Annotated in this window: 51 protein-coding genes, 2 tRNA genes and 1 pseudogene (1 of these 54 only partly in view); 35 read left to right on the top strand and 19 right to left on the bottom strand. The window is 40.5% G+C overall.

What is annotated here, in order from left to right; all coding sequences use genetic code 11:
• Positions 1 to 112: 112 nt before the first annotated feature.
• Positions 113 to 808: an NUDIX hydrolase gene (locus ACP14V_RS00440; protein WP_136565107.1), complete on the bottom strand. Its 696-nt coding sequence runs from the start codon at positions 806 to 808 to the stop codon at positions 113 to 115.
• Positions 809 to 906: 98 nt separating this feature from the next.
• On the opposite strand from ACP14V_RS00440, the gene ACP14V_RS00435 reads away from it, so the two are divergent.
• The 12 genes from ACP14V_RS00435 (at position 907) to ACP14V_RS00380 (ending at position 14,878) form a co-directional block, all read left to right on the top strand.
• Positions 907 to 1,758, top strand: a complete 852-nt coding sequence (locus tag ACP14V_RS00435; protein WP_272609131.1) for an SDR family oxidoreductase — start codon at positions 907 to 909, stop codon at positions 1,756 to 1,758.
• A gap of 9 nt (positions 1,759 to 1,767) precedes the next feature.
• Positions 1,768 to 2,946 carry a mannonate dehydratase gene (gene uxuA, locus ACP14V_RS00430; RefSeq protein ID WP_272609324.1) on the top strand — a complete coding sequence of 393 codons (1,179 nt, stop codon included), beginning with the start codon at positions 1,768 to 1,770 and terminating at the stop codon, positions 2,944 to 2,946.
• On the top strand, positions 2,943 to 4,349 hold the full coding sequence (gene uxaC / locus ACP14V_RS00425; RefSeq protein ID WP_272609130.1) for a glucuronate isomerase: 1,407 nt from the start codon (positions 2,943 to 2,945) through the stop codon (positions 4,347 to 4,349). Before uxuA ends, uxaC begins: the two co-directional genes overlap by 4 nt.
• Before the next feature lie 16 nt (positions 4,350 to 4,365).
• Positions 4,366 to 5,346, top strand: a complete 981-nt coding sequence (locus tag ACP14V_RS00420; RefSeq protein ID WP_272609129.1) for a TRAP transporter substrate-binding protein — start codon at positions 4,366 to 4,368, stop codon at positions 5,344 to 5,346.
• Between the two features lie 2 nt (positions 5,347 to 5,348).
• Positions 5,349 to 5,813: a TRAP transporter small permease gene (locus ACP14V_RS00415; RefSeq protein ID WP_272609128.1), complete on the top strand. Its 465-nt coding sequence runs from the start codon at positions 5,349 to 5,351 to the stop codon at positions 5,811 to 5,813.
• Complete coding sequence (locus ACP14V_RS00410) at positions 5,813 to 7,117, top strand: TRAP transporter large permease (protein WP_272609127.1); 1,305 nt, start codon at positions 5,813 to 5,815, stop codon at positions 7,115 to 7,117. Before ACP14V_RS00415 ends, ACP14V_RS00410 begins: the two co-directional genes overlap by 1 nt.
• Positions 7,118 to 7,127: 10 nt before the next feature.
• Positions 7,128 to 8,528 carry a 3-keto-disaccharide hydrolase gene (locus ACP14V_RS00405; RefSeq protein WP_272609126.1) on the top strand — a complete coding sequence of 467 codons (1,401 nt, stop codon included), beginning with the start codon at positions 7,128 to 7,130 and terminating at the stop codon, positions 8,526 to 8,528.
• Positions 8,529 to 8,538: 10 nt separating this feature from the next.
• Entirely contained in the window at positions 8,539 to 9,870 is a 1,332-nt protein-coding gene (locus ACP14V_RS00400; RefSeq protein WP_272609125.1) for a Gfo/Idh/MocA family protein, read from the top strand.
• Positions 9,871 to 9,873: 3 nt separating this feature from the next.
• A complete protein-coding gene (locus ACP14V_RS00395; protein ID WP_424987641.1) occupies positions 9,874 to 11,055 on the top strand; it encodes a Gfo/Idh/MocA family protein in 1,182 nt (393 codons plus the stop codon).
• Between the two features lie 152 nt (positions 11,056 to 11,207).
• On the top strand, positions 11,208 to 12,173 hold the full coding sequence (locus ACP14V_RS00390) for a PIG-L deacetylase family protein (RefSeq protein WP_272609123.1): 966 nt from the start codon (positions 11,208 to 11,210) through the stop codon (positions 12,171 to 12,173).
• A gap of 495 nt (positions 12,174 to 12,668) precedes the next feature.
• Entirely contained in the window at positions 12,669 to 13,850 is a 1,182-nt protein-coding gene (locus ACP14V_RS00385) for a 2'-deoxycytidine 5'-triphosphate deaminase domain-containing protein (RefSeq protein ID WP_272609122.1), read from the top strand.
• Positions 13,847 to 14,878, top strand: a complete 1,032-nt coding sequence (locus ACP14V_RS00380; RefSeq protein ID WP_272609121.1) for an ASCH domain-containing protein — start codon at positions 13,847 to 13,849, stop codon at positions 14,876 to 14,878. Before ACP14V_RS00385 ends, ACP14V_RS00380 begins: the two co-directional genes overlap by 4 nt.
• An 81-nt stretch (positions 14,879 to 14,959) precedes the next feature.
• On the opposite strand, the gene ACP14V_RS00375 is transcribed toward ACP14V_RS00380, so the two are convergent.
• Genes ACP14V_RS00375 through ACP14V_RS00365 form a run of 3 tightly spaced genes read right to left on the bottom strand, consistent with a single transcriptional unit; the run spans position 14,960 to position 17,620 of the window.
• A complete protein-coding gene (locus tag ACP14V_RS00375; RefSeq protein WP_409557922.1) occupies positions 14,960 to 15,295 on the bottom strand; it encodes a DUF6527 family protein in 336 nt (111 codons plus the stop codon).
• Complete coding sequence (locus tag ACP14V_RS00370) at positions 15,273 to 16,658, bottom strand: HesA/MoeB/ThiF family protein (protein WP_272609120.1); 1,386 nt, start codon at positions 16,656 to 16,658, stop codon at positions 15,273 to 15,275. Before ACP14V_RS00370 ends, ACP14V_RS00375 begins: the two co-directional genes overlap by 23 nt.
• A gap of 5 nt (positions 16,659 to 16,663) precedes the next feature.
• On the bottom strand, positions 16,664 to 17,620 hold the full coding sequence (locus ACP14V_RS00365) for a multiubiquitin domain-containing protein (RefSeq protein ID WP_272609119.1): 957 nt from the start codon (positions 17,618 to 17,620) through the stop codon (positions 16,664 to 16,666).
• Positions 17,621 to 18,207: 587 nt separating this feature from the next.
• Here ACP14V_RS00365 and ACP14V_RS00360 point away from each other — a divergent pair.
• The 5 genes from ACP14V_RS00360 (at position 18,208) to ACP14V_RS00340 (ending at position 24,960) form a co-directional block, all read left to right on the top strand.
• On the top strand, positions 18,208 to 18,840 hold the full coding sequence (locus ACP14V_RS00360; RefSeq protein WP_424987637.1) for a helix-turn-helix transcriptional regulator: 633 nt from the start codon (positions 18,208 to 18,210) through the stop codon (positions 18,838 to 18,840).
• 5 nt (positions 18,841 to 18,845) lie between these two features.
• The gene (locus tag ACP14V_RS00355; protein ID WP_424987635.1) at positions 18,846 to 19,337 is read left to right on the top strand and encodes an ImmA/IrrE family metallo-endopeptidase; all 492 of its coding nucleotides are present in this window, start codon (positions 18,846 to 18,848) and stop codon (positions 19,335 to 19,337) included.
• 929 nt (positions 19,338 to 20,266) lie between these two features.
• A complete protein-coding gene (locus tag ACP14V_RS00350) occupies positions 20,267 to 21,100 on the top strand; it encodes a CHC2 zinc finger domain-containing protein (protein WP_272609117.1) in 834 nt (277 codons plus the stop codon).
• 247 nt (positions 21,101 to 21,347) lie between these two features.
• Positions 21,348 to 24,110, top strand: a complete 2,763-nt coding sequence (locus ACP14V_RS00345) for an RNA-directed DNA polymerase (protein ID WP_272609116.1) — start codon at positions 21,348 to 21,350, stop codon at positions 24,108 to 24,110.
• 1 nt (position 24,111) lies between these two features.
• Entirely contained in the window at positions 24,112 to 24,960 is an 849-nt protein-coding gene (locus ACP14V_RS00340; RefSeq protein ID WP_272609115.1) for a hypothetical protein, read from the top strand.
• A 41-nt stretch (positions 24,961 to 25,001) separates the two neighbouring features.
• On the opposite strand, the gene ACP14V_RS00335 is transcribed toward ACP14V_RS00340, so the two are convergent.
• The 3 genes from ACP14V_RS00335 to mce form a co-directional block, all read right to left on the bottom strand.
• Positions 25,002 to 26,234, bottom strand: a complete 1,233-nt coding sequence (locus ACP14V_RS00335; protein ID WP_272609114.1) for a site-specific integrase — start codon at positions 26,232 to 26,234, stop codon at positions 25,002 to 25,004.
• Positions 26,235 to 26,458: 224 nt separating this feature from the next.
• A tRNA-Ile gene (locus ACP14V_RS00330) sits at positions 26,459 to 26,532 on the bottom strand.
• 59 nt (positions 26,533 to 26,591) lie between these two features.
• Positions 26,592 to 26,999 carry a methylmalonyl-CoA epimerase gene (gene mce / locus ACP14V_RS00325; protein ID WP_272609113.1) on the bottom strand — a complete coding sequence of 136 codons (408 nt, stop codon included), beginning with the start codon at positions 26,997 to 26,999 and terminating at the stop codon, positions 26,592 to 26,594.
• A gap of 103 nt (positions 27,000 to 27,102) precedes the next feature.
• On the opposite strand from mce, the gene rbfA reads away from it, so the two are divergent.
• A complete protein-coding gene (gene rbfA / locus ACP14V_RS00320; protein ID WP_136565075.1) occupies positions 27,103 to 27,498 on the top strand; it encodes a 30S ribosome-binding factor RbfA in 396 nt (131 codons plus the stop codon).
• A 2-nt stretch (positions 27,499 to 27,500) separates the two neighbouring features.
• On the top strand, positions 27,501 to 28,709 hold the full coding sequence (locus tag ACP14V_RS00315) for an ABC transporter permease (protein ID WP_272609112.1): 1,209 nt from the start codon (positions 27,501 to 27,503) through the stop codon (positions 28,707 to 28,709).
• On the opposite strand, the gene dusB is transcribed toward ACP14V_RS00315, so the two are convergent.
• Both dusB and ACP14V_RS00305 read right to left on the bottom strand, forming a co-directional pair.
• The gene (gene dusB / locus ACP14V_RS00310) at positions 28,706 to 29,698 is read right to left on the bottom strand and encodes a tRNA dihydrouridine synthase DusB (RefSeq protein WP_272609111.1); all 993 of its coding nucleotides are present in this window, start codon (positions 29,696 to 29,698) and stop codon (positions 28,706 to 28,708) included. The genes ACP14V_RS00315 and dusB overlap by 4 nt on opposite strands.
• Positions 29,699 to 29,749: 51 nt before the next feature.
• Positions 29,750 to 32,169 (bottom strand): annotated as a pseudogene (locus tag ACP14V_RS00305) (outer membrane beta-barrel protein).
• A gap of 152 nt (positions 32,170 to 32,321) precedes the next feature.
• On the opposite strand from ACP14V_RS00305, the gene lepA reads away from it, so the two are divergent.
• Positions 32,322 to 34,118: a translation elongation factor 4 gene (gene lepA / locus ACP14V_RS00300; RefSeq protein WP_272609109.1), complete on the top strand. Its 1,797-nt coding sequence runs from the start codon at positions 32,322 to 32,324 to the stop codon at positions 34,116 to 34,118.
• 220 nt (positions 34,119 to 34,338) lie between these two features.
• Here the strand turns inward: lepA and ACP14V_RS00295 are convergent, their stop codons facing one another.
• The 4 genes from ACP14V_RS00295 to ACP14V_RS00280 all read right to left on the bottom strand — a co-directional run bounded on the left by ACP14V_RS00295 (position 34,339) and on the right by ACP14V_RS00280 (position 37,588).
• On the bottom strand, positions 34,339 to 34,782 hold the full coding sequence (locus tag ACP14V_RS00295) for a hypothetical protein (protein WP_272609108.1): 444 nt from the start codon (positions 34,780 to 34,782) through the stop codon (positions 34,339 to 34,341).
• Between the two features lie 64 nt (positions 34,783 to 34,846).
• Complete coding sequence (locus tag ACP14V_RS00290; protein ID WP_272609107.1) at positions 34,847 to 35,149, bottom strand: hypothetical protein; 303 nt, start codon at positions 35,147 to 35,149, stop codon at positions 34,847 to 34,849.
• A gap of 200 nt (positions 35,150 to 35,349) precedes the next feature.
• The gene (locus ACP14V_RS00285) at positions 35,350 to 35,604 is read right to left on the bottom strand and encodes a hypothetical protein (RefSeq protein ID WP_136565069.1); all 255 of its coding nucleotides are present in this window, start codon (positions 35,602 to 35,604) and stop codon (positions 35,350 to 35,352) included.
• Between the two features lie 145 nt (positions 35,605 to 35,749).
• Positions 35,750 to 37,588: a cation:proton antiporter gene (locus tag ACP14V_RS00280; protein ID WP_272609106.1), complete on the bottom strand. Its 1,839-nt coding sequence runs from the start codon at positions 37,586 to 37,588 to the stop codon at positions 35,750 to 35,752.
• Between the two features lie 199 nt (positions 37,589 to 37,787).
• Here ACP14V_RS00280 and ACP14V_RS00275 point away from each other — a divergent pair, with 199 nt between their 5' ends.
• The 12 genes from ACP14V_RS00275 (at position 37,788) to ACP14V_RS00220 (ending at position 50,928) form a co-directional block, all read left to right on the top strand.
• Positions 37,788 to 38,651, top strand: coding sequence for an MBL fold metallo-hydrolase (locus ACP14V_RS00275; protein ID WP_272609105.1), 864 nt, complete (start codon positions 37,788 to 37,790; stop codon positions 38,649 to 38,651).
• Between the two features lie 12 nt (positions 38,652 to 38,663).
• Positions 38,664 to 40,316 (top strand): S8 family peptidase, encoded by a 1,653-nt coding sequence (locus tag ACP14V_RS00270; RefSeq protein WP_272609104.1) that lies wholly within the window; start codon positions 38,664 to 38,666, stop codon positions 40,314 to 40,316.
• 1 nt (position 40,317) lies between these two features.
• On the top strand, positions 40,318 to 42,168 hold the full coding sequence (locus ACP14V_RS00265; protein WP_272609103.1) for a M1 family metallopeptidase: 1,851 nt from the start codon (positions 40,318 to 40,320) through the stop codon (positions 42,166 to 42,168).
• Between the two features lie 100 nt (positions 42,169 to 42,268).
• Positions 42,269 to 42,652 (top strand): ribonuclease P protein component, encoded by a 384-nt coding sequence (gene rnpA, locus ACP14V_RS00260; RefSeq protein ID WP_272609102.1) that lies wholly within the window; start codon positions 42,269 to 42,271, stop codon positions 42,650 to 42,652.
• On the top strand, positions 42,636 to 44,267 hold the full coding sequence (locus ACP14V_RS00255) for a S41 family peptidase (RefSeq protein WP_272609101.1): 1,632 nt from the start codon (positions 42,636 to 42,638) through the stop codon (positions 44,265 to 44,267). The genes rnpA and ACP14V_RS00255 overlap by 17 nt, the downstream gene beginning before the upstream one ends.
• A gap of 3 nt (positions 44,268 to 44,270) precedes the next feature.
• The gene (locus ACP14V_RS00250) at positions 44,271 to 45,467 is read left to right on the top strand and encodes a hypothetical protein (protein ID WP_272609100.1); all 1,197 of its coding nucleotides are present in this window, start codon (positions 44,271 to 44,273) and stop codon (positions 45,465 to 45,467) included.
• A gap of 91 nt (positions 45,468 to 45,558) precedes the next feature.
• A complete protein-coding gene (locus tag ACP14V_RS00245) occupies positions 45,559 to 46,563 on the top strand; it encodes a hypothetical protein (RefSeq protein ID WP_272609099.1) in 1,005 nt (334 codons plus the stop codon).
• A gap of 26 nt (positions 46,564 to 46,589) precedes the next feature.
• Complete coding sequence (locus ACP14V_RS00240) at positions 46,590 to 47,540, top strand: DUF2157 domain-containing protein (protein WP_272609098.1); 951 nt, start codon at positions 46,590 to 46,592, stop codon at positions 47,538 to 47,540.
• Positions 47,528 to 48,604, top strand: a complete 1,077-nt coding sequence (locus tag ACP14V_RS00235; RefSeq protein WP_272609097.1) for a DUF4401 domain-containing protein — start codon at positions 47,528 to 47,530, stop codon at positions 48,602 to 48,604. Before ACP14V_RS00240 ends, ACP14V_RS00235 begins: the two co-directional genes overlap by 13 nt.
• On the top strand, positions 48,591 to 49,079 hold the full coding sequence (locus tag ACP14V_RS00230) for a GDYXXLXY domain-containing protein (RefSeq protein WP_272609096.1): 489 nt from the start codon (positions 48,591 to 48,593) through the stop codon (positions 49,077 to 49,079). The genes ACP14V_RS00235 and ACP14V_RS00230 overlap by 14 nt, the downstream gene beginning before the upstream one ends.
• Before the next feature lie 15 nt (positions 49,080 to 49,094).
• Positions 49,095 to 50,330, top strand: coding sequence for a DNA (cytosine-5-)-methyltransferase (dcm, locus tag ACP14V_RS00225; RefSeq protein ID WP_272609095.1), 1,236 nt, complete (start codon positions 49,095 to 49,097; stop codon positions 50,328 to 50,330).
• A complete protein-coding gene (locus ACP14V_RS00220; protein WP_272609094.1) occupies positions 50,320 to 50,928 on the top strand; it encodes a hypothetical protein in 609 nt (202 codons plus the stop codon). Before dcm ends, ACP14V_RS00220 begins: the two co-directional genes overlap by 11 nt.
• A gap of 1 nt (position 50,929) precedes the next feature.
• On the opposite strand, the gene ACP14V_RS00215 is transcribed toward ACP14V_RS00220, so the two are convergent.
• From ACP14V_RS00215 to ACP14V_RS00205, 3 genes are read right to left on the bottom strand one after another with little or no spacing between them, the layout of a single operon-like run.
• Positions 50,930 to 51,370 (bottom strand): GNAT family N-acetyltransferase, encoded by a 441-nt coding sequence (locus ACP14V_RS00215; protein WP_136565054.1) that lies wholly within the window; start codon positions 51,368 to 51,370, stop codon positions 50,930 to 50,932.
• Entirely contained in the window at positions 51,370 to 52,287 is a 918-nt protein-coding gene (locus tag ACP14V_RS00210) for a cation diffusion facilitator family transporter (RefSeq protein WP_272609093.1), read from the bottom strand. Before ACP14V_RS00210 ends, ACP14V_RS00215 begins: the two co-directional genes overlap by 1 nt.
• A 10-nt stretch (positions 52,288 to 52,297) precedes the next feature.
• Positions 52,298 to 52,729, bottom strand: coding sequence for an RpiB/LacA/LacB family sugar-phosphate isomerase (locus ACP14V_RS00205; RefSeq protein ID WP_136565052.1), 432 nt, complete (start codon positions 52,727 to 52,729; stop codon positions 52,298 to 52,300).
• Positions 52,730 to 53,322: 593 nt separating this feature from the next.
• On the opposite strand from ACP14V_RS00205, the gene rnr reads away from it, so the two are divergent.
• From rnr to ACP14V_RS00190, 3 genes are read left to right on the top strand one after another with little or no spacing between them, the layout of a single operon-like run.
• Positions 53,323 to 55,506: a ribonuclease R gene (gene rnr, locus ACP14V_RS00200; RefSeq protein ID WP_272609092.1), complete on the top strand. Its 2,184-nt coding sequence runs from the start codon at positions 53,323 to 53,325 to the stop codon at positions 55,504 to 55,506.
• Positions 55,507 to 55,558: 52 nt separating this feature from the next.
• Positions 55,559 to 56,239: a head GIN domain-containing protein gene (locus ACP14V_RS00195; RefSeq protein WP_272609091.1), complete on the top strand. Its 681-nt coding sequence runs from the start codon at positions 55,559 to 55,561 to the stop codon at positions 56,237 to 56,239.
• A gap of 6 nt (positions 56,240 to 56,245) precedes the next feature.
• Entirely contained in the window at positions 56,246 to 56,905 is a 660-nt protein-coding gene (locus ACP14V_RS00190; protein ID WP_136565048.1) for a LysE family translocator, read from the top strand.
• 31 nt (positions 56,906 to 56,936) lie between these two features.
• On the opposite strand, the gene ACP14V_RS00185 is transcribed toward ACP14V_RS00190, so the two are convergent.
• From ACP14V_RS00185 to ACP14V_RS00175, 3 genes are all read right to left on the bottom strand, one after another.
• A tRNA-Cys gene (locus ACP14V_RS00185) sits at positions 56,937 to 57,007 on the bottom strand.
• Between the two features lie 45 nt (positions 57,008 to 57,052).
• Positions 57,053 to 57,415 (bottom strand): dihydroneopterin aldolase, encoded by a 363-nt coding sequence (folB, locus tag ACP14V_RS00180; RefSeq protein WP_136565047.1) that lies wholly within the window; start codon positions 57,413 to 57,415, stop codon positions 57,053 to 57,055.
• Between the two features lie 45 nt (positions 57,416 to 57,460).
• Positions 57,461 to 57,671 carry the end of a PorP/SprF family type IX secretion system membrane protein gene (locus ACP14V_RS00175; protein ID WP_272609090.1) on the bottom strand. The gene runs 740 nt beyond the window's last position, so only the last 211 of its 951 coding nucleotides appear in the window; its start codon lies off the right edge, out of view — the gene reads right to left on this strand; the stop codon is at positions 57,461 to 57,463.

The raw sequence follows: 57,671 nt of genomic DNA, 5'->3' as shown, positions 1-57,671 counted from the left end.
ATCCATAACCGTACTTTTTCCTCCCCATCTTCGAATTTTTGTCATTTTTTTCAATTCGATGGAAAATCACATATAATGTTGATTTTGTTATTGAATTGGGCAAGAAATGGTCTTACGCTTCATCTTTATACGAATACAACATGGGTCCCCCCTTTACTCCAGGTTTTTTTTCGCCTGTATTCTTTAGAATATCCATTTGGAAGATTCGCTTTCTAAAATTGCGTTTGTCCAATTCCAGGCCCAAAATGTTCTCATAAAGATTCTGTAGTTCGGGCAGCGTAAATTTCTGTGGAAGCAATTCACCAACTACAAGGGTATCCTTTAGATTCTTTTTAAAAAATTGATGTGCATCCCGGATAATTCGGTTGTGATCAAACCCAAGATTGGTGGGAATATTGTCCAGATCAAACCAATCAATTTGTTCCACACCGCTCTTTAAGGTCAAGGGATGGTTCTCGGGTTTTACCAAGGCGTAAAACGATATGGTGATCACCCGTTTTGTAGGATGCCGGTCCACTTCGGAATAGGCTTTTACCTGTTCAAAATGAATGCTTTCAAATCCTGTAAGGGCAAACAATATCTTTTGGGCGCAATCTTTTAGCGTTTCTTCCGCCTGAAGAGCACCGCCGGGTAACATCCAATGATCCGTGAAATTACCTACCGTCCTTTTAGTCAACAAAATTTTCAATTGGTTGTCCACATAACCAAAAACTGCAATGTCTGTGGTAATGGAACACTCATAGGAATCTTCTTTAACTTGATAATCGTTTAGACTATTGGGTTGGTTTTTAGGTAAATCCCTTTTCATTTTTTTATTCCAGAAAAAAATTTAACTTCGTAACTGTGTATCAGGGACACAGAAAAATCGTATCTTTCAATCAAGCCCTAAAAATACAGAAAAGGCCTATGAATCAACCTCATTATAACGAATTAAAAGACAAAGTGGTGGTCATCACTGGAGGAGGAGGTGTCCTCGGTAGTGCTTTGGCCCTATCCATTGCAAATCAGGGAACCAAGGTGGCCATCCTTGACCTAAAGGAAGAGGCTGCTCAGGAAATCGCAAAAAAAATAAACGCCAATGGCGGTTCGGCAATCGGTGTTGGTGCCAATGTGCTCGAAAAGGAATCCCTTATCAAAGCAAGGAACATCATAAAAGAGCAATGGGGAAGTTGTGATATCCTCATTAATGGTGCCGGAGGTAACCACCCCAAGGGTACTACCACGAAGACCCACTTTTTTGAGGAGGATATAAATACACCTGAAGATTTGACGACTTTCTTTACCTTGGACCCCAAAGGCATCCAGTTTGTATTTGACCTTAACTTTATTGGGACCCTTTTGCCTACTCAGGTGTTCGCAGAGGATATGGTTGGAAAAGAAGACACGGTGGTTTTGAACATCTCTTCCATGAATGCCTTTAGGCCCTTGACCAAGATACCGGCCTACAGTGCGGCCAAAGCCGCCGTCAGCAATTTCACCCAGTGGTTGGCCGTGCATTTGGCTCCCGTTGGAGTTCGGGTAAATGCCATAGCCCCCGGTTTCTTTTTAACCGATCAAAACAGAATTTTATTGACCCAAAAAGATGGGTCGCTTACCCCTCGTGGAAATACCATCTTGGAACATACTCCCATGAACCGGTTTGGGGAACCCGACGATCTTGTGGGAACCGTACTTTGGTTGATGGGCAATGGATCAAAATTTGTAACCGGAATTGTAGTGCCCATCGATGGGGGCTTCAGTGCATATAGCGGCGTATAGAGTATGGGATTGGAACAAACATGGAGGTGGTACGGACCCAATGACCCCGTTTCCTTGGCAGATATAAAAATGGCAGGTGCCACAGGCATTGTCACGGCGTTGCATCATATTCCCAATGGGGAAGTATGGCCCGTTTCAGAAATAAAGAAACGTGTGAAGCAGCTCCAAGCGCATGGGTTTACGTGGTCCGTGGTGGAAAGCATCCCTGTACACGAGGATATTAAAAAGCACACCGGAAACTTTGAACACTACATTGAAAACTATAAAGAGAGCATCCGAAATCTAGGGCAATGTGGAGTGGACACCGTTTGCTACAATTTTATGCCCGTACTGGACTGGACCCGTACCGATTTGGCCCATCAATTGCCTGATGGTTCATTGGCTCTCCGGTTTGATAAAGCTGCTTTTGCCGCATTTGAACTATTTCTCCTTAAAAGACCGGGGGCCGAAGAAGACTATACCCAAGAGGAAATTGGTCTGGCGCAACAAGCCTACGAAAAAATGGATGGAGCCTCCAACGAGAAACTCATCCGTAATATCATTGCCGGGCTACCCGGTGCGGAAGAGGGATATACTTTGGAGCAATTCCAAAATGTGTTGGACGCCTACAAGGACATCGGACCAAAACAATTACGGGAAAACCTGCACGCTTTTGTCAAAGCCATAGCCCCAACTGCTGAAGAGGCCGGGGTATTCCTGACCATTCACCCTGATGATCCTCCTTTCCCAATTTTGGGATTGCCCAGGGTCATGAGTACTTTACAAGATGCCAAGGACCTCATCAATGCCCATAACAGTCCGCACAATGGAGTTTGTTTCTGCACGGGTTCGTTCGGGGTTCGTGAGGACAATGATTTGGTAAACATGGCCCATCAATTGGCTGACCGAATCAACTTTATCCACCTAAGAAGCACCAAACGGGATGACCAAGGAAATTTTTACGAAGCAGACCATTTGGATGGCGATGTGGACATGTACGGTGTGCTTAAGGAACTCTTGTCGGAACAGGGCAAAAGAACACAGACCAACCGTCCCGACCGGCGTATGCCCATGCGGCCCGATCATGGGCACCAGATGTTGGATGATCTTGGCAAAAAAACCAACCCTGGGTATTCTGCCATAGGTCGTTTACGGGGATTGGCCGAATTACGGGGGTTGATGTTGGGCATTGAAAAATCGGGAATATGAGTTTTATCCACGAAGATTTTCTGTTACAGACCCCATATGCCCAAGAGCTGTACCACAGCTATGCCAAGAATATGCCCATTATTGATTATCACAACCATCTGACCCCGGAGTTGTTGGCCAATGATGGACACTATAATAATATGGCCCGGGCGTGGTTGGACGGAGATCATTACAAATGGCGAGCCATGCGTGCCTTGGGAATCGATGAGAAATACATCACCGGCAATGCATCCGATCAAGACAAGTTTTTAAAATGGGCCGAGGCCGTACCCTATTTGGTTCGGAACCCTCTCTACCATTGGACTCATTTGGAGCTGCAACGCTTTTTTGGAATCACAGATCTACTGTCCAAGGACAACGCCCTTGAAATCTATCAAGCCACTTCTGCCAAGCTACAGGAGAAGACGTGTTCAGCATTGGGAATGCTACAACAAATGAATGTTGAGGTGGTCTGTACCACCGATGACCCCATAGATGATTTGCAATTTCACCAAAAATCCAGAAAAGCAGGTCATCACCCAAAAATGTTGCCAGCCTTTCGTCCGGATAAGGCCTACGCCATTGAGGGCGATGTCGCTTATAAAAGCTATTTGGAGCAACTGTCCGATGCTTCCGGCATTACCATATCTTCTTATTCCGATGTGCTGGAGGCTCTAAAAAATCGGATGGCGCATTTCCATGAAAACGGGTGCCGATTGGCAGACCATGGCTTGGAACAGTTGTATTTCTTTGAGGAAGGAACGTATGATATTGAGGCCATTTTCAAAAAAATGGGTTCAGGGCAACGCTTGGAAACAGGAGAACTCCATTATTATAAGTTTCAAACTTTGGTTTTTCTGTGTAGGGAATATCAGTCCCTGGGCTGGGCACAACAGTTTCATTTGGGCCCTTTGCGCAATGTCAACCAAAGCATGCTGGACAAATTGGGCCCGGACACGGGCTTTGATTCCATTGGCGATAAGGAACAGGCGTATCCCTTAGGTAAGTTTTTGAACCTTTTGGAGAGCACAGATCAACTGGCAAAGACTATTTTATATAACTTAAATCCATCACAGAATGAGGTTTTTGCCACCATGGCTGGAAACTTCAACAGGGGTGGAATCAAGGGAAAGATTCAGTACGGTTCAGGTTGGTGGTATTTGGACCAATTGGATGGGATGGAAAAACAAATCAACACCCTATCCAATTTAGGGGTCCTCAGTACCTTTATAGGTATGCTCACCGATTCGAGAAGCTTGCTGTCCTTCCCAAGACATGAATATTTTAGGCGGTTGCTCTGCAATATTTTGGGGAATGACATCCAAAAAGGATTATTGCCTGCAGACCTACCACATTTGGGCAGTATCGTGCAGGATATCTGTTATAACAACGCCAAGGACTATTTCAACTTTGATACCATATAAAAGGATTGAAAAAATAATGAAATCGTATACTTCCATAGTACTTTGGGCTGGTCTTATACTCTTTCTGATGGGGTGTCAGGCAGACAATGAGGTCAAGACCATAAAGCTCGCCCATGGCTTGGATGTCAACCATTCCGTTCACAAAGCCTTGGTAAAGATGGGAGAGGACCTTGAAGAGATTTCCAAGGGTAAAATGACGGTTGAAATCTATCCCAACCAGCAATTGGGCACGGAGCGTCAAATTGTTGAATTATTGCAGATTGGAAGCCTGGACATGACCAAGGTATCTGCTGCCACTCTTGAAAATTTTGCGCCAAAGACCCGGGTTTTGGGACTTCCCTATCTCTTTCGGGATCGGGAACATTCCTTTAGGGTTTTTGATGGACTTATTGGCGAGGAATTGCTGAACGATGGCAAAAAATACTGGTTAAAGGGCCTTGGGTTTTACGATGCAGGCAGTCGTAGTTTCTACACCAAGGAAAAAGCAATTGAAAGTCCCGGTGACCTAAAAGGGCAAAAAATCAGGGTAATGCCCAGTGTCACTGCCATGGAGATGGTCCGTGGATTTGGGGGCTCGCCCACACCCATTTCATGGGGCGAACTGTACACCTCCTTGCAGCAGGGCGTTGTGGACGGAGCGGAAAACAATCCGCCTAGTTTTTACCTTTCCAAACATTACGAAATATGCAAATACTACTCCTTGAATGAACACACTTTCTCCCCAGATATCATTTTGGTGGCCACCCATTTCTGGGACAAGCTTTCGGAAGAGGAGCAGGGTTGGCTCCAAGAAGCGGTAGATGCATCCGTAGTATATCAAAGAGAGCTTTGGGCCAAGGCAGAAGCAGAAGCCTTGGAAGCTGTTCAAAAGGCAGGGGTGGAAATCATCAGACCAGACAAGTCCCTTTTTTCAAAAGAGACGGAAAGGGTGTATGAAAAGTATGAAACAGACGAGGCGCTGTTCAAATTGATACAACAAATAAAAGCCGTTGAATGATTATGGGCACCAAAAAAACCATAGATAACGTATTGGGTGGTGCATTGGTCATCATCATGTCTGCCATGGTCCTCAATGTGCTTTGGCAAGTTTTTACCCGTTTTGTGATGGGAACCCCAAGCTCGTTTACGGATGAATTGGCCCGATACCTCATGATCTGGGCCGGAATATTGGGAGCGGCCTATGTGGCAGGGAAAGATATGCACGTTGCCATTGATGTACTGCCCCAAAGGTTCAATAAAGCTACCCAAAAAAGGCTGTCGACTGCAGTTAAGGTTGCAGTAATCCTGTTTGCGTTATCGGTTATGGTCATTGGAGGCATTCGTTTGGTATATATCACTTTTGTGTTGGAACAGTTGTCACCTGCCCTTCAAATACCGCTGGCCTATGTGTATTTGGCCATCCCCATAAGCGGACTACTCATCGTCTACTATAAAATTACGGACATTTTAAATAAAAGCGAATAATGGAATATTTCCCCGTTTTGGTGCTGCTGATTAGCTTTATTGGTCTTTTGGCCATAGGCGTTCCTGTGGCTTGGAGCATTTCCATTTCCGCTTTATTGACTATGTTGGTCAGCATTCCTTTTTTACCGGCAACCACCACCTTGGCCCAACGTATGGGAGTTGGCTTGGATAGTTTTGCGCTTTTGGCCATTCCCTTCTTTATCCTTGCCGGAAACTTAATGAACAAAGGGGGTATGGCCCATCGTTTGATCGCTTTTGCCAAGACCTTGGTGGGTGCGCTTCCCGGCGGACTTGCCTTGATCAACATAACCGCCGCCATGCTTATGGGTGCCATAGCGGGTTCAGCCATGGCATCAGCCTCTGCCATGGGCAGTATTTTGGGTCCTGAGATGGAAAAAGAGGGCTATTCCAAAGAATTTGGAGCCGCGGTGAACATTACTTCGGCCACTACAGGCCTGATCATCCCCCCTAGCAATATCCTGATTGTGTATTCCCTGGCCAGTGGGGGTGTTTCCATTGCAGCCCTGTTTTTGGCAGGCTACATCCCTGGCATTCTTGCCGGAGTGTTTTTGATGATCGTGGCCATAATATGGGCCAAAAAGAAAGGATATACCGGACACGCCAAAAAAGGCGATTCTGGTATTCTGGCAATCGTAAAGACCTTTGTGGACGCTTTCCCAAGTCTGTTGTTATTGGTCATCGTTATCGGGGGTATCGTGGCTGGCATATTCACCGCTACGGAAGCGTCGGCCATTGCGGTGCTCTACTCTTTGATCCTAGGGTTTGTTTACAAGGAAATCTCCTTTAAAAACCTACCCAATATTTTATTGGATTCTTCCGTGACCACGGCTATGGTGTTGTTGTTAATAGCGGCTTCCATTGGCATGTCATGGGCCATTTCCTATGAAAATATCCCCCAGGCCACCAGCGATGTGCTATTGGGAATCAGTGATAATGTGGTGGTGGTCCTGCTGATCATCAATGCCATTTTATTGTTTGTGGGCGTCTTTATGGACATTACCCCGGCGGTCCTCATTTTTACCCCTATCTTTTTACCAGTTGTCACCAAATTGGGTATTGACCCTATTCATTTTGGTATCATCATGATATTCAATCTATGTATTGGTCTGTGCACTCCGCCCGTAGGTTCCGTCCTCTTTGTGGGCGTAGGTGTGGCCAAAACCTCGATCCAAAAAGTCATAAAGCCCCTTTTACCCTTGTTTTTGGCCATGATCGCCGCATTGTTGTTGATTACCTATGTCTCTCAACTGACTTTGTGGTTACCTAGCCTATTCGATGTATAAAAAAGAAAAAATGAATCATTTAAACTCTAGAAAAGTGAAGAATAACCAAAAAATCCTGAGTAGAATAACCGTACTGCTGACCTTGGCTTTAATAGCCAGTTGCGACCAAAAACCCAAGGATGATACCCCGTGGGTACCCCTGTTTGATGGAGAAAACCTCGAAGGGTGGACCGTAAAGGGAGGAACTGCCGAGTATTCGGTGGAAAATGGTGCCGTTGTGGGTACGACCAAACACAACACGCCAAACACCTTCCTCACCACGGATGCCTTATATGGTGACTTTATCTTGGAATTGGACTATTTGGTGGATTCTACCATGAACTCTGGCATCCAGATACGCAGTAACAGCATTCCCGAGTATCAGAACGGACGTGTCCATGGATATCAAATCGAGATTGATCCTTCGGACCGAGCTTGGAGCGCAGGCATCTATGATGAAGGCCGAAGAGGGTGGTTGAACCCCCTTACCGAAAACGAGGCTGCACAGAAAGCTTTCAAACAGAATGAATGGAACCACTATCGTATTGAAGCCATAGGCGATACCCTAAAAACATGGATCAATGGGGTTCCTGCAGCACATCTTATTGATGATGCCACTGCCTCAGGCTTTATTGCCCTTCAAGTACACAGTATTGGTGAAAACCAAAAAGCGGGCACAGAGATTCAATGGAAAAACATCCGAATTGTAACCGAAAACCCTGAAAAATACGCAACGGAATCGCCCATACCGCCCATCACTACCAAAAATCAACTTATTGCCGAGGACAAGAAGAGCAATTGGGAAATGCTTTGGGATGGAGAAACCACAAATGGTTGGCGTGGGGCAAAATTAGACCATTTTCCCGAGAAGGGATGGGTCATTGAAAATGGCGAGCTGACCGTGCTTTCCACAGGCGGAGGTGAATCTGAAGCCGGTGGGGACATCGTCACGGACAAACAGTACGACAATTTTGAGCTGAAACTGGAATTCAAGATAACCGAAGGGGCCAATAGCGGCATCAAATATTATGTGAATACAGACTTGAACAAGGGTGAAGGTTCCTCCATTGGATTGGAATTCCAAATTTTGGACGATGCCCGCCATCCCGATGCCAAACTTGGAAACCACGAAGGCAGCAGAACCTTGGCCTCCCTATATGACCTGATCCAAGCCGACCCCAACAAATATGTAAAACCCATTGGGGAGTGGAACACGGCGCATATCAAATCCAATAACAACCATGTGGAGCATTGGCTCAACGGAATGAAGGTTTTGGAGTATGAGCGCAAAAGCGATGCCTATAGAAAATTGGTCTCGGAAAGCAAGTATGTTACTTGGCCTCAATTTGGAGAGGCAGATAAAGGAAATATTTTACTGCAGGACCATGGAGATCGGGTCTCGTTCAGAAACATAAAAATCAAACAACTCTAAACATAACAGTATGGGAACGAGAAGAAATTTTATCAAAAAAACAACAGCAGGCACAACAGGTTTGGCCTTTGCAGGAGTTTTGATGCCCAACATGGGGTTTTCCAGTATTCTAGGCGCGAATGACCGCTTGGGAGTTGCCGTCATCGGGGTACGTAGTCGGGCCAAGGCCCATGTGATCGCCATCCATCAAGATGCCAATGCGAGGATTCTGTACAATTGCGATGTGGACGACACTATTATCGAGGAGCACAATGCGTGGTGCCAGAAGAATATTGGCTATATCCCCAAAGTGGAAAAGGATTTCAGAAAAATATTGGAGGATAAGGATGTGGATGCCGTGTTCATTGCCACGCCGGAACACTGGCATGCCCCTATGGCCATTATGGCCCTACAGGCCGGAAAGCACGTATATGTGGAAAAACCCTGTAGCCACAATCCTTACGAAAACGACCTTTTGGTAGCCGCCCAGAACAAGTACGGGAAGAAAGTACAGATGGGTAACCAGCAGCGCTCTGCCAAGACTTCGGCATCAGCAATTACCGATATCCGCAATGGGGTCATCGGGGAGGTATACAAAGGAGAAGCCTATTATTCCAACAATAGGGGTTCCATAGGAAAAGGAAACAAAATAAGCGTTCCTACCACTTTGGATTGGGGACTTTGGCAGGGGCCAGCCCCAAAAGAAGACTACCGGGACAATGTACATCCATACAATTGGCATTGGTTCAGGACTTGGGGAACGGGTGAAATCCACAACAATGGCACTCATGAAATTGATATTTGCCGATGGGCCTTGGGAGTGGATCTACCTTCGACCGTAACCTCTTTTGGTGGAAAATATACCTATGATGACGATTGGGAGTTTGTCGATAATCAACAAGTGACCTATACCTTTCCCGGAGATAAGTTTATCACTTGGACAGGACACAGTCGAGGCATTATGAAACCGGAACGCCCAGGGAGAGGCGCCACCATTTATGGAAGTAAAGGAACCATCCAACTCGACAGAAATTTCTATAAGCTATTTGATTTGGCGGGAAATCCCATAAAACTTGAGTACGAGCGTTCACAAAGTGCCACCACCAATACCCAGGGGATTGGGGGATTGGATGTGGACCATGTGGCCAATTTTTTCAATGCCATCAGAAAAGATGAGTCCTTGAACTCTGATATCAATGATGCCAGCGTTTCCACGATGCTTTGCCATTTAGGCAATATGGCGCAAGATGCGGGGCATACTTTGGAAGTCGACACCAAAACCGGAAAAGTGCTCAATGACAATGCCATTATGCAGAAAAGCTGGAAGCGGGAATACGCAAAAGGATGGGAACCTAAATTATAACCTATGAAACGAAGAGATTTTGTTACGAAAACCGGAGTGGCCGTAGCTGGAATTTCAGCGGTTGGTGCCATGCCATTATATCCCCTAAAAAAAGATGTGGTCCGTGTTGGCGTAATTGGAACGGGCTCTAGGGGCGGAGGTCTTATTCCCCACATCAACAGCATTCAAGGCCTTGAAGTGGCGGCGTGTTGCGATGTATTGCCCTTTAGACTGGAAAAGGGATTGGCCAAGGTTGAAGGCAAAGCAACCCCATATTCCGACTACAGGGCCCTTTTGGACAATTCTGCCATTGATGCCGTCTTGATCGCTACCCCCTTGAGTGAACATGCCCATATTGCCATTGATGCTCTTGATGCAGGAAAACATGTGTATTGTGAAAAGACCATGGTAAAAGGATATACCGCCATACAAAATGTGGTCAAAAAAGCATCGGAATCAAGAACGGTTTTTCAGACCGGTCACCAATACCACAGCTCCCGGCTATATACCCATGTGGTGGACTTGATAAAAAACGGGGAAATTGGGAAAATTGCCGCCATTGAATGCCAATGGAATCGAAATGGCAATTGGCGAAGACCCGTGCCAAGCCCTCAATATGAAAGAGCCATAAATTGGCGCATGTACCAAGAGTTCTCTGGAGGATTATTGGCCGAATTGTGTTCCCATCAACTCGATTTTGCCAACTGGTTACTCGAGGCCGAACCCATAAAGGTTATGGGAGATGGGGGTATAGACTACTGGAAAGATGGTCGTGAGACTTATGACAATGTCCATATGATCTACACCTACCCCAATGGAGTCCGGGCCAAGTATACATGCCTTACCAGCAACTCCAAGGACGATTACCTCATCAAGGTAATGGGTGATAAAGGCACTATCACTATTGACTATACCAAAGCTTGGTTTTATCCTGAAAAAAAGGAACAATACCGAGAAGTTGGTGAGGTTGATGGCGTTTCCGGAGCCACTATCAAATGGGATCAAAGCAAGGGCATTCCCATTGAAGTGGAACATTTGGATCCCAGCAAACAGGCATTGCTAGACTTTAGAAAAAGTATTGTGGACAACACGATGCCAAAATCCAATGCAATTAGCGGGGCCAAGGCAGCTATATGCGTCCAAATGGGATTGGATGCGTTACACAAACAAGAAATCGTCCCTTGGAATTCCAGTATCCTCCCATAGGTTTAAAAGCCCATGACTTAGAAAAGGTTTGTTATAATTTCTTTGTTTCCAACAATCCACAAAAATGCCCAATAGCGTTACAAATTGCTTGAGGCGTGTATTGACCTGAGCTGGTTATTTCCTTATTTTTAGGTAATAACCAAACCAAAATTATGAAACGAAGATCTTTTCTTAACAGCAGCATGGCCTTGCCCTTTCTTCATGTGGGCCTAGGCGGTAGGACTTTTGTGGACGACGAGACCATGGTCGTTGAAAAGTCCCAAAAAGGACGCCCCCATGAGGGCAAAGTATTGGCCGCAATCCAACCCCATTCCGATGACGTTCCCATATTCGCCGGAGGCACCGTGGCAAAACTCATCAACGAGGGGTATACGGGCTATCTGATCCGAACCACAAATGATGACCATGCGGGAAGGGGAGATACTTTTGGCGAGCTTATCGGCAACAATGAACGCGATAATGAAGCCGTTGCCAAGGCTCTAGGCCTGAAAAAGACGTATGATCTTCATTATCGCAATCACAGAATGGACAACATTAGCCCCGTTGAGCTTAGGGCAAGATTGGTTTTTTTGATAAGAATGCTAAAAATTGATACCATTATCACCTATGACCCTTGGGGCCACTATGAAGAAAACCCGGACCATTATGTCACGGCCAGGGCTGTCGAGGCAGCAAGGTGGATGGCAGGAGGAGGTAGGGATTACCCTGAGCACCTGGACGCCGGAATCCAACCGCATTTGGTCAAGGAACTCTACTATTTTGCCCGCGGTCCCCAACTCGTAAACCGGATTGTGGATATTTCCGATCATATAGACACCAAGGTGGCCGCCAATAGGGTGAACATTACACAAGGCCCTGCCGGGGAACATGGTTCAAGATTAAGGGAGCGCCTTCTCAAGGAGGGAAAGAAGCTGGATATTCTAGGAAATGATGCCGAAACCGCTAATCGAAATTATATCAAGCATTTTGTGCTGGATATTGACTCCAAGCGATTGAGGGGAACTCCTTCAGACAAAGAATTGGGCAGTCAGTTTAATTGCGAATATGCCGAAGCTTTCCATTATCGTGGCCCCGAACATTCAAATTTGGATGACTATATTCAAAAACATGCCTATTAAAAAACCCTTCCAAATCAATGACCTGAAAGGGTTTTTATGTGGTCCCACCTGGGACTGAACTATTTTTCTATTTGACTCATTTTCAGTGACTTGTAACTCAATAAATTTGATTACTCACCGAAAAACTCACCAAAACTACGTTGGATTTTAAATGAACGTATTTACTCTTAAAAATAACCATAATTATTTTAAGAGCCTCATTTCGATAAATGTATGTTCGATTTTATAATCGTTTTTTTCTTAACTAAAGTTGTTCCTATGGTTATGTTCGTCCCCCAATTTTTAGAACAGTTTTTATTATAAAACTAGCTTGATTTAAGCTGCATTTTTAAATATATCGATTGGTCCTTTAAATACATTGATTCATGTCTTTTTTCCTTGTTGTAGTACTCAAAATATTGAGTAACTTCTTATTAAATATTATAAAATTTCTTAGTTTCGAGGACTTCTTTTTATAAATTAATCCTGTTGAGTAATAATTTAATCTTACCTAAAATGATTTGGATAAAAGAAAGCTGGCTCCCAGGCGTACTATCAAAAAAACAACTAAAGAAAGTCATTGATAATGGATGGATAGAAAGGGTGGATAATTTTGAAGCCGCTTGTGATCACTCATCTTTGGATATCCATTTAGATGACGAGGGATTTGAAATGATTTCTGGCTCATTTAAACCTTTTGGAATTGATAACTATTCCGATTTCTTAAAAAATGTTCAATTTGCAAAACCATTAAGTAAAAATAAAAATGGTGAATATCAACTTGAAAGTTCAAAGACATATGTTTTTAAAATTAGAGAAAGATTTTCTGCCCAAATCAAACAATCAAGGATTTATGCTCAAGCCACTGCAAAAAGTTCAATTGGAAGAATGGATGTAATTGCAAGATTAATAGTTGATGGTATGCATGAATATGAATATATGGACCCTACAAAATTAAATACCGGGTATATGTATTTAGAGATTACTCCAGTTACATTCAATGTTAAGATTAAGCCAGGAATTTCTCTTTCTCAAATAAGATTATTTTTTGACCCTCCCGAAAACTCAATAATTCCCAGTAGTAGTATTTCTGAAGTCGTCTTAAGTGGGGGTGATCATACTGATGGAACTTTATCCGTTGACTTGTCAAATATTAATTGTGGTAATAAAGCTGCATGTGCTTATAAGGCAATTGGAGTAAAGCAGAATAATAAGGAATTCATACAACTATGGGACAAAGAATTTCTTGATCCTGAGAAATATTGGGAAAGGCTAGAATCAGAAGAAATCAAAGGTAAAGTTAGATTCAAAATTGAACCAAATGAATTTTATATCCTAAGATCAAAGGAAAGAATAAAATTGCCAAAAGGAGTTGCTGTTTATTGTAGGGCTATGGATGAAACCTTAGGAGAGATGCGTATTCATTATGCAGGATTTGTTCACCCTTTTTTCGGAGTTGACAGGGTTGACCACAAAGTGGGGACTCCTTTAATATATGAGGTTCGTGGGCATAACGTGAGTGTAAATCTTGGAGATAAAGAAAAATTAGCAAAATTAGTATTTTACAGAATGTCCGAAGACTCAGAACCTATTAAAAAGAAAAAAGCTGGTACTTCTTCAGATAAGAATATATATAGTGAGCAAGAATTGAAACTTTCAAAATTTTTTAAAGATTGGCCTACGGCTTCCAAAATATGAATTTATTTTATTCCGATATTAATATAGAGATAAAACGTATTCTCAAGTCAGATGTTCTTCTAAAAACTGATTTGCTTAATCAATTTAGTATCAACATATATAAACACGAAGAGAAATACCCAGATATTCGTAAGTGGTTGAACAATAAAGTTTTACCTGGCATTGTGTCAGGTGAACGAATTGCGTATTTGGGTTTTGTGGATGAAATACCTGTTGTTACCGCGATTGTGAAACTTGGAAAGTCATCAAAATTTTGTCATTTACATATTGAAAAGGAATACATTAATAATAATATTGGAGAGCTTTTTTTTACCATGATGACTTTGGATGTAAGAAATTATGCTAAAATGATTCATTTCACATTACCAGAAAGTTTATGGTATGAAAAGTCAGAATTTTTCAAATCTTTTGGATTTGATAAAATTCAAAAGTCAAATAAAAATTATAGAACTTCTGAATTAGAACTTTCAACCAGTGCGAACTTTAATTTAGTCTGGGAAAAAACTTTAAACAAATTACCTAAAATAATAAGCCTGCAAAGTAATGTTGAAAAGAGTCCTATTCAAGGAATCTTAATGAGTATAAAACCAAATTTTGCTCAGAAAATAATTGAAGGAGAAAAAATCGTTGAAATTCGGAAAAAATTTAATGAACGATGGATAAACAGTTATGTTACTCTTTATGCTTCAAGCCCTATTAAAGCTATACTTGGTTATGCTAAGGTTAAGGAAGTCAAATGTTTAAGCCCAAAAGAGGTTTGGATTCAATATGGTGGCCTTATAGGTTGCTCTAAATTAGAGTATGATGGTTATGTTGAGAAGTCGGAAAAAATATATGCGATACATTTTGAGGATATTAAGCCATATTCAAAACCAATATATACTTCACAATTATCAAACATAGTGAATAGAAAATTAAATGTTCCTCAATCTTATTCAGAAATATCAAAAAGTGAAAATTGGGCCCATGCAATTTCGGTTGCCGATTTAATAGAGGGCAAAATAACGACCTCTTTATCAAAATATTAGCTTAAACCTAAGAAAAGTAAAAAAATACAAATTGTAATATCTAAGACTTATCAATTTTTGGAGATAGAAACTGTTTTCGTTTTATGCCCAAAACACCTTGCCTTTCCTCAACGAAAAATGACTTTTACAATTTTTGGTTCTCCAAATAGAAGGAAAGACCGATGGCCTTTTGTTATTGATATTGACCTTCCAACATGGTTTCGCGTCATTCATAAGGTTAAGCATTATATTGTCCCCGCAACCGCAGGGACATTTTAATAATGCATACCAATAGTCCTTTTCTTTTTTGTCGCCCTCCAAATAAAGGGTTCTTTCGAGAGGAACCGCTGGCAGTTCAGAAACCACTTCATACTTGAATCCCTTTTCTTTCTTTTTAAAAAGGACTTTTAACCAATTAAACAGCTTGTTCACCAACATAAATCTCCAGTTCCGGTTCAAGATTACCAACGCCTATATTCTTTAATGTAGACTTAAGCTTACTCTCCCCCACTTCGTAAGAATTTATATCCCAATCAGACAAGTTGATACAAGTATGGCCATACTTATCGTTATCGCGATATCTATAAGGATGGAGTCTAGCTAGCATTTCATTTACAGCGAATGCAGCATAAGTTAAGTTGACACTAATTACGGCTGGGCTTTCAATTTCTATGTTATCAAAATACGCCTTCCTTTTTTCGAACTCCTCAGGAGATACCCTTCTTAGCGTTTCAGCCATTAATTGCTCTTGGGTAAAAACACCTCTTTCTAAAAAGGTTTTGGAACCTGGATATATGTAATGTATGTTTCCATTTATAGAGTCAACCCCCCCTCTTCCATCAGCAACTAATTTTACGCCAATATCAATTAATGGAACAATATAATATGTGGAAATTAAGTTCATATAAAATCTTCCTTCCACTGAATCTACACCGCCAAATATAAAATCACAGCTAGCGAGGCAATCAATTGCTTCCCTGCTTTCCTGAATTAAAGTTGGAAAAACAATAACTTTAGTTCCAAGACCGGTCTTTTCCACATGTTCTTTGAGTACCTCAACTTTAAGCCTTTTGCTATTGGCATCATCCATAGTGCTTCCTAATATTCTATTTAAGTTTTTGCGCTCAGAAAAATCAGAATCAATCATAACTATTGTACCCACACCTAATCGGTGCAGCTGCTCTACAACAGGACTTCCTGTGCCAGAACATCCAACCACCCCTACCTTTAAATCTTTCAGAATACGAACGGTTTTCTTTCCAAAAGCCTGCTGGTTTCGAACAAACTCTTCGGCAACAGATTTCTCCTGTACCATGTTATAATACCTTTTAATACTATTTCCAACTACCGTTATTTTTTCTAGTTCCTTAAAGCTTAGGTTATCCTTAACCATTCTGCCTCTCATCGAACCGTCTGGATACATTATAATGCTTGCATGTGGCAAATCAGAATTTGCCCATCCATAAACTGCCTCAAAAAAAGACTTATCAGAAATATCGTCTAATTCAGAAAAATTGGAGTTGGGCATAAAATGGGAATGCACTTTTACAATTGCAAAACCCTTGTCTTTTGCTTTTTCCAACAAATGTTCAATATGCTCTGTTTTCCAGCTTACATAGTCGATATCTCTTGAACATTTTTCATGTGGCATAAGAAAAACTTCGTGGGCCAGTAACCAGTAATCACCTTCATGATTTAATCGTCCACATACTATAAATGCCAGAGCTTCCAAACCATCTCCGTTATGGAGATGGTTCTTCAACTCTTGGCACATCTTATCTGTAATTTTAAAATGCACCATGGTTATCAACGTTTATCAAATTCAGCCGTTAAACATCTTATCATCAAATCTACATGAGACTCAACATTATGTAACTCCGGGTTCCATTTGTTGGCAGGTGTTCTATGCCTAGACCAACGTTGGTAACTCTTCCCTTCTATCGTTTGATAAGATAAAGCTCTTATTACAGCTCCGTCCTTTCTTGCAAGAGGAGGATTAAAATACATCATGTCCAATCCCGCCGCCGGATAATGCGGAGGTATCAGTATCGCTAAATCTGCAACTTCTACATTAAAGCCGTCCGGAATCTTGTAGTCTCTGAAGATTAACCATCTTAAATTGCGTTCTTGAATAAGGTCTACCTTACTCTCAACAGAATTCAAAAAAAGTACATCTTCATCGGGTAGGGCAAATTGGTTTTTAGCAACAAAACCCTCGGTACAATCCAAGGGTTCTGCAACAAACCTTTCTACTCCACATTCCGTAAGGTCAATTGTTTGGTCTGCTTCAACGATGACTTTACCTTTCTTGGTAAACATCCTTAATCTATGTGATTTTGGATTTTTACCAGCTAAAGCCAAAATTTCAGCACCAGACAATTTTTCCTTTTCAACTTTGTATTTCTCCCTGTTTATTTTCAGGAGATATTGAAAAGTGATTATGGGCGTCGCGCCTTCGCAAAAGCAAGTTTCTAGGTCTATGGTTTCTTGCTCATATCGCAGGATAATAAACCGTTCTATACCACATTCGGCAAGGTCTACTTTTATCAATGGGCCAACCTCCTTCTTACCCTTTTTTGTTACCATACGGATAAAATGGGTATCAGAACTTGTACCTGCTAACACATGCAAGTCATTACCTGTTATTACTTGTTCTCGTGTAGAGTGTTCTTCGTTATTGATTTTAAAAGAATACTCATATGCTATTTCGGGCTTTACACCATTACAATAGCACTCATGTAAATCGACTTTCTTGTTTTTCATAGTCTTCTTACTGTTTTTTTGTTAAAATATATTTGGCTACGATAATAAAGACCCACTTCACAATCCAAACATTTGATTAGGTGCTAGAGGGAATAGGTAATCTAGTAGCTATAGACCACCAGTTTATCCGAGTAAAAAAAAACAGTAAGGAGACTTAAAAGCTTTAAAAATTATTGAATAATCAGGCAGAAAAAGCAACCATTTGGTATTTTAAAGAAGAATTCATACCTTTGTGGTGAACAAAATAAAAGGTTTACTTGGGTTCTCAGCCCTTGTAAATTCAAACTTTAAGACCAAAATCAGGTAGTTTTCTGCCTGATTTTTTGTTTTCAGACAACCTGAATATGTTTCAAAGATAATAAAAATTATTACATGCTAAAAAGAAGCATTACCTATCTGGTAAATTTGAACTTTTTAATTTACCAAGCAAGTTAAAAATGCAAAATAATTTGCAAATTTTACTTAAAAGGTTATATTTACATAATAACTCTGAAAGGCTTAAAACACATATTTTTGATCTTTAAATTCAATAGATTTTAATCTATTGTAAAGACGTAATTACTTCGATATACTCCAAGACAAGCTCTATGACTAATAAGACAATCTCTGATTTTCAAACCCCAGGTCAAGCTTTAAAACATTTATTAACTTCTTATGGGTGGACACAGGACGATCTTGCTCACATTTTAACTATATCTTTAAAACACACGAATGAAATAATTAAAGACAAGAAGCCCATATCAATAGATATAGCAAGGCTTTTGGAGAAGGTGTCTGGATGGAAGGCATATGAATGGATAATGTTAGATGCAGATTTTCAACTTTCCAAAAAAATTGAAGAAACTAAAGAGAAATTAGTTGAACGCCAAGTTGAAGTATACAAATATCTACCCATAAATGAGTTGTTGAAAAAAGGTTGGCTAAAGCCTTATGATGATATTAATGGTCTAAATAAACAATTACATTCCTTCTGGGATATTCCGAAAAACAAACAATTGGATTTTTCGATTTTAGAATCTAATAATATCAATATAGAATACAGAAAATCTGATGCTTATAAAAATTCTACTAATGAAATAAATGCAAAGGCTTGGTATCAAATGGCCCTTAATCATTCTAAAAAATTAAAAGTAGAGCCATATAATGAGAAAGGCCTAAGAGAACTGATGTCTGAACTTCATACTTATACTGTAATGAAAAACGGGTCGGCAAATTCCTGAATGAGTTGGGAAAAGTTGGAGTTAAGTTTGTTTTTCTCTCTCATCTTTCTAAAACTTATTTGGATGGAGCTGCTTTTTCTTCAGAAGATGGACCTGTTATTACTTTAACTGGAAGGTATGACAGGGTAGACAATTTTTGGTTCAACTTGGCCCACGAAGCTTTTCATGTGCTACTCCATTTGCCAAAAAAGGAAAAGAGCAATATGGTCTTTATGGATGATTCAACAAGCGACATTGTCTCCAAAAAAGAGAAAGAAGCCAATCAAATGGCAGAAAAAATTTTATTGCAAGATCAAATTTTAGAATTCTTTGAAGAATATCTTGGATATATAACAGAAGAGAAAGTAAAAGAGTTTTCGTTTTCACACAAAATACATCCTTCAATTGTAGTCGGAATTCTGGCTTTCAATCAAAAGGTTTCCTATTCAACATTACATAGATTTAAAGAGTCTGTGAGGGATAAAATTCCTTTAAAGTATAAAGCCGACAATAAATAACAGTTGTCAAATTTTGTTTATTGTTCTCTTAGAGATTAGTGATAGAGCCTAAAAAGCGTTGGCCTCATTAATGTTGATTTACAAGTGTTTTCTATCATTTATTTTAAAGACAGGAGCGAGCAAAACAGGGTTTTGCGCTGCAAGCGTCCCAAATACTTACACAAACTAATACTACTGAGCGAGGCAAAAGTTCCCTCGTTTGCTGTAAAAAATTCCGGTGTTTATTGGAGGTTTCAAGAGTTTTACAGTAAATGCTCTTTTTGAAGGCCATCGAATAAGTTGGTTTTCAATTTCTTATCAAACTTAATTTGCGATTATCTATTTCCATAGGATAATTACGTTTTTGCAACAAATTTTTTCAATGTTTTCAGGGGTTCCCAGAGTTTTTGCAACAAAAAATACAATCTATTTTTGGTGACTGCAAATAAGTAAAAGCATTGATTTTACTGACCTTTTGGCCAGGAATTGGACAACGTAGCATCGCTTTAGCGTGCTACCCTCTCGCTGTACAAAATTGGCCTACTTCGTATCCCAATTTCGCACACTGCCAAGCCAGCTAGTAACATCAATAAAAATGGGTTGTGCGCCCTATTCCAATTTTACTTTGCTTTTTTCCAAATCATTATAAATCAAAACAGAATCCTTGAACAAGATGATTGTAGTAAAATTTGAGAATTTAAAGGTTTTATGGAAAATCCCCAGAATTTTTAAGGCTTTTGTCCGATTAACTCTAGAATCGAATTCCTATATTTAGAAATTAAGATTTTTCATCTTAATTCTCTCCCCAAAATAACTTACTCAATAATAGAACAATAGCAAATATGGTTTTACAATTTTCTGTTGTCCTTCTTGACTTAAAAGCGCAAATTTTTTTAGATGTCTATGTACATACTAATTAGAATTCAACTTATAAATCATTGAGGAAGAGGATGTCCCTGTTTGAAATTAAATCTGTCAGTATAATTGAAATAGCAACTAAATTGGGAATTAAAGTGATTCGAAAAAAAGCCGAATGCTATAACGGACACGATACTAGGACTCCAAGCTTAAGCTTTGATGACAAGAAAGGTCTATTTTATTGTTTTGGTTGTGGTGAAGGTGGTGATCAAATAGATTTAGTTAAAAATGTACTCAACTTGAATTTCAGTCAGAGTTGCAGGTGGATTGAAGAACAATTTAATCTTATTACAGTAAGCGAAAAACAAAAGCATTATTATCTGAAAAAAAACAAAATAAACAGGAGTAGAAAAATAACTCCAGATAATCCTTTTAAACCTAATGCAGCTATTTATAAATGGCTGTTAGACAACCTTAATCTAAGCAATGAGGGAAAAGATTATCTTATCAATTCTAGAGGTTTTTCTGAGCAAACAATAGACTCATTTAAGATAAAGGATATAACTAATGTAGAAATAATATCAAGCTCATTGTTAAGAAAATGGGGGAGGCAGTCTACAATAGAATGTGGGTTATTTAAAACTGACGAAAAAAACAGTAAGATGCGATTAGTATGGTGGGACCATACAATTGTTTTTCCATTTTTCAACCAAAATCATCAAATAGATTATCTACAAGGAAGAAGATTAAAAGAGTCAGAACCTAAATATGTTAATCTAAAAGGTGTTAGTCCCACAATCTTTAACCTACATTCTCTCAATGGCATAAAGCAGGGAGAAAAAATATTTATATGTGAGGGAGTGACAGATGCTTTATCTGCAACTCAACTAGGGTGGAACGCAGTTGGAATTTTGGGTTTCTATTAGAGATCAAGTTACATGGTTGGCAGTGGCTAACATCATTGGAAGGCGGCTCGACAGTAAAATGCCATTCTGGAGTTATGGAAATAGGCTTTATATATCAACATTTTATGAGGAGAATGAAGAAACCAACAAGAATGAGCTAAAATTCGGATTCTATAGGAACACTTCTAGATATACTTTTAGAAAATGGACTCAAAGTTGGCCTTTGTATAGACGGCACATTTATCTTACCTCAAAATTCTTGACAGGTATGATTCATTCTGAAAGCTTTGATGATCTTGACCAAGAAGCAATGACAATAAATAATTCGTTGCCCCAAAAGCATCCATTAAAGGTAGATTATATTAATCCCAAATACTGGTCAAAAAGAGGGAAAGAAGAAAAACTTTATTGGGCGGGGTTAGATTTGGAAAAATTTTATCCAAATGTCAAACTTTCTGCCGTAAAGGATATAATGGAGAAATATCTTGCCATAGAAGATGTTCAATTCTTTGAATTAATGGATAGATTACTTGACTTTCAAATAGACTTAATAGGATGGTCCGAGGAAGAACTTAAAGAAATACAAATTCAACAAAATATAAAGTCATATAAAAATATACCAACAGGATTATTCATAGCTGGATTTTTAGCCAATGTAGCACTATTGGAAATTGACTCTAAAATTTCTGAAAAGTTAAAATCTAATAAAAATATAGCCCATTTTAGATATGTTGATGATCATGTAATAATTGCCAACTCATTTGATGAGCTGTTGGGTTGGATAAAGGAATATGAAATTATATTAAAAGAGTCTAATATTTTTACCAAAGAACCTATTAATTGGAGCAAAACGGAGCCTTTGTTTTTAGCTGAATTCTTGAGCAATAAAAAAGAAGGAGCAAAGGAGGGGAAACTATATAAAAAAGCTAAAATAGAATGTGAAGTTGACCCAGAATTTCCAAGCCCTCTTATGACTCAAACTTTGAGTAAGGTTTCAAAAATAGCAGGTACAGAATTTCAACTTTTGGATCCTGAAGAACAAAAAGGGCTTATTTCTGATATTGAACACTTGTTGATAACTGAGTTTCCTGATAATGAACTGCGAAGAGACACCCGAATTTCATTTGCCGCAAGCATGCTTACTTCATTAGTCCCAAAGATTTCAATTGATGAAAGCAAAGTTTATGATATTCATAAAGAGATTTTTAATCTCAAGCGTTCTATTCAAAATGTAAACATTGTCCAGAATATAGACAAGAAGAAGTTGGATGAGTTAAAATCTAAGATTACTTCGCTAGAAAAGAAATTAAAACAAGAGGAGTTAGTAATATCTAATGCTGAAAAGAAAATTGTCTCTAGAACTATCCGGCTATTGTCTAAATCGGTTAGAGAAAACCATCAAAAAGTTCGATTATGGACTAGGTTAATAGAATTCTGCTACAAATCGGGAAGCCCAAAAGAATATCATTTTTTAGAAGAGATTGAACGATTAGCTAAAAATAAGGAATCAACTACACTTTCAAACTCATATATTTATTCTCTTGTTTTTCAGGTTCTTACTAATCAACTGGTAATGGCTTATAAGGTAATTTCCAATGAGAGAGTGCTTTATAGGACAAAAGAAAGAGCAATTAATTTTCTTCTTGGGGTTGTTAAAGAGAGGTTTTTAAATAAAATTTCTTTTGGTCCAGACGAAAACCTGAAATTCTATCAGAAAATTACACTAGATACTTTTAAGTTCACTCTTGGCTCTATTATTTATTTGATTAAAGAAAAAAACTTGTTAAGTGAAGAAGAAATAACTGGTTTACAAATTGATTATCATGGGCTTATCAATTGGAGCAAACACCCAAAATTATTTACTGATAAAACCTCTCATACTTTTGAAGAATGGGTTTGGTGGTTTACCAATAAAATTTCAAGCTTTGATAACAATGCCCCTTCAGACATATGGTATTTAGCAATAAATGATATAGATATTCATGATGAAGTAGGACAATCTGTTATAAGCCAATTTCCAAAATACCTGCCCATAACTGTGATAAGCAAAATAGATAAGCTTAAGAACATAATATCTGTTTTTCAAAATGAAGGATGGATATTTGACTTATATAAGGGGATAGTTGAAAGAGAAATAAATATAGGAAGTGAGTTCTTGGAGTTATCGAAAAGAAAGTTTAAGAAATATGAAAAACACATCAGGTTAGATGAATGGATAGAGTGGACCAATGATAGACAACAAAATTCGCAAAGTAATGCTGATACTATTTTTTTTGACCCAAGGTTAGGAGAATGGGTGGCTTTAGAAATAATAAAACAGATTGCGGAAGAAGTCCGTGTAAAATCAGAGATAATTAAGCCCGATAAGTCAATAATAGAGAATATAAACGAAGCTGATATCTTTCTAAGATCTATTCATCCTCATAATTTTAAGATTACAAAAAGAATAATTGAAAATGAACATTTGTCATGGGAGGATACGAGAAATATATTAAAGTCCTATGGAAAGGTTGAATTTATTGCCCGTGAAAATTTTGTTTTCGACAGTAGGTTTTCTCTCTTTGGTAACATTCCTTATTCTTTCAGTCAAAAAATTGAATCAGCAATCGGCTCATTGGGCTGTATTCTAATATGTCTCCTCTCAAAGAATATGGATTTACCCAGTAAATGGAATCCAATAGGTCATCAATTCTTGTGGTTAGAGGTGATGAATAATAGATTAGGTAAAATTCCTGTTTCGTCTTACACAAGAGACATCATTTCGGGATGTTTTTCCAAAAGAAATCTGGAAACCAAAAGATTGATTCAAGATGAAATAAACATAAGATTAAGGACAGGTGATGATTTTAAAAAGGACCCTCCAAGATTTATAACTATTGGGGATTTTATTGATTATGTAAAATTGAGTCAGGATTTCCTAAGAAAACAACAACTTTCTGTTTCGGAAAACCAGCCAAGACAATTGATTCCAATAAGTTTAGTACAAATGAAAAATGATCATTATCAAAGCTTAATAGAAGAAATTGAATAGAATGTCTTACTCAGAATACCTTAGAATAGGATTTATACAAACTGTTGTTGAAGGAGACGTGGCCTGGCGTAAACTCCCAAATGGAAAGTTTGAAAAAAGAATGTCTAGGACTAGCGAAATAAACGTAATTGAAGAGATTAAAAAGGGTTTCGTTGAGTTTTCAAGTTATTCTGACTATCCGAATATTATTATTTTACCTGAGTTAAGCGTTCCATTAGGGTTTGAATACGAGCTTAGGAGGTTATGTGCTGCTTCAGGCGCGGTGGTCATAGCGGGGTTAGACTTTGTTTGGAATAAGGGAAAGGCCGCAAACAAAGCAATTGTTTGTGTTCCTAAAAATTGGCCTTCTAAAGGAAAATCCTATAGCACATCATTCTTTTATTTTGGCAAGACCTATTTTTCCAGATATGAAGAAGAAATGTATCCTGGTTCTCTGGAATCTGAACCGGCAATGTATATTCTGGATGCCGGTGATTTCGGAAAAATAGGTGTAGCTATTTGCTCTGATTTTTTTGATATTGAACGGTATGTAGTATATAAAGGGAGGATTCATCACATGCTTATTATTGCGCACAACCCTGATACTGAATCCTACTACTTTTTGACCGAAGCTATTTCAAGGCTTGTGTTTTGTAACGTGGTAATATGTAACACTGGTGAATACGGGGATTCAATAGCCTTTAGCCCTAAAAGAAAGGCATATGAGCGTACTTTATATAGACATAAGGGTAAAGGGCTCTTTTCGACACAAATGGTAAAATTACCAGTAGCTAGTTTGGATAGCGAACAACAGCCTACAGCCAAAAGTAAATTATTTAAATCAAAACCTCCAGGATATAAGAAAAAGTAGCTGTTGATCTACACACATTACTTTTCTGAGATTTAATTCATTTACAAAACTCGAACAACAGCATATTTGGCCCTTACAAGTTCCATATCCTCCATAAGTTTTTTGTCAAGCACCTTGGCGTATATCTGTGTGGTCTTTATGGACTGGTGCCCAAGCATCTTGCTCACAGATTCGATGGGCACCCCATTTGCCAAGGTCACAGTAGTGGCAAAAGTGTGCCGGGAAAGATGGAAGGTTATTCGTTTGTTTATCCCGCACAATACTGAAATCTCCTTTAGGTACTGGTTTGACTTTTGGTTGCTCAATACGGGAAGTAAGAGCGCGTTTTCAGATTTTGGAATGTGTTTTTCATACTTCTCCAATATTCTTTCCGCCATTGGCAAAAGCGGGACAGTGCTCTTAACCTTGGTTTTTGTCCGCAAGATCTTTATCCAACGCCTACCATCTATTCCTAATGCAATATCGTCTCCTGTCAATTTTTTGACATCGACATAGGACAGACCTGTAAAGCAGCAAAAAATAAAGACATCCCTTGCTCGTTCCAAACGCTCCGATTTGAATTCCTTCTCCATCAACGTTTGTAGTTCGGCCTCGGTCAGTACCTCACGTTCGGTTTTCCGCCATTTGGCCTTCCAATGGAAGAAAGGGTCAGAGACAACCCAATTGTTGGCAAACGCCATTCGCACTATCTTCTTGAAATTGGTCACATATTTGGTAATGGTATTGTGGCCTCCTGCACCGATCATATGAAGATGATGTTCAAACCGGGTAATAAATCCCAGATCCACATCTTTGATAAAAAAATCCTTCTGTCCATACTCTTTTCGGATGAATCCCTCCAAATGGTTTCGTGTCCGTACGTGCCTCCTATAGGTGCTATAGGTATAATCCTTTCCCATCAAGCTTTTCACCTTGGCATTGTGGCCATCATAAATGGATACTACCGTTTTGAGTTCATTGCCCTTGTTCAACAGGCACCCTTTTAGTATCGATGCCGTATAGGGCCTTGCCTGTGCCACAAATTCCCCCTGTATACGACGTATACGTGTTCTCAGTTCATCCAGATAGCCGTTGATTTCTTCTGGTATCCGTCCCCTTCCTTTGACCTTGCCCGAATTTGGGCACCAGTCCTCGGGGTTCACTTTTCTTTTTAGGCTGAGTTCGGCCCTCTTGGAATCAACCGTGATTCGAAGAAAAAGAGGGGACATTCCGTTTTTATCGGAGTCACTTGTTTTTGGGTAAAAAAGGATGGAAAATGTGTTTTTTGCCTCCATAACTGTGCTTTTTGGATTATTAATATCAATCTCAAATCCGAACAAAGAATTGAATGTCAATTCTTTAACATAGTTTGGGCGGCATTTTTGCGAATAAAAAAGTACTCACCGAATCACTCACCAGAACGGTTGATTTCATATGGTTTTATATGAAACCAATAAAAATGAAAAAGCCTGAAAACAGTTCATTTTCAGGCTTTTAGAGAAATTTTGAAATCTCCCGGTGGTCCCACCTGGGCTCGAACCAGGGACCACCTGATTATGAGTCAGGTGCTCTAACCAACTGAGCTATAGGACCCGCATTTTGCGGATGCAATATTAGTGTTTATTTTGCTTTACCGCAAGGTTTTAACGCCCCTACCCTTGTTTTATTTCTTGGCAGAGCTCTACCAACACCCCATTGGTCACCTTTGGATGCAAAAATGCAACCAGTTTATTATCAGCACCTTTCTTCGGGGTTTCGTTTATAATTACGAACCCTTCGTTTTTTAATCGTTTTATTTCCGTAATAATATCGTCAACAGCAAAAGCAATATGGTGAATACCTTCTCCTCTCTTTTCCAAAAACTTAGCAATGGGGCTGTCAGTTGTTGTAGCTTCCAACAACTCCACTTTGTTGGGTCCCGATTTAAAAAAAGACGTTTTTACCCCTTCCGAGACCACTTCCTCAATTTTGTAATGCGAAACGCCCAAAAGCTTCTCGAACAAAACATTGGAAGCTTCCAAGTCTTTTACGGCAATGCCAATGTGCTCAATCTTGTCCATAGGTTCCTCTTTTTGATTAAAAACACAGTCCTATCCCCCAAAAATACACACTGTTATCCTATCCTTTCGTGCAGATGGTCATTAATTCGCTTATTTTTGCACCATGGAGGAAACACAAAGGCAAAAGAAAATAGCGGGAATCATCCAAAAGGACTTGGCCGATATCCTACAAAGAGCCGCCACGGATGGTGGCTTAAAGGGAACCTTGATCTCTGTTTCCAAGGTGTCCGTGACCACTGACCTGTCCATCGCAAAGGCATATGTGAGCATTTTTCCCAACAAGGATGCCCAAAAACTATTGGAGGGTATCAAGGCCAGCCAAGTGGCCATCCGCTATGAATTGGCCCAACGGACCAAAAACCAATTGAGGAAGGTCCCTGAACTTAATTTTTATCTTGATGATTCGTTGGAATACATCGATAACATTGAAAAATCGCTCAAAGGCGAAGAAAATCCCATTGAAAATAGGGACTTGCTCGACAAACGAAAGAAATCCTGATTTTGAACTTTCCTCTCTATATCGCAAAGCGTTACTTACGATCTAAAAGCAGCCAAAATGCGGTAAACATCATCAATTTTATTACATTTTTGGTCATTGTTATTGGTTCTGCGGCCCTATTTGTGGTGCTTTCGGCCTTTGCGGGACTCAAAACCTTCAGTCTTTCCTTTTCCAATACATTTGATCCCGATCTTAAGGCCACAGCCGCTATTGGAAAACATTTTTCCCTTACCCCTGATCAAGAAAATGATTTGGCAAAGCTCCCAGGGGTTGTCAATTATTCCAAAGAATTAGAGGAAAAGGTCTATATCACATATAAGGAGAAAAGTTTCTTTCCTTTCATCAAGGGTATCGATGCCAATTACAGGGCTGTTACCGGCGTGGACAGCACCCTCTATTTTGGCACTTGGGGCGATATGGAATATAGCACCGTTATGGGCATTGGCATCTACAATCAGCTTGGGGTGCCCATAGACAATTACCGAAATCCCATGACCGTATTGGCCCCTAAACCGGGCAAGGGTTCTTTCTCACAGCAGGGGTTCAACTCCAAACCCTACAATCAACTTTCCTTGGTGCTCAGTGGGGTATATGCCGTTGAGGAACATTTGGACAAAAAGTACATTTTTGCGCAACTTCCCCTAGTTCAAAAATTATTGGAAAAGGACAGTACGGAAATCTCGGGAATCAATTTTAAATTGGATGCCAGTGTTCCAGTAGATGAAGTGAAGAACTCCATTAAAACGGTTTTGGGCGATACCGTGCTAATCCTAACCCGACAAGAGCAGAACGGCACCTTGCACCGTATGCTCAATACCGAAAACCTAGCAACCTACCTCATTTTTACCTTGGTATTGATCATTGCCCTTTTCAATGTGGTAGGGGCCATCATCATGATGATTTTGGACAAGCAGCAAAACTCCAAGACATTGTTCAGTTTGGGAACCACCATCAAGGACCTCAGAAGAATTTATTTCGTTCAAGGGTTGTTGGTAACTTCCTTGGGTGGATTTATTGGGGTGCTCATAGGCTCCTTGCTGATTGCCTCGCAATTGGCCTTCAGTTGGCTGAAAATTACCCCTTCCTTGGCCTACCCTGTGGAATACAACATCATGAATGTGTTCTTGGTATTGACCACGATTGTGGTTTTGGGCTTTATCTCATCAAAAATTGCAAGTAGCCGGATTACCAAGAAACTGATTAAGGCCTAGGCGAACTGAAAGTCGCCAAACTTCTCCAAAACTTCATCAAAAGCGGCAAACACATCGGCAGATTCGTCACTGGTGACCATCTTCATCCGATATTCCTTGAAGTGTGGAATACCCTTGAAGTAATTAGTGTAGTGCCTACGGGTTTCAAAAACTCCCAGTTTTTCTCCCTTCCAATCAATGGACATTTGAAGATGTCTACGGGCGGCTTCCACACGTTCTTCCATGGTAGGGGGTGGTAGATGGGTTCCCGTCTTGAAATAGTGCTTCACTTCTTTAAAGAACCAAGGATAGCCTATACTAGCACGACCGATCATAGCACCGTCCAATCCATATTCATCCCGCATTTTAACCGCAGCTTCGGGGGTATCCACATCGCCATTTCCAAAAACGGGAATATGCATTCTGGGGTTGTTCTTGACCTCGGCAATGGGTTTCCAATCGGCCTCACCTTTGTACATCTGTACCCGGGTACGCCCATGGATGGATATGGCCTGGGTACCCACATCCTGAAGTCGCTCCGCAACCTCAACTATTTTTATGGAATTGGCATCCCAGCCCAAACGTGTCTTTACAGTAACCGGCAGTTTTGTGCGCTTAACGATTTCCTCGGTAAGTTTTACCATAAGGGGAATGTCCCGCAAAATACCGGCACCTGCATTTTTGCAGACCACTTTCTTTACCGGACAGCCAAAATTGATATCGATGATATCCGGGTTGGATTTTTCAACAATATCCACTGCCTGCAACATGGCATCCAGCTCTGCACCAAATATCTGGATGCCCACGGGACGTTCCTTTTCATAAATGTCCAGTTTGATGACACTTTTGGCGGCATCCCTGATCAACCCTTCCGATGAAATGAACTCGGTGTACACCACATCAGCCCCTTGTTCCTTGCATAAAGCTCGGAATGGAGGGTCGCTCACATCTTCCATAGGGGCAAGAAGCAACGGAAAATCAGGTAGTTCTATGTTTCCAATTTTTGGCAAATCCTATCTTTTTTGGACTGCAAAAGTACAAAATACCCGAAAATCAAGGTATTATTCCGTGGCTTGGAGCCTATCACGCTCCTTTTTATCGATTCCACGCTGGTTGTCCTCCAACCTGAAGTTCCCAAAATTATAGGTAAAGCCCACTCGGATGAACTGGGTTTCGGGTCTTCTTCGGTAGAAATTGTCCTGATTTAGATACTGAGATCGGTAGGTAGGCACATACTGCTCCAAAATATCCTCTGCCGCTATGGAAATGGTGGCCCTGTTGTTGAAAAGTGACTTGCGAAGCCCCAACGTCAGGTTCATCTGCTCATCGGAAATATAGGACCCGAACAAAAATTGTGAGATATAGGTGAAAGTCACCTCACCCGTGAAGGTTCCATCCTTGGAAAGGGTAAGGTAGTTGGCCAAATAGCCATAAACGCCGTCCACTTCGTTGGTGTATTCAACATTGTTGCTCTCCACGGCCAAAAAAGTCTCCTCTTCATGAAAAAAAGAGGTGTAGGCATAGACGAACCACGATGGCAAAATGGTCTTGCTCAGCGTAAAGTCCAATCCGTAGGAGGTACTTTCCAACACATTTTGCTTTAATTCCACCAATGTCTGGTTGTCGTTGTCCTGAAAGACCAAATCAGCAATATTACTTCCGTTGTCCCTATAATAGATGTCGAAGAAATATTCGCTGTTGAGGGTATAGTTGAGATTAAAATTGTTGCTGAAGTTCGGGGTGAGCCTTGGGTTCCCCTCTTCATAGTCATTTTCATTGAAGAAAAACCGGAAAGGATTTAGGTCGTTGTATTTGGGCCGGTTTACATTTCTACCATAATCAAAGGAAAAGCTATGGTTCACCGAAGGACTATACAACACGTACAAGGACGGAAACGGCTCAAAGAAATCCTGTGTGTTGGTCTGGTTCAAGGTCACTGACCTTCCCTCCGCTTCGGTGAGCTCTCCACGCAACCCTAGTTTCATGGACCATTTTTCCCAGTTCTTCACAAAGCTCAAATAGGCCGCATATACATTTTCATCATAAAGATATCGGTCGGACAAGGTGGCATCTACCGTATTGCTACTGCCCAAAAAGTTGAAAAAATCCACTTGGCTTTCCGACTCAATGAAGAGATTTTAGCCCCGGTCTCCAAGGATGCATTGCCAATAGGGGTGGAATAATCCACCTGCCCGGTAAAGATCTCTATGTCCTGCCGCGAATCGGAATCAAACCCAAAACTTCGCAAAAACCCGCCACTGGCATCATAATAGTCTGAAGCCAGATTTTGAAAATATGTCCCATTATAATTGGTGTAGTGGCCATTGGCACTCAGTCGGGCCCCTTCTTTCTTTAGCTTATGCACATAGGTCAGGTCAAAGGCCAAGTTGGTGTTGTCCAGCATAGCATTGTTGTGCGTGGTAAACGTGGAATCTAGTTGCCCCATTCCATTGCGCATATCATTGACCAATCGGGTCTGTTGGTCTTGGTCTGGGTTGAACACCAAGTTGGAGGTCAGGTTTAAACTATTGCGGTCATCCAAATCATAATCCAAGATAATGCTGGCGTTATGCGACTGTGTCTTTTTGGTCTGATTGTACTTGGTGTCCCATTGTGAAAAAACGGTGTTGGTACCGTCCATGAAATGGATGTCCTTGTCCGTTTTTCGTACTTCTTTTTGGGGGTTGATGCTATAATTGGCAAACAAATGGAGTTTGTCCGTTTTATAGTAATGGCTGGTTCCCAAACTAAACTTTGGAAATACGGCTTGGGTATACGTTCCGTTGATACTTCCCTTATAACCGGGAACAATGTTCTTGTTGGTGACAATGTTCAAAATAGGACCTCCTTCCGCATCGTAACGTGCTGGTGGGTTGGCAATGACCTCCACGGATTTGATATTGGTCCCCGAAAGGCCCTGTAGCAAATCCTGTACCTCTTGACCAGACAATTGTACCTTTCTGTCATTCAAATAAACCGTTGCATTTTGTCCACGGATCAATAGCTCATCTTGATTAACGATCACTCCAGGTGTACTTTTCAGGATATCCCATGAGGTTCCTTGGGAAATGACGGTATTTTCAACTGAAAAGACCAGTCTGTCTGAAAGTCTTTGGAGTTTTGGCCGTTGTGCCGTAACAACCACTTCATCAAGTGCATTGGTCTCCAAGGGTATGATGAGTGCCCCAAGGGAAACATCTTTGGCTATGTCCAAAGCCCGAGGTTCCGACCCCCTACCCACATAACTGGCTTGCAACAAATACAGGTCCGGTTCAACTCCCACAAGGACAAAAACACCATGGTCATCTGCCGAGGTTCCCTTTACAAAAGTGGTATCGGTGGCCTGTAATAGCAAAATGTTGGCAAAGGGAATGATTTGGTTCTGTTCGTCCACTACCTTTCCCGTTATCTGATAGGTCTGCCCAACGAGATTGTTGGACACCAAAAACACCAATAACAAAATATAGGTGATGTGCTTCATTTACAGATTGGGTTGAACCTCAAATCTAAGAAATAATTTCAGAGCGATATACCGCGCTCTTTTTCTTATTTGTAAAAAAGCATTTGCAGGTAGCTAAAACAGCTATATTTGCAGTTGCTATCAATCTGCTTTTGGATTGACAACCGATGGATATGGAGAAGATTAGGAATTTTTGCATCATTGCACATATAGACCATGGTAAGAGTACCTTGGCCGACCGCTTATTGGACTTTACTGGGTCTGTTACCGAACGCGAGAAGCAGGACCAATTATTGGACAGTATGGACTTGGAGCGCGAGCGTGGTATTACCATTAAAAGTCATGCCATACAAATGGAGTATGTGCACAATGGGGAAACGTATGTCCTTAATTTGATAGACACTCCTGGCCACGTGGATTTCTCTTACGAGGTCTCCCGTTCCATTGCAGCCTGTGAAGGGGCGCTTTTGGTAGTCGATGCAGCACAGAGCATACAGGCACAGACCATTTCCAACCTTTATTTGGCCTTGGAAAATGACTTGGAAATCATTCCTGTTCTTAACAAAGTGGATTTGCCCAGCGCCAACCCTGAGGAAGTTACCGACGATATTGTTGATCTTTTGGGTTGTAGGCCAGAGGAAGTCATTCCGGCAAGTGCCAAGACAGGGATAGGTATCGAGGAGATTTTAACCGCTATCATTGAACGTATCCCTCCTCCAAAAGGCAATATAGATGAACCATTGCAAGCCTTGGTCTTTGATTCTGTCTATAATCCCTTCCGAGGGGTTGAGACCTATTTTAGGGTCATCAATGGAGAAATTAGAAAGGGTCAGAAAATTAAGTTCGTGGCCACTGGAAAATCTTATGAAGCCGATGAGATTGGCACATTGAAGCTAAAGCAGTTACCAAAACCAAAAATATCTGCGGGTGATGTAGGCTATTTGATCACCGGTATCAAGGATGCCCGCGAAGTAAAAGTGGGAGATACAATTACAGATTCTGCAAATCCCACCAAAAATGCCATTGAAGGTTTTGAGGATGTAAAGCCTATGGTTTTTGCCGGAATATACCCTGTAGATACTGAAGATTTTGAAGAACTGCGCTCCTCAATGGAGAAATTGCAGCTTAATGATGCTTCCTTGGTCTTTACCCCGGAAAGTAGTGCCGCTTTGGGCTTTGGCTTCCGATGCGGGTTCTTGGGCATGTTGCATATGGAAATCATCCAGGAACGTTTGGAGCGCGAGTTTGATATGACCGTGATCACCACGGTACCCAACGTAAGCTACCATGCCTTTACCACCAAGGACAGGGAAACCCCGGTCATTGTGAACAACCCTTCGGACTTGCCCGACCCTTCCACCGTGGACCGTGTGGAAGAGCCGTATATCAAGGCTACGATCATTACCAAATCCGATTTTGTGGGGAACGTCATGTCGCTCTGTATTGAAAAGCGTGGACAGATTGTTAACCAGACCTATTTGACCACGGAACGGGTAGAGCTTATTTTTGATATGCCGCTCGCCGAAATTGTTTTTGACTTTTACGACCGTTTAAAAACCGTTTCAAAAGGGTATGCCTCTTTTGATTATTCACCCATTGGAATGCGCGTATCCAAGCTGGTACGGGTAGATATTTTATTAAATGCACAGCCTGTTGATGCCCTGTCGGCTTTGGTGCATTTTGACAATGCCCACACCATTGGCAAGAAAATGTGCGAAAAGCTAAAGGAGCTTATCCCAAGGCAGCAGTTTGATATTCCGATACAAGCAGCGATTGGCTCCAAAATCATTTCCCGGGAAACCATCAAGGCGTTGCGAAAAGATGTTACCGCCAAGTGTTATGGTGGGGATATTTCCCGAAAGCGAAAACTTCTGGAAAAGCAGAAAAAAGGGAAAAAACGTATGCGACAAGTAGGGAATGTGGAAATTCCACAGCAGGCGTTTATGGCCGTTTTAAAGTTGAATGATTAAGGGCCCAAAAAGGGTGTAGCACGTACTTTAAGTTAACATTATATTTTTGTTCGAGCAATCACTCGCATCCTGAAGTTTGATTGATGTCTTTTGAACAATGACGACGGCATTCTTGATAATTAAATTTTGAAACATAATCGTATCTGCCTTATATCCCAATCATTTCATATTGATTTGACTCGATTTGAATAGAATATCAGTATCATTTCCATGCTACACTTTATTGTATACTGGTATTATAATTATGAGCGTCTAATTCTTTTTGGAGAATTTCTATTTTCTCTTCCAACTCTAAAATGTGCTGATCCCGCTCTTTTGCTTTGATTGCTGATTCCCAGACATAGGTTTCGGGTTGGGAATAATAGCTTTTTCCGGACTGGGCCTTACCTTCTGTAACCGGAATGTTTTTTAGGAAGCGTATTTGGCTTTTTAGTTCGGACAACCGGTAAATTTTATCCTGCACCGACTGGTTTGCTCGGGTGATGCTTGTTTTAAGGTTCACCAACTTTTCAATAGTACTTTTGAGTTCTTCCATCACCTCTTTGGGGTCGTAGGCCCTGGGATTCCCCTCAATTACACAATTATAAGTAGTAATCCTGTTCTGTAGCTCCAAGAGCTTCTTTACAAGATTGTTCTTCTCCTTTAAAGCTTCGTTTATTTTCATTTCCTTGTCTATTAAAGTCAAAGCAAGCTCAGGCAATATCTTAGATTGATAACCTGGAGGTTCTTTACAATTCCAAGTTTTCCAATTGGCATCCGATACCCACAAAGTCTTTGGCTGAATGTCCTTCCAAATCGTCCTTGGTAAGGGGTTTTACAATATCGCCATGGTATAGGGTGTACGTGCCGTCCAAATGGTCACATATTTCCAATTCAATACCATCTTTGGCCATACAAGAAAAACATTCCAGGTTTTTACTTACTTCCGGGGCTTCTTCCAAAATTGAATTTTCTTCAATAAATCGTTCCGCATCAAAAGAGCAGGACGCAAAAACCCATAAGATTATCCCAGAAAATACTACCACTTTCATTTTTTTGATTTTACGTTTAATAATCAAAAGGAAAGATATTCATCATGGACATAAACATGTCCGCGAATTGACGGATGGCCCTTTTGGATTGACGGATGGGCAAAAAATTCTAAAAACGATTAGAATGATTATCCATTACTCATTAAAACCCATTATGGTAGAAACCATATTCATTTTAGGGTCGAACGTCACATTGAAGTTTAGCTTCCTGCTCCCAAAGCACAAATTAAGTCCAAGTAATCTTCGGCGGTAACTTCCAATAGATCCAACGCTTCTTGTGTTACTTTTTCTGTTTCTCCAGCATAGGAAAGTGTATATGTCCCGTCTTCATTATCACACATTTCTACTTTTTCTCCTGCTACGGTACATGAGTCGCATTCGGGGCCATCGTCATCTTTAGAGCAGCCAATAATATAAAAGCATGATGCAGTAAGGAATAAAATAATTTTTCTCATAGAATATGATTTTATGTTATTCAATGAGATAAAAATACTTGGACAAACGCCTAATTAAGGGTTGCGATTGACGAATGGCCCTTTTGAATTGACGGATGGGTAAAAATCAGGGGGTTATCCTTGCTTTTAACTAAACAAAGGCGCTTTAGGCCGGCTCTTCTTCCGAGGAAAAACGTTTCCCCAAATAGACCAGTTTGTACCCGTCTCCCTTGGGCTCAAAATCTTTGCTGTTGGCTGGTATGATTTCGATGCTCCCATTGGGCGATTTGGTAAACACGGGAATGATGTCATTCTCCTGTTGGGTAATGTCTATCAGACTATCGTAATGTGCTTTATCCTTTAGATCAATTTCATGTATGGCTGGGTATTTCCTTACCGTATCCATTAGTTTGATGAAGTCATCGGTGTGGGAAAACAACCCTTCCTTGGGGTTCACATCTGGGTTATTCACTTCTTCTGTGTTCACCAACCGGAAGGCACCATTTTCACCAAACTGTTTTTGGAACTTGTCTATGGCGAACTTATTGATGTCCGAGTTTCCTGTAAGTGCCATAAGATATCCCATATCGTTCAACTCAATGTTGTCGGTAAGGGTATCAGAAAAAATATTGGCAGTAATTGCTTCCAATCCTAGTTTTTTGGCCTTGTCCACATTGGTTTGGTTATTGTCTATCAACACTACATGCCTATTGTTTTTCCGCAAATAATTTCCAATGATCCTTGATAGTCTAGAGGCGCCAATGATTAAAATACCTTCCGATTTTTTTAGGAACACACCCACCAATTTGGCAAAAAGTCTTGCCGTGGTAGCATTGAGCAAGACCGTTCCCAAAACAATCATAAATACCAATGGGGTGATGTATTCCGCTCCGGGTTCTCCTTTGGCCAACAACTTTGAACCAAATAATGACGCAATACCTGCGGCAACAATACCCCTTGGGCCTACCCAGCCAATAAAAAGCTTTTCATTCAGTTTTAAATTAGACCCCTGCGCACTCAAGAAAACTCCCAGCGGTCGTATGATGAAAACCACCACGGCAAAAAGTGCAACGGTGTTCCAATTTAAAATCAACTCCAAATCGGCAATGTTGATATTTGCAGATAAGAGGATAAAAAGTATGGATATAAGCAGCACACTCAATGATTCCTTAAAGTAGAGCAGTTCCTTTAGGTTGGGTAGATTCATGTTCCCCATGACCATTCCCATAACCACCACGGCCAACAAGCCTGATTCGTGGGCAAAAACATCAGATTCCACATAAACGAGCAATACAGCGGAAAGCGATACCACATTCAACAAATAGTGTGGTATAAAATCCCTTTTTATGGCAAAGGCCAATGCATGCGCAAACGTAAAACCAAAGGTGGTTCCGAACAATAGTATTTTTCCAAACTCGATCAATGCTGTTTGTGTAAACGTAGACCCTTCACCAACGCTTATAAACTCAAAAACCAATACTGCCACCAAAGCTCCTATGGGATCAATTAGAATGCCTTCCCATTTCAATACGGCAGATACATCTTTCTTCAACGGTATGTTCCTAAGAATGGGGGTGATCACCGTAGGCCCGGTAACAATAATCAATGCGGAAAACAGAAATGAAATCTGCCAAGAAAGTCCAAAAATATAATGGGTGGCCACTCCCGCTCCAAAAAAGGTGACTACAGTGCCAATGGTAATCAGTTTGGTAATTACTGGGCCAACATTGGATATTTCTGCGCGTTTTAAGGTAAGTCCTCCTTCAAAAAGAATCACGCTGATGGCCAAAGAGACAAAATAGTAGAGCCCTTCGCCCGGAAAAAGTCCCTTTTCACCATTCCATATGGGTTCAATCAGTTTTGACCCATCTTCAGTATATAATGTGGACACTGGGCCTACCAGTAATCCTATAAGTATCAAAGGTAAAATTGCCGGTAATTTAAAACGCCACGCCACCCACTGTGCTATAATGCCAAGGATGATGATTCCCGCAAGTTCAAGCATTGGTTTTAGTTTTTTTGAAATTTACTGCTTTTCTTTTAGAATTCATCCCATATGATTAATAGGATAAAAATTTTGGCCTTTGCACCCCATTCATACACTCCAAGAATCAAATAAATTTGTTAAAATAGGGCCAATAAAAGCTTATTTTTTAAGTATATGCATTGGGCTTTTCTTATTTTGCATGCCATTTGTTTTCTGAATGACGATATATCCCATAGAGACTGGCAATTTTAAATTGGACGGCGGCGCCATGTTTGGTGTGGTCCCAAAATCTATCTGGAACAGGACCAATCCTGCCGATGCCAATAACATGATCGACCTTGGTGCCCGGTGCCTTTTAATTGAAGATGGTGATAGACTTATCCTCATTGATACAGGCCTTGGCAACAAACAATCCGAAAAGTTTTTTAGCTATTATTATTTATGGGGTGACCATTCCTTGGACGGTTCCTTGGAAGATTTAGGGTTTCATAGGGATGATATCACCGATGTTTTTATGACCCACCTTCATTTTGACCATTGTGGAGGCAGTGTTCAGTGGAACAAAGACCGCACAGGCTACGAACCGGCATTTAAAAATGCCCATTTCTGGACTAACAAAGCCCATTGGCAATGGGCCACCGAACCCAACGCAAGGGAAAAAGCTTCCTTTTTAAAGGAAAACCTGATTCCCATGCAAGAAAGCGGTCAGCTTAAGTACCTTGGAGAAGCCCATTCCTTTCAGGAAAAATCGGAATTGGGGTTTGGCATCCACTTTGTGGACGGTCATACCGAAAAACAAATGCTCCCCCAAATCAATTATAAGGGAAAGACCATTGTCTTTGTGGCCGATTTGGTCCCAACCGTTGGCCATATTCCATTACCATACGTAATGGGATACGATACCCGCCCATTATTAACCCTTCAGGAAAAAGCCGAATTTTTAACTGCTGCGGCGGAAAACAATTGGCTTTTATTCTTTGAGCACGATGCCCACAACCAGCTGTGCTCCTTAAAACAAACCGAAAAAGGTATTCGATTGGACGAAATATTTTCTTTCAACGAAATATTCAAAATACAATAACACTTTATTCATATGAACCGCACATATCTTAATCTTTCCTTTGCTTCCCTGTCCGCATCATTGTTTTTGATGGGTTGTGGCGCAACAACCTCTTTGGTTTCCACACCTGTGGAGAACATAGATACCGTTCCGTTAAAAATCTCTGAACTCACGGATACCGAGAAAAAGCATTGGGGCCATGCCGACCTGATTACAGATACCATTCCTGGAATGAGTGTTGATAAAGCCTACAATGAAGTCATCAAAAACAAAAAAGGCAAAACCGTTATTGTTGCGGTAGTGGACTCCGGAATCGACTTGGAGCACGAGGACCTGAACGGAGTACTATGGACCAACAAAGGTGAGCGCCCCAATAATGGTAAAGATGACGATGACAATGGATATGTGGACGATATTCATGGATACAATTTCCTTGGGGACTCCTACAACGAGCAATTGGAATATGTTCGGATGCTACGTGTGAATGTTGGTGATGCTTCCGAAAGAGCAAAAGCCCGTATTCTTTTAGATAGCGAATATCCCGAGGCCTTACAGAACAAACAGCAATATGAACAGATTTTCCAAGTGGTTAAAAATGCCGACAATTCGGTTAAAGAGGCACTAGGTAAAGAAACGTATACCAAAAAAGAGCTGTTGGCCATTGAGCCAAAAAGTGAGCAAATGCAGCAAAACGTAGCCATTTTAACCCAAATGTTCACCTATGGTGAAAGTATTCCCGATGTCTTGGAAGAACTAGAAGAGGGCATCACCTATTTTACCGATCAAGTGAACTATAACCTCAACAAAGATTTTAATGGTAGAACCCCGGTTGGTGATGATCCATACGATATGGACGATGCTCGCTATGGGAATGGAAACCCAAAAAATCAAGTAGATTCAGAAAGTCATGGAACACACGTGGCCGGAATCATTGCTGCCGAGCGCAACAATGGCAAGGGAATCAATGGTGTGGCCCAAAATGTTGAGATTATGAGCATTCGTGCCGTTCCCAATGGGGATGAATATGACAAAGACATTGCTCTTGCCATCCGGTACGCCGTTGATAATGGTGCAAAAATCATTAATTGTAGTTTCGGGAAATCGTTTTCTCCAAAGGCAGAATGGGTATACGATGCCATTCAATACGCTGCCTCAAGAGACGTCTTAATTGTTCACGCTGCTGGTAACGACGGCCACAATCTGGACAATCCCGAAAACCCAAATTACCCCAATGATCATAAATTTGGCACTACTGAATTTATTGACAATGTAATAACCGTAGGGGCACTTACCAGTAGCTATGGTTCAGAAATGGTGGCTTCCTTCTCCAACTATGGCGCACAAAACGTGGATGTTTTTGCTCCAGGAGATGCCATCTACTCTACCATGCCAAACAACGATTATGAATTTCAAGGAGGCACGTCTATGGCTGCTCCAGCTGTTTCCGGTGTTGCTGCGTTGATTCGGTCGTATTACCCTGATCTTTCAGCTACCCAGGTAAAACAAATCATTATGCAATCTGGTCTGCGCTCAAAAGCATCCGTCGTGTTATCTGGCGATACAACCAAATCAGATGCATTCAATACTATTTCAAAATCAGGAAAAATGGTCAATGCCTATAATGCCCTTATTTTGGCAGATAATATTTCAACAGGTAAAATGACCTTGCAAAGCAATTCAAAATAAAATGAAACAACTATCCCTTTTACTTCTGGTTACTTTAACCTCTGTTTTAAGTTTAGCCGCCCAGAACAGAGACTATTGGCAGCAACATGTGGATTATACCATGGATGTAGCCATGGATGTCAAGACATATCAATATACAGGAACACAAAAATTGGTCTACACCAATAATTCCCCAGATGAGTTAAGACGCGTGTTTTACCATCTATACTACAACGCCTTTCAGCCCGGAAGCGAGATGGACATGAGACTGCAGAGCATAAAAGATCCCGATAACCGAATGATGGAAAACGGGAAAAGTAGAATCGCTTCCCTCTCTGAAAGTGAAATAGGCTATCTGCATGTGGAAAGCCTTACCCAAGATGGGCAAGCGGTTTCCTTTGTTGAGGAAGGCACTATTTTGGTGGTAGATTTGGCCACTCCGATTGCTTCTGGCGGAAAAACAACCTTGGAAATGACCTTTAAAGGTCAGGTTCCCCTTCAGATTAGGAGAGCTGGAAGAAATAGCAGGGAAGGTGTTGCTCTTTCCATGAGCCAGTGGTACCCAAAAATTTCAGAATACGATTTTGAAGGCTGGCACCCCACTCCATACATTGCTCGCGAATTTCATGGGGTGTGGGGAAATTTTGACGTAAAACTGACCTTGGACAAAACCTATACTGTAGGTGGCTCCGGCTATTTGCAGAACCCCAATGAAGTAGGGCATGGATACGAGACGCCCGGAACCAAGATAAAAACCAAGGGCAAAACACTTACTTGGCATTTTGTGGCACCAAATGTACATGATTTTATGTGGGCCGCGGATCCGGAATATCTTCATGATACCCTAAAAATGGAAGACGGGCCAGTGCTTCATTTCTTTTACAAAAACGACCCTGAAATCATTGAAAACTGGAAAAAACTACAACCTAAAACCGAAGACGCCATGCGTTTTTTCAGCAAGAACATAGGTCAATATCCCTATGAACAATATTCTGTGGTACAAGGGGGTGACGGCGGTATGGAATATGCCATGAGCACCTTGATTACAGGGGGCAGGGATTTTGGAAGCTTGGTCAGTGTCATGGTCCACGAAATGGCACATTCTTGGTTTCAACATGTGTTGGCCAACAACGAATCCAAACACGAATGGATGGATGAAGGCTTCACTACCTTTATCAGTAGCTTGTGCAAGAGTGAAATCATGGACCAGAACAAGGAAAACCCTTTTGAAGGTTCTTACAAAGGATATTATGCCTTGGTAAATTCAGGTTTGGAAAAGCCTCAATCTACCCATGCAGACCGATATACCACCAATTTTGCCTATGGCATTTCCGCCTATAGCAAAGGCGCTGTTTTTCTTTCGCAATTGGGATACATTATTGGACAGGATAAATTGATGGAGACCATCCGAAAGTATTTTGATGATTTCAAGTTTAAACACCCTGTGCCCAATGATGTGATCAGAACTGCAGAAAAAGTTTCTGGTATGCAATTGGGTTGGTACCTTACTGATTGGACCCAAACCACCAATACCATCGACTATGGCATTAAGAGCGTTGAAGCAGCGGGGAATAAAACCAAGGTTACTTTGGAGCGAATTGGTGAAATGCCAATGCCTTTGGATATCTTGGTCGTTGGGGCAGATGGCTCACAGACCACCTATTACATTCCCTTGCGAATGATGTACGGTGAAAAGGAAAATCCTTATCAAACCCTAAAAAGGAAAACTTTGGAAGATTGGCCCTGGGCTTATCCAACCTATGAGTTTACATTGGACATGCCTTTGGAAAGTGTCAAGGCAATGGTGATAGACCCATCGCAGCTTATGGCAGATATAAATTCAGAGAACAATATATATCAATCCAATCCTTAGATTTTCTTGGCTTGTATTATCTGTGGGGGAGCCCACAACATATTACATCAAATTTGAGTAAATTGTACATATCCCTTGAGGTAAAACTCTAGATATACTGATGCACACTTTCCAAAGAAAAGAGAAACTAAAAAGCAAAAAGGTTTTTGAAGACCTCTTTGTTGATGGCAAAAACATCAATGAGTTTCCTATAAAACTTGTTTATAGAAAAGTTCACTTTGAGGATGGAACACCCATCAAGGTAGGGGTCGTGGCGCCAAAGAAAAAGTTTAAGGACGCTGTAGACCGTAATCGAATCAAACGGCTCTTGCGAGAGGCTTATCGATTGAACAAGCCCCTCATTTTTAACAACATTGAGGGAAACTTTGCGTTCTTATTTTTATACCTTGGCAATAGACAGCCCACCTTTAATGAGGTAGATGTGGCCATGAAAAATCTTTTGGAGGCCTTTTTAAAAAAAGAATCCCATGAAAGCAACAATTAAGAAAAAACTCCTTGTCCCGGTTTTAGCGATAATCATTTTGGTTGGGGCCAGTGGTTTTGCCGTAAAGAGCGATTTTTTTGAAATCGCTAAACAGATTGAAATCTTTACCACGCTCTTCAAGGAGTTGAACATGAACTATGTGGACGATACCAATCCCGCAGAACTCATGGATTCGGCCATTAAAAATATGTTGGGAGAATTGGACCCCTACACACAGTTTTTGAACGAACAGGATGTGGAGGCCTACAAAATCAACAACGCTGGAGAATATTCAGGGATCGGGGCGGTTGTTCGTTCCTATGAAAGTAAGCTGCTCATTGTAGAACCCTACAAAGGCTATGCTGCCGATAAGGCCGGCCTTAAGGCCGGTGATGAAATCATACAGATTGGAGAGACCAAGGTTTCCGATTTTGACGATGATGCCGGAGAGCTTCTAAAAGGAGCTTCAAACACAAGTGTGAATGTCACCTATGTAAGGCAAGGAGAAACCAAAACTGCCACAATTACCCGCGAAGGGGTTGAGGTAGACGCTGTTCCCTTTTATGACATGATCGACGATAAAACCGGGTATATTGTCCTTTCCCGTTTTAATAGAAAGGCTTCAAGTCAGACCAAATCGGCCATGCAAGACCTAATGGGCCGAGGTGCTGAACAACTGGTCCTCGATTTAAGGGGAAACCCGGGAGGGCTTTTGTCCGAAGCCATTAATGTGACCAATCTTTTTGTTCCCAAGGGCGAATTGATCGTTACCACAAAATCCAAGGTAAAGAAATTCAACCAAGAATATAGGACCAGAAACCAACCTGAAGATGTTGATATTCCTTTAGTGGTCTTGGTTGATGGTAGAAGTGCCTCTGCAAGCGAAATTGTTTCTGGGGGATTACAGGATTTGGACAGGGCCGTTATCATGGGGGCACGAAGTTTCGGGAAAGGGCTGGTTCAAAGACCTTTGAAACTTACCTATGGCACACAATTGAAAGTCACCATATCCCGATATTATACGCCTTCCGGAAGGTGTATTCAATCTTTGGATTATTGGCACCGTGACGAGGAAGGAAATGCGGTCAGAAATACTGACTTTAAGGAGTTTTCCACCAAAAACGGTCGCAAGGTTCAAGATGGAGGCGGGGTAATGCCCGATGTGGTCATCAACTCTTTGCGCACCAACACCTTAATTGATGCCCTTGAGCAAAACAACCTTGTTTTTGATTTTGCCACCGATTATTATTACGACCATTCTTTTGATTCTGTGAACGATTTTGCTTTTTCTGAAGCAGATTATGTTGCGTTTAAAAAATATGTGCAAGAGCAGAACTTTTCGTTTCAGACCAAAACCGAAACCTTGTTGGAAGAATCCATTAACGCAGATGAATCATTGTTGGGGCCAGATGTTCAAGAAAAATATAAAGATCTACTCCTAGCGGTAAATCGTGGTAAAATTTCCGCCCTGGACACTTATAAGAACGAGATACAGAAGAATTTGGAAGATGAAATCATCACGCGGTTTTTCTACAGGGACGGGCTTTACACCTACTATTTGGGCCACGACGATGCCATTTTGGCTGCAAAAGTGCTTTTGTCAGATCGTTCTAAATATACAGAGCTTTTACGATAAATCATGCGGACAATATTCCTTATATGGTTAATTTTTCTTTGTCCCAAGCTGTTCCTATATTCCCAAACCTCCTTTAAAAAAGGCGTTGTCCATGATACGGTTCAGGTCTCAGGAGCCCAAGGAGAGTCTTTTGCCCTTTATCTTCCCGATTCCTATTCAGATGCTGTATTGAGCCCAATTGTATTCATATTTGATCCTGCAGCCCGGGGACGTGCCGGTATTCAACCTTTTATTGAGGCTTCTGAAAAGCATGGTCTTGTTTTGGTCTGTTCCAATAATTCCAGAAATGCCCCATACGAGCGCAACTTCAAAATAGCCGATCATCTTTTTAATCATGTTTTCTCAAATTTTAACATTCAGAAAGGCGGTATCTATGCCGCTGGGTTTTCAGGAGGTTCACGATTGGCGAGCGCCATTGCTTCATTGACCAATCAATTTGCAGGAGTTATTGGTTGTGGTGCCGGGTTTTCAGGTCAGAAAGAACATATGCCCACTACACAGACGTATTCCTATGTTGGCCTTTGCGGCTATCGGGATATGAACTATAGTGAAATGATGCAAAACCATGATTATCTGGACCAAATTCATTTTAGCAACACCCTTATTACCTTCGATGATGAACATCGCTGGCCCCATTTTTCCCACATATCCAGAGCCTTTGATTGGCTGTATCTTCAAAAATTGAAGGCAAACAATTCCGAAGACACAGCACAGTTCATGAAACAATATTCTCTTGATTACCAATGGCTGAAAAAAATAGAAGCTCAAAATGAACCCATTCTCCTTGCCGAACAATATGTTCGTATGTTGACCGATTACGGGGAATCAATCCAAGTGGACAGCCTCCGACAAGGATATACCGCATTACAAGAATCAACAACTTACAAGAAACAGAGTAGAAAACTGAAAAAAGCGCTTCTTATGGAGCAAAGATTGGGTAAAGAATTTCGCAGTCAGTTTTCTAAAGATTTTGAAGGCTCGGATAAGCCCGACTTCAATTGGTGGAAAGAAAAACTGAAAAAACTTACGGCTTTAGGAAAAAATGAAGACGTACAGGTGCAGCGAATGGTATACCGGCTAAAATACGATTTATTCGCACGGGCTTTTTCCCGCAAAAGTTTTCTGGCCAGCACATCATTTCACGATCAAGTGGCCCTATTAGATCGTTTCTTGGAAATACTTTCTTCATTTACAAAGTAAAATATCCCGTTCATCAACCCAAAAGCCATAACCATCAGATCGCGGGTAAATCCCACGCTACTTTCCGTACTTTTCCCTAAAATCTTACCACATGACCTACACCGTTATTACTCTGGCTACCGTGAGTTTGGTCCTGTTCTATTGGTTGTATGTGTTGTTTTCTACCTGTTTTCACTCCCAACTTTCCGTTTGGTCTGCGTTAAAAGAGAATCTAGTGCCTGTGATGCAAGCAACCATTCTCTCTACAAAAACACTAAAAATGAGAAAGTTTGTTTGGGTAGAGGCTTTGATCGTATTTGAAAATTTCTGTGGTCATCCCATACAAAGAACAATTCGTCTTAAAGATCGCCAACCACATTTGAACCGTTTCCTTCCGGGAAAGGTGCTCCATATTGGTCTGGATCCCTCCAAAAGACCCAATGATCCCATCCAGTTTATCCCCACCAACCACCGCATATCCTTTGTGCTGGTTTTATTCTGTTGCTTCTTTATGGTCGCCTATATTATTGGCTACTTTTATCTTATGGCGGTAACCATATATAGGATTAATATTTTTCCTGAAAGATATGAGCGAATCTTTGCTTCTTCCGCCGTGTGGCAACTTAGTTTCGTTTTTGTGATCATTTATCTCTTTTTGAGGTGGTACTTATTGCAAAACGAATTACTTACCAAAAAATCCACAAAAAAGATGAACTGGGACCTCCTTTATAGTGGTTTGGGGGCCAAGGCTATTATTCAAGACTATAAAGATACCGGTGTTCGAATCCAAAAAAACCCGAAAATAGAGTTCACGTATACTTTCTTGGACCTTATTGGACGGGGTATTCAAGGTACGGATGTAAAGACCATCCATAAAAAGGAAATGGGAGCCCTAGCCGACATAGGCGAAGTGGAAATCATGTACATTGCCCATAAGCCCGGGATTTCACGATTGGTAGAAAATTTGGAAAACAAGGAAATTCCGAAAATTATCCGGCTGCTTATTCAAGTGGTAATCTTTGTCCTTTCTATTCTTATACTATTGCTATTTTACCAAGATATGTTCCAAATGGACAGTAGTTTGTTGAATCCTTTCTCATTTGTTTTTCATTTTTAGTACTTTGTAACCTCTCAATTGTAGATATGTCGAAAATCAATCGGGAAGATATCCAAATCATTGGCCGTTGCAGCAATTGGTCCGAAAAAGGGGTTTCCAAAACCCTGGGAGATACCGTTTATGCCAATAAGCCTTCATGGCTGGCATTCTTAAGACTGCTCTTCCTCGGTATTGGGGTTTCATTTACCGTTGCAGGTATCATTTTTTTCTTCGCCTATAATTGGGCCGATCTCAACAAATTTGTAAAGCTTGGGTTAATGGAGGGCTTGGTGCTCCTGGTTTCTTTGGGTGCTGTCTTTTTCAGAGCAAACCCTTTAATCAGAAAAATACTGCTTACGGCCGCCGCAGTACTTGTTGGAGCTTCGTTGGCGGTCTTTGGGCAGATATACCAGACAGGGGCCAATGCTTATGATTTCTTTTTGGCTTGGGTCTTGTTCGTTACCATTTGGGTCTGCATAGCCCGCTTCGCTCCTCTGTGGGTTATCTATATTGCACTGATCAATACCACGGTCTTTCTTTATGCAGACCAAGTTGCAAATGATTGGTCCGAACTCTTTGTAATCAACTTGCTGTTTATTATCAACCTTTTTTTCTTGGTTGGTTTCTTGTTGATTTCCAAGTTTAATCCTGAAAGAAGATTTCCGACATGGTCCACCCATTTGCTTGCATTGACAATTTCCGTACTAGGAACCTTGGGTATCTCAATGGGTATTTTTGAAGACCCGGAACCCTTATTTTGGGCACTTCTTATCCTAACAGGGGTTACTTATGGGTTTGGTATTTGGTTTGCACTAAGAGCCCATAACACATTTTATTTGGCCATTATATGCTTTAGCATCATTCTAATCATCTGTGCCTTACTTCTCCGCGCTTCGGATGGAGCTGGAATGTTTTTTATAATTGGCCTATTTATTATTGGCAGTGTCACTGTATTGATCAAAATCTTAATGGAGCTTCAACGAAAATGGACAACATAAAAGACATAGAACCCTTTTTGGATACCATTAGCGCTGTTGAAGGGTCCGCTTTCTCCTTTGATGAAAATGCGATAAAAGCCGAATATGCCAAACAACATAAAAGAAGGTCCAATCTAGTCATTAAGGTGCTTTCTATTTTTGGAATCCTGTTTGCCACATTTGCTTTTTTTGGGTTCCTGGCCATTTTGGGCATTTATGAGTCTGAATTGGGTATGTTACTTTTGGGAAGCATCCTTATTGTACTGTCTTTGCTTTTGAATATAAAATTTGATACGCTCATTGTTGATACCTTCGGTGCTTCCATTTATGTGCTTGGTATTGCGCTGGTGTCCTTCGGTTTAATTTCTTTTGAACTACATGAAGATCTCACAACCTTTTTGGTCATCACTATAGCCTTGTGTTCACTGTTTGTTGTTCAGAACTATATTTTATCCTTTATATCCATATTGATCATTGCCTCTGGCTTCTTGGTGTTTATTTTTTCCAAAGATCTATTTGAATTGCTCCATTTTTACACCGCCTTTTACGCCTTGGCCTTGGCGTATTGTTCTTTTAATGAGCCTCAATTTTTTACTTCTGGCCTTAAGATGTCCAAAATATATGGTCCACTTCGCATTGGGCTAATTTTTTCTTTATTGTTTGGTCTTGTTGCCGTTGGCAACTACCGTCTTGCCCCAATGTCCCAAAACTTAAACTGGATTTCTTCCCTTGTCCATATTTCAATCATATTGTATCTCGTGGGGCCTATTACAAAAACCTTGGGGGTAGATTCCAAAAACACAAAAATCTGGATATATACTCTGACCTGTCTAACCCTTTTGCCCACACTTTTTGCCCCATCAATTTCGGGGGCACTATTGATTGTCCTGCTCAGTTTCAGGGTGAATCACAAAACGGGTTTGGGTATTGGCATTGTGGCCTTGGTGTACTTTGTCATACAATATTACTATGATCTTAATTTGACCCTCTTGGTCAAATCCATTCTCCTTTTTTCATCTGGGGTAATCTTTGTACTGTTTTATCTATTTCTAATCAAAAAAGCCACGACCAATGAAAAAGTATAGTACAATCATCATCTTGGTAAACCTTGTGGCGTTTTTTGCCTTTTTTAATCACTCCATTATCAAGAAAGAAGAACTATTGGAACAGGGTGAACTGATTCTTCTAGAGCTGGCTCCCGTGGACCCACGCTCTTTGATGCAGGGAGATTATATGCGATTGCGGTACACGCTTTCAGAAGACATCAATAGCGACAGTATTCCCAAACGTGGGTTTTGCGTAGTAGGCTTGGATGCCAATGGTGTGGCCCAGAAAAAAAGGTTCCAAAAAGAAAGAACTCCGCTTGGCGAAAACGAATATCTTATTGAATACACTTCCCAAAATAGATGGGACATCAATATTGGGGCGGAATCGTATTTTTTTCAAGAAGGAGAAGCCGAAAAGTATGAAACCGCGGAATATGGCGCTGTAAAAGTGGACAGAAAAGGCAACAGTATTTTGGTGGGTTTGTACGATGCAGACCTTAAAAAAATAGAATAAATCCTATTTTTGGGCATGCAACAACTCAAGGTGTGTGAACTTTTTGCCGGGGTAGGTGGTTTTCGGTTGGGCTTGGAAGAAACCGGACACTACAAAGTAGTGTGGAGCAACCAATGGGAACCTTCAACCAAGACGCAGCATGCATCCAAAGTTTATGAGGCCCGTTTTGGTCCTGAAAACCATTCCAACACCAATATTGAGGACGTCCCCACCCTAGAAATTCCAGACCATGATATTTTGGTTGGCGGATTTCCGTGCCAGGATTATTCGGTAGCCACATCTTTAAAAAATTCTAAAGGACTTATCGGTAAAAAAGGGGTGTTGTGGTGGTCCATTCATCGCATTCTATCCGAAAAAAGGAACAAGCCCAAATACCTTTTTTTGGAAAACGTTGATCGGCTATTAAAGTCCCCCTCAACACAGCGAGGGCGTGACTTTGCAGTTATGCTACGCAGTTTATCCGATTTGGGTTATGCCGTGGAATGGCGTGTGATCAATGCTGCCGATTATGGGATGCCACAGCGCCGAAGGCGCGTTTTTTTTCTGGCCTATCATAAATCAACCCCTATTTACGCCTCACTTAAAAAAGCCAATCCAAAGGATTGGTTGTTCAAAGATGGGGTGATTTCCAATGCTTTTCCGATTGAACATATCAACAAACCCCTTGTCTCTTTTGACTTGGATGAAGATTTGGTTTCCTTATCTAACGATTTCAACAAGGATCAAAAACTATCTCCTTTTTTAAATACCGGACTATGTATCGATGGCTCGGTTTTCACTCAAAAAACATCCCCATCCTTTGATGGAAAAAGAACCCTACTATCCCATATTTTGGAGAACGGTTCCGCAGACCCAAGTCTTTATATTGACACCTGTGATCTGCCAAAATGGAGCTACTTAAAAGGGGCCAAAAAAGAAATACGCAAGACCAGTTCAGGTTTTGAATACAATTATAGCGAGGGAAGCATGGTCTTTCCCGATGCGCTCAATCAACCTTCCAGAACTATTATTACCGGAGAAGGGGGGAAATCTCCCTCTCGGTTTAAGCACGTGGTCCAAACCTCCAAGGGACTGCGAAGACTCTCCCCTATTGAACTGGAACGGTTGAACATGTTTCCCGACAATCACACCTTATTGGATGGAATCCCAGATGCCAAGCGGGCATTTTTTATGGGTAACGCCCTTGTGGTAGGTATTGTGGAACAAATAGGTTCTGCCCTGTTCCGCAAAATATCCCAACTTGAAAAGTAATTTCCATTCCGATCTATTCAAAGAAAAACAACTGACCCCCTTACTGGATTTCTATTACGAAAAGCACCTAAATCAATATACCTTTAGGCGGGTTTCCAATCTAAAACAACAAAGACATGGCATCGATCTCATCCTTGAGCACAAAACCTCAAAAAATCTGTTCTATGTAGATGAGAAAGCCCAACTGGACTATGTAAATGAAAGCTTGCTCACTTTTGCTTTTGAGCTTTTTTATCAGAAAAAAGGCCATCAGAAGCAGGGCTGGCTGCTCGATGTTTCCAAAAAAACGCATTTTTACGCCTTAGTTACGAGTATTTATTCTGATGAGGAAAAGATGTTTACTTCGTGCAACATCACTTTTGTAAACCGTGAAAAATTAATTGGACATCTTTTTGGTTTGGGTTTAACCGAGGAATATTTGACAAGGGTTGCCCACAACAATAAAGACACTCATGGGAAGTTGGTTTTGGAAAGGCTTCATCCCAAAACAGACGGATATCTATTTTTTTCCACATCAAACAAAGCGGAAAAACCCATAAATCTTATTTTAAGGTTGGAGTTTTTAAGTGCAATTGGGGTAGCCAAAAGGTTGATATAATTTAGGCTTTTATCATTTTCACATGGGGAATCCCGTCCTCCAAGTATTCTTCTCCAGTGCGTTCAAAACCCAATTCGGTATAGAACTTTAAAAGATAGGTCTGGGCCGATATTTCAACAGTTGTGTTTGGAAATCGTTCTTTGATTACTTCCAAAGAAGCCTTCATAATCTGTTTGCCGTATCCATATTTGCGTTGATCTGTGGCTACCACTACCCTTCCAATACTGGAGTTTGTAAAATAATCCCCCGGTTTAAAAATACGGGTGTAGGCCACCACTTCATTTTCCTTGGTTCCAAAAACGTGAAGCGCTTTTTGGTCCTTGTTGTCCAAATCTTGATATACACAATCTTGTTCCACTACAAATACTTCACTTCTTAAACGCATGATCTGGTACAGCTCAGAATTGGATAGTTCTATAAAAGTCTTGGTCACAATTTCCATTAGTCTTGAACAATTATGTTTTTGGAATCACACTTATTGAACTCGGGTTGAATATTGACATGATTGATGCCGTGTTTGTGATAAACATGCTCCTCTATTTTTTCCAATATCAAATCAAATTCCGATAGTTTAATATCTTCCTTAAAATCGATATGGGCTTCCATGTGTACTTCATCTTCGTTCAATTGCCAAATATGGACATGATGCACATTTTTAACGGGTTCTATGGTGCAAATGGAGTCCACAATATCTTGAATGACCACAGATTTTGGTGTGAACAACATCAATACTTTGGAAGATTCCTTCAACAAATCATACCCCATATAGATCAAGTATAGCCCAATGAGCATAGTTAGTGCGGCGTCTATCCAATAGATCTGGAAATACTTCATTAAAATACCCCCTATCAAAACTGCAACGGAGGCCATCATATCCGTCAATAGATGCAGGTAAGCCGACTTCATGTTCATATTCTCTTCAGCATCCTTTTTCAACAAAAGCACACTGAAGCCGTTAGCGGCAATACCAATCAATGAGAGCCATATCACTAAACCCGATTCTATCACTTGGGGATTGTACAACCGTTCCACAGCTTCCTTCATCAAAAAAATGGCCACAACCACCAATGTTGCCGCATTTACAAAAGCAGCCATGATTTCGGCACGTTTATACCCGAATGTTTTAAAATTGGATGCTTTTCTTTTACCTAAACGAGCAGCTATATAGCTTATGATCAAGGAAAGAACATCACTAAAATTGTGGAGTGCATCGGACAACAATGCCAAACTACCGGAAATAAAGCCACCTATTACCTGGGAAACGGTAATGGCCACATTTAAAAAAATGGAAATAAGTAGGTTTCTTCCTTTTAAATCTGTGTGGGAATGTGAGTGGCCATGCTGGTGATGGTGCCCCATATTCTAATTTTTAGCTGCAAGGTATTTTTTCTATCCTGCGTTCATGACGGCCTCCTTGAAATTCTGTGTTCAAAAAGGTTTCCACCATTTCCAAGGCTTGCGGTAATGCAATAAACCGGGCAGGTAGACTTAAAATATTTGCATTGTTGTGTTCCCGCGCAAGAGCAGTGATTTCCTTGTTCCAACAAAGAGCTCCCCTTACTTTTTGATGTTTGTTTATGGTCATGGATGCCCCATTGCCACTTCCACAGATAACAATGCCCATGTCTACTTTTCCTTCTTCGACATCTGTAGCAACCGGATGCACAAAATCCGGATAGTCCACACTGTCGGTACCATCGGTACCATAATTAACAACATCTATACCTTTGGATTTTAACAAGCCTATAATGGCCAATTTATAGTCGGTTCCTGCGTGATCGTTCCCTATGGCAATTTTCATGGTTCATATATTAAGATAGTGGATTACAAAGGTACAATTCTTTTTTGGTGGGTGTGTTGATAAAAAAGAATGAATCCTTTCATGTTGCTGTTTAACAGCTTGTTATGATATTACCTTATTTGTTGATCATTTTAAGAAAACTCAGCGCAATTAAATTTTGATTTTATGAAAAATACATGCAATAGAATAATTTGTTTATGTTACTTCTGTTTTCAATTAAAAATTAATCAACCCTTTGAAAACATTTTTCTGCAGTAATTAACATTAAAAACACATTAACTTTTCAATAATTTTATGTTGAAAACGGTTATTAAAAAACGTTCATAAAAAATCTAATCGATTGATTTTTAAAAAACTTAAACTTTGAAAAATTGTCAATAAATACATTCAAGTGTTCAAAGCAACTTTTTCAACAAAATTTTATTCCACATTTCAACAAACTATCATAATCACCATTTTATTAAAATTTAAAAGAAAAGAAAAAAAGTATTTATGATAATTGTTGATAAAACATGTTTGCTTTGAGGATTACTTAACCTATGTTGAGGGCTCAAGGATTATAATTTGTACTTTTCAAAAAAATAGAGACGTAAATGTCAAAGAAAAAGAAGAGGGCCAGAAGTCAACGAAAGAATGAGATTACGAAAGGCATTTTTACCGTACTGGAAAAGGAACCGTCCAAAAGCTTCAATTACAAGCAAATAGCATCTAAACTTGGAATTTCAGATACCCAAGACCGCAATGAACTCATTAAACGGTTGGGACAACTCAAAGCAAGTGATCGAATTGTAGAAGAAGAACGAGGCAAGTATAAAAAGAAACCATCGGTACATACATATTTTATAGGAAAAGTGGATTTGACCTCCAGTGGTAATGCCTATGTTATTGTTGATGATTTGGAGGATGATATTTTTGTTCCGTACAATCGGTTGAACAAAGCATTTCATGGTGATACTGTGGAAGTGTTTTTAAAACCTAGAAGAAAAGGCAAAAAGCAGGAAGGGGAAATATCCAAAGTATTGGAGCGTAAAAAAACTTCCTATGTGGGTATTTTGGACAAACAGAAAACTTTTGCGTTCGTACGACCTACCGATTCTAGGATGTACACGGATATCTTTATTCCCCAGGAAAAGATGAAAAAGGCCAATGATGGGGACAAGGTCTTGGTGAGTTTGGGAGATTGGCCCAATGATACGGAATCCCCTTACGGTGAAATCATTGAAGTTCTTGGAAAACCAGGAGAACACAATACCGAAATCCATGCCATTTTAGCGGAATACGGTCTCCCCTATGAATTCCCTTATGAAGTGGAACAGTTTGCCAATACGTTGGATACCAATATCAAAGAATCAGAAATAGCAAAGCGTAGGGATATGCGAGAGGTGCTCACCTTTACCATAGATCCAAAAGATGCCAAAGATTTTGATGATGCCCTATCGTTCCAGAAATTGGAGAACGGAAACTATGAGATTGGAATCCATATAGCTGATGTATCGCATTATGTACTACCTGATACCATTCTAGAGGAAGAGGCCTATAATAGAGCCACATCGGTATATTTGGTGGATCGGGTGGTTCCCATGTTGCCCGAAGTATTATCCAATAATGCATGTTCGCTTCGGCCCAATGAAGAAAAGTATACCTTCTCTGCCATTTTCGAAATGGATGATAAGGCCCGGTTGGTAGACCAATGGTTTGGTAGAACAGCCATTAATTCCAACGAGCGCTTTGCCTATGAAGAGGCACAACATGTTATTGAGACAGGCCAGGCACAGATTCCGAAAGATATTTCCATTCGTGGAAAAGAGTATGCGGTTTCAGAAGAAATAGTGGAGGCCATTTTAACTTTTGATAGATTGGCGAAAATCATGCGTACCGGACGGATGGATGATGGGGCAATATCATTTGATAAAATTGAAGTGCGATTTAACCTCAATGAAAAAAATGAACCGGAAAGCGTTTATTTTAAAGAAGCAAAGGATGCCAATAAACTTATTGAAGAGTTTATGCTCTTGGCCAATAGAAAAGTGGCCGAGTTTATAGGGAAACAGAAAAAAACATTTGTCTATAGAGTACATGATGAGCCAGATCAGGAGAAATTAATGGCCCTGAACGGGGTTATTTCCAGATTTGGACATAGTATTAACCTCAAGGACAAAAAGAGCGTGAACAAGTCTCTAAACCAGTTGTTGGAAGATGTAAAAGGCAAGAAGGAGCAGAATTTGGTAGATACCCTTGCCATTAGAAGTATGAGCAAGGCCATTTACACTACAGAGAATATTGGGCATTATGGTCTGGGATTTGACTACTACACACATTTTACATCGCCCATTAGACGATATCCTGATGTGATGGTCCATAGATTGTTACAATCCTATTTAGATGGGGCCAAGTCTGCAAAAACTGTCATATACGAAGAGAAATGCAAGCATTCATCCGATATGGAACTTTTGGCGGCCAATGCCGAAAGAGATTCGGTCAAGTATATGCAGATTAAGTTTATGGAAGACCACAAAGACCAAGAATTTGTTGGGGTAATCTCAGGAGTAACCGAATGGGGCATTTATGTTGAAATTGTGGAAAACAAATGTGAGGGAATGGTCAGGATCAGGGATATCAAAGATGATTATTATATTTTTGATGAACGCCAGTATGCCATTATTGGTGAACGAACCAAACGAATGTACCAATTAGGTGATGAGGTTTTGGTAATGGTTAAGGATACCGATTTAATGAAAAGACATTTGGACTTTTCGTTGATTGGCAAAAATGAGTAATACTATTTTGGAATAAAATTTGTTATCCTTTTGAGAACCAAATTTTTAATAGATGAAACCGTTTACGATTGTTCTATTTTTTATTTCCTTACAGGTACTGAATGCACAGGATAAAGAGATTATCCGTAACCTCGATGGGTTTACAGAAGTGAAGGGTTTTGATGGACTTTCCATACACCTGATAAAGTCAAGCGAAAACAAAGCTGTGATTACTGGTGCAAATACCCATAAAGTGGCCATAGTAAACAACAATGGTGTTTTAAAAATCCGAATGGAAATCGATAAAATTTTCAGTGGATACAGAACCTACGTAGATTTGTATCATACAGAGGTGTTAAAAGTGATAGATGTGAATGAGGATGCCCGAATGTATTCGGATGAAACCTATAAACAGGATGTTCTGGAGCTGAAAGCACAAGAAGGTGGCGAACTTGAAATAGGTTGCCAAGTAGACCAACTGTTGATAAAAGCCGTATCTGGAGGAAAAATATTGGTGTCAGGTTTTTCAAATAATCAAGATGTAATTATCAATACAGGTGGAGATTATAATGGAAAAGCTTTCAAGACCAAATTTACCACGATTAGTGTAAATGCCGGTGGAAATGCAGAAATCTACGCCACAGATTATGTCAAGGCCAATGTAAAAGCAGGAGGGGAGGTCTTGGTGTATGGCGACCCAACAAAAATGGATGAATCCACCGTTTTTGGAGGGAAAATCAAAAGGGTGGAATAAAAAAATATGATTGACGATATTCAAGCAGCGATACCTCTGGGTTTCTTATTGAGCTTTATGATTGGCCCAGTATTCTTCGTGCTGCTTGAAACCAGTGCCACCAAAGGGTTTAGGGCAGGAGTAAGCTTTGATGTAGGGGTGATCATTGCCGATATTGTTTTTTTGATCATTGCCTATTTCAGTAGTTTTCAATTGTTGGAGAACCTTAGCAACCAGCCCGGTCTTTTTGTCTTCGGAGGAATGATTTTGTTGGTATATGGAATAGTACTTTTTTTAAAAAAAGCTGGTAAAAAAGCAAGCTTTAAAGCTACAAAAGGAAATTACCTTAGTCTTTTGGTCAAAGGGTTCTTACTTAACTTCATCAACATTGGGGTATTGGCATTTTGGTTGGGACTGATTATTGTTGTGGGGCCCAGTTTGGACAATAATCCCAATAGGATTTTGGTTTTCTTCGGTACGGTGATAGCGGTTTATTTTACCACAGATCTTTTGAAAATTATTTTGGCAAAACAATTGAAAAAGTACCTCACCAAAGAACGTGTTGTTTTGATCAAAAAAGGATTGGGACTTATTTTGGTTGCCTGTGGAATAGTTTTGATTATCAAAGGATTTCTTCCCAAAGAAGAGTTTAACATTAAAGAAGGGATCGAGCGCATAAGCGAATAAAAAAACCCAGCAGATATTGCTGGGTTTTTTGAGGCATCGAGCGGATTCGAACCGCTGTACAAGCTTTTGCAGAGCTGTGCCTAGCCACTCGGCCACGATGCCATTCAGGAGTGCAAATGTACTACTTTTTTTAGCTTGCCCAAATCCTTATTTAGGTCTTTCTGACTCAAGAACAGCGGTTACACTTTCAACATCTCCACCAATGGGGGGATTAATTTTTGAAACTTCAACAATTATGTTGGTTACGTTGGCTATTTCCTGGAAAATACGGTCTATAATACGCTTGGCAACATGTTCCAAAAGGTTAGAGCGTATGCCCATTTCTTCCTTTACTATATTGTTCAAGTGTACATAATCCACAGTTTCGCTGAGTTTGTCCGATTTTGCAGGCAGAGATAGGTCTGCGGTGATTTCCAAATCTACCCGATAATCACTGCCAATAAGCATTTCTTCTTTTAAACATCCGTGATTGGAATGAATCCTGATATTGTTTACCCTAATTTTTCCCACGCTTCTATTGGATTAATGGGCAAAAATAAATCAAAACGGGCTAAATCAATACATACATCTACAATTGCTTATGCCCTGGAAGAGATCCATACCTACGGTAAGTACGTGTGTTCCTGTACTATATCCCAAAATTTCGTTGGTAATTACTTGATATGAATATCCAAAATAGAAGTTACTTTTTTTGAATCCGGCAATGGGTGCAATGTATAGCGGTTCACCAAGCTGGTCGTTCAAAAAACGATAGGTAAGACCAACA

The sequence above is a fragment of the Flagellimonas alvinocaridis genome, from assembly GCF_965248585.1.
GTDB lineage: Bacteria > Bacteroidota > Bacteroidia > Flavobacteriales > Flavobacteriaceae > Flagellimonas > Flagellimonas alvinocaridis.
This window is presented reverse-complemented; position numbering and strand designations above follow the sequence as displayed.

Coding starts and splice junctions, on each gene's coding strand:
- ACP14V_RS00440 (WP_136565107.1), bottom strand. CDS start 808: ATGAAAAGGGATTTACCTAAAAACCAACCCAATAGTCTAAACGATTAT.
- ACP14V_RS00435 (WP_272609131.1), top strand. CDS start 907: ATGAATCAACCTCATTATAACGAATTAAAAGACAAAGTGGTGGTCATC.
- uxaC (WP_272609130.1), top strand. CDS start 2,943: ATGAGTTTTATCCACGAAGATTTTCTGTTACAGACCCCATATGCCCAA.
- ACP14V_RS00420 (WP_272609129.1), top strand. CDS start 4,366: ATGAAATCGTATACTTCCATAGTACTTTGGGCTGGTCTTATACTCTTT.
- ACP14V_RS00415 (WP_272609128.1), top strand. CDS start 5,349: ATGGGCACCAAAAAAACCATAGATAACGTATTGGGTGGTGCATTGGTC.
- ACP14V_RS00410 (WP_272609127.1), top strand. CDS start 5,813: ATGGAATATTTCCCCGTTTTGGTGCTGCTGATTAGCTTTATTGGTCTT.
- ACP14V_RS00405 (WP_272609126.1), top strand. CDS start 7,128: ATGAATCATTTAAACTCTAGAAAAGTGAAGAATAACCAAAAAATCCTG.
- ACP14V_RS00400 (WP_272609125.1), top strand. CDS start 8,539: ATGGGAACGAGAAGAAATTTTATCAAAAAAACAACAGCAGGCACAACA.
- ACP14V_RS00395 (WP_424987641.1), top strand. CDS start 9,874: ATGAAACGAAGAGATTTTGTTACGAAAACCGGAGTGGCCGTAGCTGGA.
- ACP14V_RS00390 (WP_272609123.1), top strand. CDS start 11,208: ATGAAACGAAGATCTTTTCTTAACAGCAGCATGGCCTTGCCCTTTCTT.
- ACP14V_RS00385 (WP_272609122.1), top strand. CDS start 12,669: ATGATTTGGATAAAAGAAAGCTGGCTCCCAGGCGTACTATCAAAAAAA.
- ACP14V_RS00380 (WP_272609121.1), top strand. CDS start 13,847: ATGAATTTATTTTATTCCGATATTAATATAGAGATAAAACGTATTCTC.
- ACP14V_RS00375 (WP_409557922.1), bottom strand. CDS start 15,295: ATGTTGGTGAACAAGCTGTTTAATTGGTTAAAAGTCCTTTTTAAAAAG.
- ACP14V_RS00370 (WP_272609120.1), bottom strand. CDS start 16,658: ATGGTGCATTTTAAAATTACAGATAAGATGTGCCAAGAGTTGAAGAAC.
- ACP14V_RS00365 (WP_272609119.1), bottom strand. CDS start 17,620: ATGAAAAACAAGAAAGTCGATTTACATGAGTGCTATTGTAATGGTGTA.
- ACP14V_RS00360 (WP_424987637.1), top strand. CDS start 18,208: ATGACTAATAAGACAATCTCTGATTTTCAAACCCCAGGTCAAGCTTTA.
- ACP14V_RS00350 (WP_272609117.1), top strand. CDS start 20,267: ATGTCCCTGTTTGAAATTAAATCTGTCAGTATAATTGAAATAGCAACT.
- ACP14V_RS00345 (WP_272609116.1), top strand. CDS start 21,348: ATGATTCATTCTGAAAGCTTTGATGATCTTGACCAAGAAGCAATGACA.
- ACP14V_RS00340 (WP_272609115.1), top strand. CDS start 24,112: ATGTCTTACTCAGAATACCTTAGAATAGGATTTATACAAACTGTTGTT.
- ACP14V_RS00335 (WP_272609114.1), bottom strand. CDS start 26,234: ATGGAGGCAAAAAACACATTTTCCATCCTTTTTTACCCAAAAACAAGT.
- mce (WP_272609113.1), bottom strand. CDS start 26,999: ATGGACAAGATTGAGCACATTGGCATTGCCGTAAAAGACTTGGAAGCT.
- rbfA (WP_136565075.1), top strand. CDS start 27,103: ATGGAGGAAACACAAAGGCAAAAGAAAATAGCGGGAATCATCCAAAAG.
- lepA (WP_272609109.1), top strand. CDS start 32,322: ATGGAGAAGATTAGGAATTTTTGCATCATTGCACATATAGACCATGGT.
- ACP14V_RS00295 (WP_272609108.1), bottom strand. CDS start 34,782: ATGAAAATAAACGAAGCTTTAAAGGAGAAGAACAATCTTGTAAAGAAG.
- ACP14V_RS00290 (WP_272609107.1), bottom strand. CDS start 35,149: ATGAAAGTGGTAGTATTTTCTGGGATAATCTTATGGGTTTTTGCGTCC.
- ACP14V_RS00285 (WP_136565069.1), bottom strand. CDS start 35,604: ATGAGAAAAATTATTTTATTCCTTACTGCATCATGCTTTTATATTATT.
- ACP14V_RS00280 (WP_272609106.1), bottom strand. CDS start 37,588: ATGCTTGAACTTGCGGGAATCATCATCCTTGGCATTATAGCACAGTGG.
- ACP14V_RS00275 (WP_272609105.1), top strand. CDS start 37,788: ATGACGATATATCCCATAGAGACTGGCAATTTTAAATTGGACGGCGGC.
- ACP14V_RS00270 (WP_272609104.1), top strand. CDS start 38,664: ATGAACCGCACATATCTTAATCTTTCCTTTGCTTCCCTGTCCGCATCA.
- ACP14V_RS00265 (WP_272609103.1), top strand. CDS start 40,318: ATGAAACAACTATCCCTTTTACTTCTGGTTACTTTAACCTCTGTTTTA.
- rnpA (WP_272609102.1), top strand. CDS start 42,269: ATGCACACTTTCCAAAGAAAAGAGAAACTAAAAAGCAAAAAGGTTTTT.
- ACP14V_RS00255 (WP_272609101.1), top strand. CDS start 42,636: ATGAAAGCAACAATTAAGAAAAAACTCCTTGTCCCGGTTTTAGCGATA.
- ACP14V_RS00250 (WP_272609100.1), top strand. CDS start 44,271: ATGCGGACAATATTCCTTATATGGTTAATTTTTCTTTGTCCCAAGCTG.
- ACP14V_RS00245 (WP_272609099.1), top strand. CDS start 45,559: ATGACCTACACCGTTATTACTCTGGCTACCGTGAGTTTGGTCCTGTTC.
- ACP14V_RS00240 (WP_272609098.1), top strand. CDS start 46,590: ATGTCGAAAATCAATCGGGAAGATATCCAAATCATTGGCCGTTGCAGC.
- ACP14V_RS00235 (WP_272609097.1), top strand. CDS start 47,528: ATGGACAACATAAAAGACATAGAACCCTTTTTGGATACCATTAGCGCT.
- ACP14V_RS00230 (WP_272609096.1), top strand. CDS start 48,591: ATGAAAAAGTATAGTACAATCATCATCTTGGTAAACCTTGTGGCGTTT.
- dcm (WP_272609095.1), top strand. CDS start 49,095: ATGCAACAACTCAAGGTGTGTGAACTTTTTGCCGGGGTAGGTGGTTTT.
- ACP14V_RS00215 (WP_136565054.1), bottom strand. CDS start 51,370: ATGGAAATTGTGACCAAGACTTTTATAGAACTATCCAATTCTGAGCTG.
- ACP14V_RS00210 (WP_272609093.1), bottom strand. CDS start 52,287: ATGGGGCACCATCACCAGCATGGCCACTCACATTCCCACACAGATTTA.
- ACP14V_RS00205 (WP_136565052.1), bottom strand. CDS start 52,729: ATGAAAATTGCCATAGGGAACGATCACGCAGGAACCGACTATAAATTG.
- rnr (WP_272609092.1), top strand. CDS start 53,323: ATGTCAAAGAAAAAGAAGAGGGCCAGAAGTCAACGAAAGAATGAGATT.
- ACP14V_RS00195 (WP_272609091.1), top strand. CDS start 55,559: ATGAAACCGTTTACGATTGTTCTATTTTTTATTTCCTTACAGGTACTG.
- ACP14V_RS00190 (WP_136565048.1), top strand. CDS start 56,246: ATGATTGACGATATTCAAGCAGCGATACCTCTGGGTTTCTTATTGAGC.